General features: G+C 36.8%; 52 protein-coding genes (1 of these 52 running past the window's edge). 22 read left to right on the top strand and 30 right to left on the bottom strand.

The genetic code is table 11. The features are described 5' to 3' along the window. The 5 genes from porM to topA form a co-directional block, all read right to left on the bottom strand. Positions 1–1,039 carry the 5' portion of a type IX secretion system motor protein PorM/GldM gene (gene porM / locus AC3RVF_RS08700; protein ID WP_489691260.1) on the bottom strand. The gene continues 539 nt to the left of window position 1, outside the view, so 1,039 of the gene's 1,578 nt are visible here — the first part of the coding sequence; it begins with the start codon at positions 1,037–1,039; its stop codon lies beyond the left edge, outside the window. Between the two features lie 44 nt (positions 1,040–1,083). Then, the gene (gene porL / locus AC3RVF_RS08695) at positions 1,084–1,737 is read right to left on the bottom strand and encodes a type IX secretion system motor protein PorL/GldL (RefSeq protein WP_489691259.1); all 654 of its coding nucleotides are present in this window, start codon (positions 1,735–1,737) and stop codon (positions 1,084–1,086) included. 62 nt (positions 1,738–1,799) lie between these two features. Then, the gene (gene porK / locus AC3RVF_RS08690) at positions 1,800–3,173 is read right to left on the bottom strand and encodes a T9SS ring complex lipoprotein PorK/GldK (RefSeq protein ID WP_489691258.1); all 1,374 of its coding nucleotides are present in this window, start codon (positions 3,171–3,173) and stop codon (positions 1,800–1,802) included. Between the two features lie 115 nt (positions 3,174–3,288). Then, entirely contained in the window at positions 3,289–4,452 is a 1,164-nt protein-coding gene (locus tag AC3RVF_RS08685; protein ID WP_489691257.1) for a formimidoylglutamase, read from the bottom strand. Beyond that, positions 4,452–6,983 (bottom strand): type I DNA topoisomerase, encoded by a 2,532-nt coding sequence (gene topA / locus AC3RVF_RS08680; RefSeq protein WP_489691256.1) that lies wholly within the window; start codon positions 6,981–6,983, stop codon positions 4,452–4,454. Before topA ends, AC3RVF_RS08685 begins: the two co-directional genes overlap by 1 nt. 419 nt (positions 6,984–7,402) lie before the next feature. Between topA and miaB the strand changes: the two genes are divergently transcribed. The 6 genes from miaB to secG all read left to right on the top strand — a co-directional run bounded on the left by miaB (position 7,403) and on the right by secG (position 12,985). Next, positions 7,403–8,842, top strand: coding sequence for a tRNA (N6-isopentenyl adenosine(37)-C2)-methylthiotransferase MiaB (gene miaB, locus AC3RVF_RS08675; RefSeq protein ID WP_489693190.1), 1,440 nt, complete (start codon positions 7,403–7,405; stop codon positions 8,840–8,842). 65 nt (positions 8,843–8,907) lie between these two features. Then, positions 8,908–9,786, top strand: a complete 879-nt coding sequence (locus AC3RVF_RS08670; protein ID WP_489693189.1) for a hypothetical protein — start codon at positions 8,908–8,910, stop codon at positions 9,784–9,786. A gap of 41 nt (positions 9,787–9,827) precedes the next feature. Next, positions 9,828–11,105: a sigma-54 interaction domain-containing protein gene (locus AC3RVF_RS08665; RefSeq protein ID WP_489693188.1), complete on the top strand. Its 1,278-nt coding sequence runs from the start codon at positions 9,828–9,830 to the stop codon at positions 11,103–11,105. Between the two features lie 56 nt (positions 11,106–11,161). After that, positions 11,162–11,674 (top strand): LptE family protein, encoded by a 513-nt coding sequence (locus tag AC3RVF_RS08660; protein ID WP_489691251.1) that lies wholly within the window; start codon positions 11,162–11,164, stop codon positions 11,672–11,674. A gap of 4 nt (positions 11,675–11,678) precedes the next feature. Next, on the top strand, positions 11,679–12,644 hold the full coding sequence (locus AC3RVF_RS08655) for a DUF8458 domain-containing protein (RefSeq protein ID WP_489693187.1): 966 nt from the start codon (positions 11,679–11,681) through the stop codon (positions 12,642–12,644). Further along, positions 12,641–12,985, top strand: a complete 345-nt coding sequence (gene secG / locus AC3RVF_RS08650; RefSeq protein ID WP_489693186.1) for a preprotein translocase subunit SecG — start codon at positions 12,641–12,643, stop codon at positions 12,983–12,985. Before AC3RVF_RS08655 ends, secG begins: the two co-directional genes overlap by 4 nt. A 315-nt stretch (positions 12,986–13,300) precedes the next feature. On the opposite strand, the gene AC3RVF_RS08645 is transcribed toward secG, so the two are convergent. Together AC3RVF_RS08645 and AC3RVF_RS08640 are read right to left on the bottom strand one after the other, a co-directional pair. Beyond that, positions 13,301–13,891 carry a Riean_0653 family protein gene (locus AC3RVF_RS08645; protein ID WP_489693185.1) on the bottom strand — a complete coding sequence of 197 codons (591 nt, stop codon included), beginning with the start codon at positions 13,889–13,891 and terminating at the stop codon, positions 13,301–13,303. A 17-nt stretch (positions 13,892–13,908) separates the two neighbouring features. After that, entirely contained in the window at positions 13,909–14,940 is a 1,032-nt protein-coding gene (locus tag AC3RVF_RS08640; protein WP_489693184.1) for a T9SS type A sorting domain-containing protein, read from the bottom strand. Positions 14,941–15,388: 448 nt separating this feature from the next. On the opposite strand from AC3RVF_RS08640, the gene AC3RVF_RS08635 reads away from it, so the two are divergent. After that, positions 15,389–15,664: a co-chaperone GroES gene (locus AC3RVF_RS08635; protein ID WP_489693183.1), complete on the top strand. Its 276-nt coding sequence runs from the start codon at positions 15,389–15,391 to the stop codon at positions 15,662–15,664. Positions 15,665–15,745: 81 nt separating this feature from the next. Beyond that, a complete protein-coding gene (gene groL / locus AC3RVF_RS08630; RefSeq protein WP_489693182.1) occupies positions 15,746–17,383 on the top strand; it encodes a chaperonin GroEL in 1,638 nt (545 codons plus the stop codon). Positions 17,384–17,476: 93 nt separating this feature from the next. Here groL and AC3RVF_RS08625 read toward each other — a convergent pair whose 3' ends face one another. The 3 genes from AC3RVF_RS08625 to AC3RVF_RS08615 are packed head-to-tail and all read right to left on the bottom strand — an operon-like array spanning position 17,477 to position 19,270. Next, positions 17,477–17,770 carry a type II toxin-antitoxin system RelE/ParE family toxin gene (locus AC3RVF_RS08625; protein WP_489691246.1) on the bottom strand — a complete coding sequence of 98 codons (294 nt, stop codon included), beginning with the start codon at positions 17,768–17,770 and terminating at the stop codon, positions 17,477–17,479. Then, positions 17,760–18,005 (bottom strand): addiction module protein, encoded by a 246-nt coding sequence (locus AC3RVF_RS08620; RefSeq protein WP_489691245.1) that lies wholly within the window; start codon positions 18,003–18,005, stop codon positions 17,760–17,762. Before AC3RVF_RS08620 ends, AC3RVF_RS08625 begins: the two co-directional genes overlap by 11 nt. 35 nt (positions 18,006–18,040) lie before the next feature. After that, positions 18,041–19,270, bottom strand: a complete 1,230-nt coding sequence (locus AC3RVF_RS08615) for a M28 family peptidase (RefSeq protein WP_489691597.1) — start codon at positions 19,268–19,270, stop codon at positions 18,041–18,043. Positions 19,271–19,301: 31 nt separating this feature from the next. On the opposite strand from AC3RVF_RS08615, the gene AC3RVF_RS08610 reads away from it, so the two are divergent. Beyond that, on the top strand, positions 19,302–20,435 hold the full coding sequence (locus tag AC3RVF_RS08610; RefSeq protein WP_489691244.1) for a TolB family protein: 1,134 nt from the start codon (positions 19,302–19,304) through the stop codon (positions 20,433–20,435). Positions 20,436–20,475: 40 nt separating this feature from the next. Beyond that, positions 20,476–21,849: an MptA/MptB family glycosyltransferase gene (locus AC3RVF_RS08605; protein ID WP_489691243.1), complete on the top strand. Its 1,374-nt coding sequence runs from the start codon at positions 20,476–20,478 to the stop codon at positions 21,847–21,849. A gap of 22 nt (positions 21,850–21,871) precedes the next feature. Here AC3RVF_RS08605 and AC3RVF_RS08600 read toward each other — a convergent pair whose 3' ends face one another. From AC3RVF_RS08600 to folK, 6 genes are all read right to left on the bottom strand, one after another. After that, positions 21,872–23,410: a carbon-nitrogen hydrolase family protein gene (locus AC3RVF_RS08600; RefSeq protein ID WP_489691242.1), complete on the bottom strand. Its 1,539-nt coding sequence runs from the start codon at positions 23,408–23,410 to the stop codon at positions 21,872–21,874. Positions 23,411–23,619: 209 nt separating this feature from the next. Beyond that, positions 23,620–24,597 carry a deoxyhypusine synthase family protein gene (locus tag AC3RVF_RS08595; RefSeq protein WP_489691596.1) on the bottom strand — a complete coding sequence of 326 codons (978 nt, stop codon included), beginning with the start codon at positions 24,595–24,597 and terminating at the stop codon, positions 23,620–23,622. Continuing rightward, positions 24,587–25,525, bottom strand: coding sequence for an agmatinase (gene speB, locus AC3RVF_RS08590; RefSeq protein WP_489691241.1), 939 nt, complete (start codon positions 25,523–25,525; stop codon positions 24,587–24,589). Before speB ends, AC3RVF_RS08595 begins: the two co-directional genes overlap by 11 nt. After that, positions 25,515–26,912, bottom strand: a complete 1,398-nt coding sequence (locus AC3RVF_RS08585; RefSeq protein ID WP_489691240.1) for an arginine decarboxylase — start codon at positions 26,910–26,912, stop codon at positions 25,515–25,517. Before AC3RVF_RS08585 ends, speB begins: the two co-directional genes overlap by 11 nt. A 313-nt stretch (positions 26,913–27,225) precedes the next feature. Continuing rightward, on the bottom strand, positions 27,226–28,158 hold the full coding sequence (locus AC3RVF_RS08580) for a pseudouridine synthase (RefSeq protein ID WP_489691239.1): 933 nt from the start codon (positions 28,156–28,158) through the stop codon (positions 27,226–27,228). 98 nt (positions 28,159–28,256) lie between these two features. Then, positions 28,257–29,393, bottom strand: a complete 1,137-nt coding sequence (gene folK / locus AC3RVF_RS08575; protein ID WP_489691238.1) for a 2-amino-4-hydroxy-6-hydroxymethyldihydropteridine diphosphokinase — start codon at positions 29,391–29,393, stop codon at positions 28,257–28,259. A 141-nt stretch (positions 29,394–29,534) separates the two neighbouring features. Here folK and AC3RVF_RS08570 point away from each other — a divergent pair, with 141 nt between their 5' ends. Further along, the gene (locus AC3RVF_RS08570) at positions 29,535–32,195 is read left to right on the top strand and encodes an AsmA family protein (protein ID WP_489693181.1); all 2,661 of its coding nucleotides are present in this window, start codon (positions 29,535–29,537) and stop codon (positions 32,193–32,195) included. 1 nt (position 32,196) lies between these two features. On the opposite strand, the gene AC3RVF_RS08565 is transcribed toward AC3RVF_RS08570, so the two are convergent. After that, positions 32,197–32,991 carry a DUF2797 domain-containing protein gene (locus tag AC3RVF_RS08565; RefSeq protein WP_489691236.1) on the bottom strand — a complete coding sequence of 265 codons (795 nt, stop codon included), beginning with the start codon at positions 32,989–32,991 and terminating at the stop codon, positions 32,197–32,199. A 121-nt stretch (positions 32,992–33,112) separates the two neighbouring features. Between AC3RVF_RS08565 and AC3RVF_RS08560 the strand changes: the two genes are divergently transcribed. Further along, positions 33,113–34,633: a GH3 auxin-responsive promoter family protein gene (locus AC3RVF_RS08560; protein WP_489691235.1), complete on the top strand. Its 1,521-nt coding sequence runs from the start codon at positions 33,113–33,115 to the stop codon at positions 34,631–34,633. Between the two features lie 184 nt (positions 34,634–34,817). Next, positions 34,818–35,000, top strand: a complete 183-nt coding sequence (locus AC3RVF_RS08555; RefSeq protein WP_489691234.1) for a hypothetical protein — start codon at positions 34,818–34,820, stop codon at positions 34,998–35,000. A gap of 73 nt (positions 35,001–35,073) precedes the next feature. Here AC3RVF_RS08555 and clpX read toward each other — a convergent pair whose 3' ends face one another. The 8 genes from clpX to AC3RVF_RS08515 form a co-directional block, all read right to left on the bottom strand. Continuing rightward, a complete protein-coding gene (gene clpX, locus AC3RVF_RS08550) occupies positions 35,074–36,306 on the bottom strand; it encodes an ATP-dependent Clp protease ATP-binding subunit ClpX (protein WP_489691233.1) in 1,233 nt (410 codons plus the stop codon). 27 nt (positions 36,307–36,333) lie between these two features. Next, on the bottom strand, positions 36,334–37,008 hold the full coding sequence (gene clpP, locus AC3RVF_RS08545) for an ATP-dependent Clp endopeptidase proteolytic subunit ClpP (protein ID WP_489691232.1): 675 nt from the start codon (positions 37,006–37,008) through the stop codon (positions 36,334–36,336). 133 nt (positions 37,009–37,141) lie between these two features. After that, the gene (gene tig, locus AC3RVF_RS08540; RefSeq protein WP_489691231.1) at positions 37,142–38,461 is read right to left on the bottom strand and encodes a trigger factor; all 1,320 of its coding nucleotides are present in this window, start codon (positions 38,459–38,461) and stop codon (positions 37,142–37,144) included. An 82-nt stretch (positions 38,462–38,543) separates the two neighbouring features. After that, positions 38,544–38,885: a phage holin family protein gene (locus tag AC3RVF_RS08535; RefSeq protein ID WP_489691230.1), complete on the bottom strand. Its 342-nt coding sequence runs from the start codon at positions 38,883–38,885 to the stop codon at positions 38,544–38,546. Between the two features lie 102 nt (positions 38,886–38,987). Next, positions 38,988–40,520: an SGNH/GDSL hydrolase family protein gene (locus AC3RVF_RS08530; RefSeq protein ID WP_489691229.1), complete on the bottom strand. Its 1,533-nt coding sequence runs from the start codon at positions 40,518–40,520 to the stop codon at positions 38,988–38,990. A gap of 18 nt (positions 40,521–40,538) precedes the next feature. Continuing rightward, on the bottom strand, positions 40,539–41,789 hold the full coding sequence (locus AC3RVF_RS08525) for an OmpP1/FadL family transporter (RefSeq protein ID WP_489693180.1): 1,251 nt from the start codon (positions 41,787–41,789) through the stop codon (positions 40,539–40,541). A gap of 101 nt (positions 41,790–41,890) precedes the next feature. Next, positions 41,891–42,652 (bottom strand): alpha/beta fold hydrolase, encoded by a 762-nt coding sequence (locus AC3RVF_RS08520; RefSeq protein ID WP_489693179.1) that lies wholly within the window; start codon positions 42,650–42,652, stop codon positions 41,891–41,893. Further along, entirely contained in the window at positions 42,652–43,365 is a 714-nt protein-coding gene (locus AC3RVF_RS08515; protein ID WP_489693178.1) for a pyridoxine 5'-phosphate synthase, read from the bottom strand. Before AC3RVF_RS08515 ends, AC3RVF_RS08520 begins: the two co-directional genes overlap by 1 nt. Positions 43,366–43,452: 87 nt before the next feature. Between AC3RVF_RS08515 and AC3RVF_RS08510 the strand changes: the two genes are divergently transcribed. The 8 genes from AC3RVF_RS08510 (at position 43,453) to murI (ending at position 51,587) form a co-directional block, all read left to right on the top strand. Further along, positions 43,453–44,109 (top strand): CBS domain-containing protein, encoded by a 657-nt coding sequence (locus AC3RVF_RS08510; RefSeq protein ID WP_489691224.1) that lies wholly within the window; start codon positions 43,453–43,455, stop codon positions 44,107–44,109. 88 nt (positions 44,110–44,197) lie between these two features. Further along, on the top strand, positions 44,198–45,082 hold the full coding sequence (locus tag AC3RVF_RS08505; protein ID WP_489691223.1) for an NAD kinase: 885 nt from the start codon (positions 44,198–44,200) through the stop codon (positions 45,080–45,082). A gap of 99 nt (positions 45,083–45,181) precedes the next feature. Then, complete coding sequence (gene porG / locus AC3RVF_RS08500; protein WP_489691222.1) at positions 45,182–45,871, top strand: type IX secretion system protein PorG; 690 nt, start codon at positions 45,182–45,184, stop codon at positions 45,869–45,871. Positions 45,872–45,878: 7 nt separating this feature from the next. Next, positions 45,879–46,622, top strand: coding sequence for an undecaprenyl pyrophosphate synthase (gene uppS / locus AC3RVF_RS08495; RefSeq protein WP_489691221.1), 744 nt, complete (start codon positions 45,879–45,881; stop codon positions 46,620–46,622). Beyond that, entirely contained in the window at positions 46,591–49,203 is a 2,613-nt protein-coding gene (locus tag AC3RVF_RS08490; RefSeq protein WP_489693177.1) for a BamA/OMP85 family outer membrane protein, read from the top strand. Before uppS ends, AC3RVF_RS08490 begins: the two co-directional genes overlap by 32 nt. Before the next feature lie 39 nt (positions 49,204–49,242). After that, entirely contained in the window at positions 49,243–50,121 is an 879-nt protein-coding gene (locus tag AC3RVF_RS08485; protein WP_489691219.1) for an OmpH/Skp family outer membrane protein, read from the top strand. A 71-nt stretch (positions 50,122–50,192) separates the two neighbouring features. After that, positions 50,193–50,702: an OmpH/Skp family outer membrane protein gene (locus tag AC3RVF_RS08480; protein ID WP_489691218.1), complete on the top strand. Its 510-nt coding sequence runs from the start codon at positions 50,193–50,195 to the stop codon at positions 50,700–50,702. Positions 50,703–50,795: 93 nt separating this feature from the next. Continuing rightward, positions 50,796–51,587: a glutamate racemase gene (gene murI / locus AC3RVF_RS08475; protein ID WP_489691217.1), complete on the top strand. Its 792-nt coding sequence runs from the start codon at positions 50,796–50,798 to the stop codon at positions 51,585–51,587. Between the two features lies 1 nt (position 51,588). On the opposite strand, the gene AC3RVF_RS08470 is transcribed toward murI, so the two are convergent. The 3 genes from AC3RVF_RS08470 to AC3RVF_RS08460 form a co-directional block, all read right to left on the bottom strand. Further along, positions 51,589–52,101 carry a gamma carbonic anhydrase family protein gene (locus AC3RVF_RS08470; protein ID WP_489691216.1) on the bottom strand — a complete coding sequence of 171 codons (513 nt, stop codon included), beginning with the start codon at positions 52,099–52,101 and terminating at the stop codon, positions 51,589–51,591. Positions 52,102–52,193: 92 nt separating this feature from the next. Next, a complete protein-coding gene (locus AC3RVF_RS08465; protein WP_489691215.1) occupies positions 52,194–52,925 on the bottom strand; it encodes a LytR/AlgR family response regulator transcription factor in 732 nt (243 codons plus the stop codon). Further along, positions 52,925–55,120 carry a tetratricopeptide repeat-containing sensor histidine kinase gene (locus AC3RVF_RS08460; protein ID WP_489691214.1) on the bottom strand — a complete coding sequence of 732 codons (2,196 nt, stop codon included), beginning with the start codon at positions 55,118–55,120 and terminating at the stop codon, positions 52,925–52,927. The genes AC3RVF_RS08465 and AC3RVF_RS08460 overlap by 1 nt, the downstream gene beginning before the upstream one ends. Positions 55,121–55,321: 201 nt before the next feature. Between AC3RVF_RS08460 and AC3RVF_RS08455 the strand changes: the two genes are divergently transcribed. After that, positions 55,322–56,476 (top strand): VWA domain-containing protein, encoded by a 1,155-nt coding sequence (locus AC3RVF_RS08455; protein ID WP_489693176.1) that lies wholly within the window; start codon positions 55,322–55,324, stop codon positions 56,474–56,476. Positions 56,477–56,547: 71 nt separating this feature from the next. Here AC3RVF_RS08455 and AC3RVF_RS08450 read toward each other — a convergent pair whose 3' ends face one another. Both AC3RVF_RS08450 and AC3RVF_RS08445 read right to left on the bottom strand, forming a co-directional pair. Then, positions 56,548–57,549: a PorP/SprF family type IX secretion system membrane protein gene (locus AC3RVF_RS08450; protein WP_489691212.1), complete on the bottom strand. Its 1,002-nt coding sequence runs from the start codon at positions 57,547–57,549 to the stop codon at positions 56,548–56,550. A 9-nt stretch (positions 57,550–57,558) separates the two neighbouring features. Continuing rightward, the coding region (locus tag AC3RVF_RS08445) for a T9SS type B sorting domain-containing protein (RefSeq protein WP_489691595.1) at positions 57,559–57,671 on the bottom strand (113 nt) is incomplete at its 5' end.

Here is a 57,671-nt window from a genome sequence, read left to right as displayed (position 1 = left end):
CGTTCATTTTGTCTGCAGCGATTACTGCTGAATTTGGTAATGAAATTGTAGCAAAGGAGCGGTTCACCGCTACTTCAGTTTCTTCACCGCCTTCACCATAATATAAAGTTCCCTCAATTTTGTGATCTCCAGGAGAACCTGCACTCACATTCAGTTTTACTTTACCACCTTCAAAAGTATAATCTGTATTTTCTACTAGTTTTCTGCCGTCTAAAGTCAATTCAGCTCTTTTTGGTTTAGTACTTTCATCAGTACGTCCTAATACAATAGCACCATCAAATTTTTCGCCTGAATAATATGCAGATTTTGAAGATTCCATTAAAGTAGAGTAATTACTAAAAGACAAAGCTGCGGCTTGTTGCCCTGCTAGCATTCTTTGTAAAACTTCACTTTTGGTAGATTTAACATCCGCTTGAATCTGGGTAAGTTTGGTTAATGAAGCCACTAAAGGAAATCCTTCGTAGTTATAGTTTAACCAATTTACCTTTTTACCATCACGGTTAGTAACTTCTGCTGTTGAAAAATTAGTTTCAATAGATTTTATAATAGCATCGATACCGGCAACCTTTGCCAAAGCTGGATCTGATAATACCTTAATCATTTCTGTACGGTATTTATCCATATTTGCTAAAAATTCTTGTCCGCCTTCTTTATACTTTTCACCTGTAAAAAACAAGTTGTTAAAGTGATCTGGCTTATCCATTACCTCGTAATCTGTAGGGTCTTCAATTTTTTCCATTGAACCAGATTTAAGTGAAGCAAGATAAGTGTCTAGTTCATCAGAAATTTGTGAAATTTCTTTTGCTTTTGCCTCAACAGCTGCGTATTGTGCAGGCTCATCAATTACCTTCTGAGCCAATCCATCCATAAAGGCTTGGTTACGCTGAGATGTTGAAACGTTAGCAACTTCTATTTTTTCGTTTAATAATCCAAAAGCCGATAATACTTCTTTGGACATGTTCAATGCAAGCATCGCGATGAAAACCAAATACATTAGGTTAATCATCTTCTGCCTTGGGGATAGTTTTCCTCCTGCCATTTTTATTCTTTTTTAAAGATTAATAATTAAGGTGAAGACCTATCTTAGTTTTTATTACTCATTGCAGAAAGCATACCTCCATAAACACCGTTCAATGAAGAAAGGTTGGTAGCTAAGTGCTGCATTTGTTGTTTAAGCTGTTCAGCGTTTTCTGCCGCTCTTTCGTTGGCTTCAGTCTGACGGCTAGTAGATTCTATTTGAACTTTATACAAGCTGTTCAATGAATCCATTTGTGCAGCGGCAAGCGCCATCTCTTCGCTGTATTTTTTAGTAGAACTCATTGCTTCAGCAGTTGGAGCCATACCTTTAGCAGCACCTTCAAAAGAACGGATGCTTGTAGTAAGGCTGTCCATTAATTCAGAATCGATACGTGCGTCTTTAAGCATATCGTCTAGTTTTTTAGACAAAAGTCCTTGTGCATCTTCTGGATCTTTAACAGCTCCTTTTCTTAAGCCACCTGCTCCACCAGCAAGTTCAGGATAAACCAATGACCAATCCAAATCATCATCTACTGGTTCAAAAGCAGAGATTGCGAAAATAAGTGCTTCAGTAATAAGTCCGATTGCCAAAAGAATACCTCCGTTTAATGGACCAATTTCCCAGTGAAGGATTTTAAAAAGCGCTCCAATAATTACTATCGAAGCTCCAAGGCCATAGGCCATATTAAATAATTTCTTAGTTGATTTTGCTTGTGCCATAATGCTTAATTTTTAATTGAGAGTTTAAGTTAAGGTTGAATAAATTTAGTAAATAAAGGGTATTAACGTGCGTCACCAAAGTTTTGATTTAGCACAACGTCAGTTCCCATATAATCTTGTACAGTTCTAAAGCCAATATAACTTCTGGCAGAATCTGCGTATTCATAATCACGGGTACTAACTTGAAGAAAATAAGCTACATCCTTCCAAGACCCGCCACGCACAACTTTGCGCATATTCTCATCATCGTTTACGTTCGGGTTCATTGTAGAAGTATAATCATAAGATGCTGGATCATATGAAGAAGCTACCCATTCGGCAACATTTCCAGACATATTATAAAGATTGAAATCATTTGGCTCGTAAGATTTAGCTTCTACTGTGTATAAAGCTTGATCTGCTGCATAGTCACCACGTAGGGGTTTAAAATTCGCCATAAAACAACCACGGTCATTCTTGGCATAAGGACCACCCCAAGGATACGTTGCAGATTCTAGTCCACCACGAGCTGCATATTCCCACTCTGCTTCACCAGGAAGTCGGAATGAGTTTATGAAATTCTTCTTTTTAGATTTTTGGTAAGAGTTTTTGTATAATGTTCTCCAAGCTGTGAAAGCTTTTGCCTGTTTCCAGCTTACACCTACTACAGGATAGTCGCCATAAGCTTGATGCCAAAAGTAATCGTTGTGCATTGGCTCATTATACGAATAGTTGAAATCCTTGATCCAAACTGTTGTATCAGGGTATATATTCAATTCTTCTTTTTTGATGAAATCTTTTCTTCTTTTGCTTTTATCTCGTGCAGCACTCTGAATATCCATATAAGTATATTGGAATTTTAGTTTGCTAACATCAATAGTGCGTTGACCGTTATAAGCTTCTTCGGTTGGAATATACATAGTATCCATAACTTCAGAATAGTACTCATCTGGATATTCAGCTGTATCCCAGATTAAATCTACTCTATCGTTAAGTTTTCTACCAGCGTAGTAGTCTTCACCCATACCGAAGTAATTATCGTACATATATTGTTGGTACGGAGTCATTTCTTCGCTTTCTTGATCTACAAATGCAAATTCACCAATTCCGCCATCGCCAGGAGTAGCTCCCACCATGTCTGCTTGGATTGCAAGTCTTAATCTTACTGTTGAATCTCTTACCCAATTTACAAATTGACGGTACTCTGAATTTGTAATTTCGGTTTCATCCATATAGAATGAGCGTACAGTAACAGTTTTTGTTGGCGCATCATTCACGGCAACAAAATCGTCATCACTTTTACCCATAATGAAGGATCCACCAGGTATAAGAGTCATTCCGTAAGGTTTTTGTGGATACCATTTTTTACCTTTTACCCCAACCAGTTCGCCTCGGTCTCCAGAGTTACAACTGAATAAAAAGGCAACGATCGCAGTTAATGCAATAAACTTCTTCATAGGTATTTCGGTTAAATTTTGAGATTCAAGGGCGTAAACGTATCCATAAAAATCCAAAAAAACAATTTTTTTTTTGAAAATCCATCAATCCCTCTTTTTACTTGTTTACTTTAGATTATACTTCATTCTTGTAGCGGGCCTTTAACCACCTCTCAGGAATTTCCTGATTACACGCACCCAAATATTCGCCATAAGTGCAAGGTAATAACGTACGTCTTTTTAATTTATTATTAACATTTGAAAGAAAAGGCAAAACAATCCACCATCTTTCTGTTTTATTACTTTTTTTGAATTCTAAAACCTCATCTTCAATGGGCACTTTATAAGTGGTAAATAGGGTCTCGCTTTCAAAATCATCATCTTCAACCCTAAAATTATATCCTTCAACAAAATACCAAAGTATTTGCGCCACAAGCATTGCTCCGCTTCGGCTTTCAATGGAATTACTTAATTCGTAAACACCAAAAGATTTTACTTTATTACTGATACCGGCATATCGAGAAATGGCGCAAATTTCGCGTCCATCAAAGCCGTTAGGGCTGTCATTATTTTTATAACTTAATTCTGCACTTTTTATTGCTGTAACATCCAATGTAACCATATCAGCATCACGCATTATAGGTTCTACGGAAGTAATATCGGCAGTAATTTCACCCAAACGATAGGCTTCAAAGAAAAGCTTGTCCATCAAAGCTATTTCCTGCGGTGCATTAAAAAATGATTGGTACCCTATTGCACTATAATTGAAAAGATTGTAAGGTTGGTCCACTACCATTTTACCAACATACGATTTGTTAGAAATTGGTAATTCGGCATTTCCGAGATCGAAACGGTTGTCTATGTTTACCACATTAACCATTGCGCCCAAACTGTCATAACCACGATATTGGGCATAGGCTAAATCTTGACCTCCACCGAGAATTATTGGCACTATATTTTTCTTCAAAAGGGCAGCTATAACTTCTTTTGCGGCAAAACGTGTGTCTTCCGCCGTAGCTCCTTTTTCAATATCGCCAAGGTCAATTATTTTGTAATTCCAGTTACCCGGGTAAAGCGAATAAAATGCTTTCCGGTACGGTTCAAAAGAAAGTTCTCCGCCAATATAATCTACATCGCTTCGGTTTTCCTTAATTCCGAGGAGCGCAAACTTCACGTCTTTTAAGTTAGGCAACTCTCCTATTTTGGCGTGGGCTTCAATTTGTTTTCCCAAGGTTCCGAGCGGTAGAATTTCCCGGTGAGCCATTACTTTTTTTGAAACTGGAGATAAAAACTCTATCATTATTTTTTCTTGGCTGTTGTTTTCTTCTTAGCTGCAGGTTTCTTGGTTGCGGTTTTCTTTTTGGCAGCTGTTTTCTTTTTCGGACTTTTCTTTTCTAATAAAGCCTGAGCTTCCTCTAAGGTTATTTTGTCGGCCTCGGTGCCTTTTGGCAACTCTACCTTCGTTTTTCCTTTAATCAGGTTAAAACGTCCCCAACGCGCTTTTTCAATGCGTATTTTCTCTTCTGGCCACTCATTGATTAACTTATCAATTTCTTTTTGCTTTTTATCTTCAATAAGCTGAACAATATCTTCATCAGAAAGATTATCGAAATCGTATTTCTTGTTCACATTAATGAACATGCTGTTCCATTTTAGGAATGGTCCAAAACGTCCCACACCTTTCTGAACTGGCAAATCCTCATACGTATAAATAGGTGCATCTGCCTTTTTCTTTTCTTCAATTAGCTCTTTTGCGAAAGCCATATCTACCTCCAAAGGATCCATTCCTTTCGGCAAAGAAATATAAGTTTTTCCTAAGCGAACATAAGGCCCAAAACGACCATTGTTTACCTCAACTTCTTCATTGTCATAAACGCCCAAAGTCTTTGGAAGTTTAAAAAGATCCATTACTTCTTCAAAAGTAACAAGGTGCAATTGCTGGTCTGGACGGAGGCTAGCAAATTTTTTCTCCTCATCATCCGGCGCACCAATTTGTGCCATTGGTCCGTATTTTCCAAGTCGTACTAAAACCGTTCTTCCGCTTACAGGGTCTTCACCCAAAATGCGTTCACCACTTTCGCGTTCTGCATTTTCTTCAACATGTTCTACTCGTGGATGGAATTCGGCATAAAAATTCTTCATCATTTTCGTCCACTCCTCTTTTCCTTCAGCAATGTCGTCAAAATCCTGCTCTACTTTTGCAGTAAAATTATAATCGAGAATATTTTCGAAGTGTGCCACCAAAAAGTCGTTCACAATCATTCCAATATCTGTTGGAACCAATTTTCCTTTATCAGAGCCAACGGTTTCCGTCAAGGTTTTATCCTTAACATTTTCATCTTGAAGTGTTAGTTGAAGATACTTTCGTTCCACACCTTCCACAGATCCTTTTTCAACATAATTTCTGCTGATGATTGTTGAAATAGTTGGCGCATAAGTTGACGGACGACCAATACCAAGCTCTTCCAATTGCTTTACCAACGATGCTTCCGTAAAACGATACGGCGGACGCGTAAAGCGCTCCGTAGCGTTAATGTAATTATTTTCTAGCGGGTCGCCATTTTTCATATTTGGCAACATTCCCTCTTGTTCTTCTTCTTCAAAATCAGTTCCTTCTAAATAAACTTTTAAGAAACCGTCAAATTTTATCATTTCACCATTTGCAGTGAAATTTTCTGAAACCTTTTCCTTTGAAAGTACGTCAATCTTCACATTAGTGCGCTCTAATTGCGCATCGCTCATTTGCGAAGCCACAGTTCTTTTCCAAATTAAATCGTACAAACGCGCTTGATCGTGATCGCCAGTAATAGTGTGCCGGCTCATATCTGTTGGCCGAATAGCCTCGTGAGCTTCTTGCGCTCCTTTGCTTTTCCCTTTGTAATCGCGGGGTTTGCTATATTCCTTTCCGTACGAATGAATAATTTCTTTTTGCGCAGCATCTTTAGCGTCGTTACTAAGGTTAACGCTATCGGTACGCATATAAGTTATAAGTCCAGCTTCATAAAGACGCTGAGCAATTGTCATTGTTTTTCCAACTGAAAAGTACAGCTTTCGTGCAGCTTCCTGTTGTATTGTTGAAGTGGTAAATGGCGCTGTCGGCGATTTGCTAGCAGGTTTTTTAGTTAAATCTGAAATTTTATACGAAGCTCCTAAATTCTTCCGAAGAAACTCGCGGGCTTCTTTTTCAGTTTCAAAATTCCTTGGAAGTTTCGCTTTAAACTTACTGCCATCAACGGTTGTAAATTCTGCATCAATTCTATAGGAACGAACGGGTGTAAACCCTTCTATTTCGCGTTCGCGCTCCACAATTAATCGCACTGCAACAGATTGTACGCGTCCTGCAGAAAGTCCGCCTTTCACCTTTTTCCAAAGAACCGGTGAAAGTTCGTATCCCACCAAACGGTCCAAAACGCGACGTGCTTGCTGCGCATTTACCAAATTATAATCTATTTGGCGCGGGTTTTCAATTGCTTTTAAAATTGCAGATTTTGTAATCTCGTGAAAAACAATACGCTTGGTTTTGCTTTTATCTAACTTTAATTCTTCTGCTAAATGCCACGCAATTGCTTCACCTTCTCGATCCTCATCACTCGCCAACCAAACCATTTCGGCTTTTTTGGAGAGTGCCTTTAACTCGGCTACCAACTTCTTCTTATCGCTGCTAACTATATATTTAGGTGTGAAATCTCCTGCTACATCTACGCCCAATTCCTTAGACGGAAGATCTGCAATGTGCCCAAAACTCGAGGAAACTTTAAAATCTTTCCCTAGAAATTTTTCTATTGTTTTTGCTTTTGCTGGGGACTCAACTATCACTAAATTCTTTGCCATATCCTTTTTTGTTATGTGTGCAAAAGTATGTGAATTTTTTAATACGAAATTTTTGTGACTAAAAAATAGTCAACTCTTTACATGTAAGAAGTGTGTAATTACGTTGTTTTTAGTCGCTTCGGAAACTGAAAACTTTTTTCATGAAATCATTTCGCCCCCATATTAAGGTGTTTATAGGAAGTTGTATTTTACTTTTCTCCTTAATAATACTTCAAAATTACTATCCAGTATAAATTATAGGCTGGGGCAATGAAGTGGAAGCTTTGGCTGAAATTCAAAAACTAGCTATTCCTCTAAAAGATTAATATTTTCCAGAAAATTTCAGAAATAAATCTGCCACTTTGTCACCGTGACAAATTAATAGTATCTTTGCCAGTTCAATGAAAGCGCTTTGAATTTGCATTGAATAGAGATTTTTTATGGAAAAGATTATTGACGAAAAAACACAAGGAAACACACTCACTTTAGAAGCACGTGAGGGCAATTCTCGAAAATTATATATTGAAAGTTATGGCTGTGCTATGAATTTTAGCGACAGCGAGATTGTAGCTTCAATTCTTGCAGACCAAGGTTATAACACCACAAATTTATTAGAAGAGGCAGATTTAGTTTTGGTAAACACCTGCTCCATTCGCGATAAGGCCGAGCAAACCGTTCGCAAACGTTTGGAAAAATACAATGCCGTAAAACGAATTAACCCAAAGATGAAAGTGGGCGTTTTGGGCTGTATGGCGGAACGCTTAAAAGAAAAATTTCTTGAAGAAGAAAAAATAGTCGATTTAGTAGTTGGGCCAGATGCGTACAAAGATCTTCCTAATTTGCTAAAAGAAGTAGAAGAAGGCCGCGATGCTGTGAATGTAATTCTTTCGAAAGAAGAAACTTATGGCGATATTTCGCCAGTTAGATTGGGCGGCAATGGAATAACCGCTTACGTTAGCATTACCCGTGGTTGCGATAATATGTGTACGTTTTGCGTGGTTCCTTTTACTCGTGGTCGCGAACGTAGCCGCGATCCGCAGAGTATTTTAGGCGAAGTGAATGATCTCGCTGAAAAAGGTTACAAAGAAATAACGCTTCTTGGTCAGAATGTGGACAGCTATTTATGGTACGGTGGTGGTTTGAAAAAAGACTTCAAAACTGCTTCAGAAATGCAGAAGGCTACGGCAACAGATTTTGCCCAATTGCTTGATATGACTGCAGCAGCGCATCCCGAAATGCGCATTCGTTTTTCAACAAGCAACCCACAAGATATGCACGAAGAGGTTTTGCATATTGTTGCAAAACACGACAATATTTGCAATCATATTCACCTTCCCGTGCAAAGTGGAAGCACGCGGATTTTGAAAGAAATGAACCGTCAGCATACCCGTGAAGAATACATGAAATTAATTGATAGAATTTCTGAAATTATTCCAGAATGTTCCGTTTCGCAAGATATGATTATTGGTTTTCCAACTGAAACAGAGGAAGATCACAAAGACACCATGAGCCTAATGGAATATGTACAATACAGTTTTGGTTATATGTATAAATATTCTGAAAGACCCGGAACCATGGCTGCCCGAAAACTCGAAGACGATGTGCCGGAAGAAACCAAAAGCCGAAGATTAACCGAAATTGTAGCGCTACAACAAAGCCACAGTGCAATTCGCACCGCAACATATTTAGGAAAAACTGTAAAAGTTTTAGTTGAAAAGGAATCTAAAAAAAATAAAGACGAATGGAGCGGAAGAACGGAGCACAACAGTACTGCCGTTTTTCCGAAGAAAAATTATAAAGCGGGAGATTTTGTGGACGTAAAAATAACAGATTGCACTACGGCTACCCTCATTGGTGAAGCCGTGGCATATTCAAAATAATGAATAAGCGAAAATAGTAGTATCTTGAGATATAAAAACAAAACTATTAATCTAAATCAACAGTTATGAGACATGTTTTCATTTTACTCAGTATTCTTTTTTGCTTGTTCGGTTGTTCAAATAATGATAACGATATAGTTCAGGAAGAAGAGCCAGAACAAAACACAGAACTAAAAATTAAGAAATTTACTATTACGAAAGCGTATAATCAAAATATACGTAGAGAATATTATTTTAATGAGGAGGCTAAGCCAATTCATTATTTTAATACCGCAAATGATATTGATGGAATTAAAATGGATATTTTATATAACGATTCAGGACAGTTAACGGGAGTTACAGGTTTTTTATTTTTTGAAGGCCAATCTAACCTATGGCTATATACCGAAAATGAGTTTAATAACACTAATGAGCTAGAACAAATTAATAGATTTGACGAAAACGGCTCTTATTTCGGGTCAATCGCAGCTACTCATTTTCAGGATAGTATTCAAGTTCAAAGACGATTGTTCATGGATGGGGATACTAATTATACATTAATCTTGAATTCTGATAACCTGCTTAATCAAGTGAATTTAGAACCTCATGCATGGAATCCGAATCCTACCGTAACTAAATACACTTATAGCAATGGTAACCTTATTAATATAAATGAAGATACTGGCTCATATATTTATGATATAAATTTCGAACACGACGATAAAATAAATCCGCTTTACCCTGTTCTTATGAATAATTATAAAAGTTTTATTTTAGATGAATTAGGCTTCTCAATGGCCTATGACAAGACATTTTCTTACTCAAAAAACAATATAACATCGTATAATGACTATGGTGAATTGCGCGTTATTACCTATCAATACAATGATTTGAATTACCCTATTAGTGCCGAGGTTACTATAGATGGAGAACTATTTGAGTTATTTAGCTACGAATATTATTAAGAACAAAAAATAAGAGATTCCTGCCTTCGCGGGAAGTTACTATGGAAAGCATACAAGCAACAAAACAAAGATTCGGAATAATAGGCAACGACCCAAAACTGAACCGTGCCGTAGAAAAAGCAATTCAAGTAGCACCCACTGATATTTCGGTATTGGTTACCGGTGAAAGTGGCGTTGGTAAAGAAAGTATTCCAAAAATAATTCATTCTCTTTCGCACAGAAAACACGGAAAATACATTGCCGTAAACTGTGGTGCAATTCCTGAAGGAACTATTGACAGCGAACTTTTTGGTCACGAAAAAGGATCGTTTACGGGAGCTACGGCTGCGCGAAGCGGTTATTTTGAAGTAGCTGATGGCGGAACAATTTTCCTCGATGAAGTGGGCGAATTGCCGCTGCCAACGCAAGTGCGTTTACTTCGTGTTTTGGAGAATGGCGAATTTTTAAAAGTAGGGTCTTCCGCAGTACAAAAAACAGATGTTCGCATTGTGGCCGCAACCAATGTAAAAATGGTTGAGGCAATTGAAAAGGGAAAATTTAGAGAAGACCTTTATTATCGCTTAAGCACGGTGGAAATAAACTTACCGCCGTTACGCGAGCGGGAGGAAGACATTCATTTGCTTTTTAGAAAGTTTGCCGCAGATTTTGCGCAGAAATACAAAATGCCCACCATTCGCTTAAATGATCGAGCGGTAGAAATACTTTTAAAATACCGTTGGAGCGGAAACATTCGTCAATTGCGTAACGTGGCGGAACAAATTTCGGTTTTGGAACAATCTCGCGAAATTACGTATGAAACTCTAAAACATTATCTGCCAGACATGGGCAGCAATCTTCCGGCAGTTGTAAATTCGAAAAAATCTGAAAGCGATTTCGGTAGCGAAAGAGAAATTCTTTACAAAGTTCTTTTTGATATGAAACGCGATGTAAACGACCTTAAAAAGCTTACATTGGAATTGATGAAAACTGGTAATGCGGCAAAGGTAAAAGAAGAGCAATCGTCACTTATTAATAAAATTTATTCAGATGATCACGAAGCCGAAGAGGAATTGGCTTCAATCATTGACGAAGAAAACAACGATTCAGACAATGATGTGGAGGTTTTCAGTATTCCCGAACATAGCTCTGAACAACGAAAAGACAAATACGAGTATGCCGAAGATATTGAGGAAGAAGAAAATCTTTCACTTCAGCAAAAAGAATTGGAACTCATAAAAAAATCACTCGAAAAATACAGCGGAAAACGAAAAGACGCCGCAGATGAGTTGGGTATTTCAGAGCGAACTTTATATAGAAAAATTAAGCAATACGACTTGTAGGCACGTGATTCATTGCGTGCATCGGTGTTTAGAAAATTAAAGAAAGATTAAAGTAAATGTTAAAAACATATTCAATTTTAGTATTGTTAATCGCAGCAATTACTTTGCAAAGCTGCGGCCCGTATTCGTTCACTGGAGCAGATATTAATTACGCCACTACCAAAACGGTTCAGGTAGCTTATTTTCAGAACAACGCTCCAATTGTAGAGCCAGGGATTGCGCTCGATTTCACACAAAAATTGCAGGATTTATTACTTAATCAGACTAGTTTAGACCTTGTAAATAGTAATGGCGATTTGGTTTATGAGGGCGAAATTACTCAGTTTTACATTGCGCCAATCACGGCAACTTCTACCAGCACAGCCGCACAAAACAGACTAACCATAGCTGTAAGTGTACGGTTTTACAACACAAAAGACCCATTGAAAGATTTTGAGCAACCGTTTAGTTTTTATTATGATTATCCCGGAACAACTCAATTAACAGGTTCAAAACTTGACGCCGCTGTCGATATTATTTTTGAACGAATAACACAAGATATTTTTAACAAATCACTTGCAAATTGGTAGGCTTTTGAAAACTTCAAACTTTACATATCTACTCGCCAATCCACAGAAAATAACTTCTGAGGATTTGGCAGCGTTGGATTTGATTATAAAAAAATATCCCTATTTCCAAAGCGCTCGTGCGTTGCAACTTAAAGGTTTAAAAAATCAGGATAGTTTTCTGTATAACGATGCTTTAAAACTTACAGCTGCTCATACCACAGACCGCGATATTCTTTTTGAATACATTACTTCAGAAAAATTTATTCAAAATGAAATTTCCCAAACAATTTTACAGCACGATGCTTCGGTAGAAAAGATAATTGTTGTGGCCGAAAATGTTTCAGAACAAATAAGCCTTGAAATAGATAAGCAGATTAAAGCCGAAATGCAGAAGGCAGAGGACATTTTAAATCCAGAACTTTTTCAGAGAAAAGTTACTTCTATTAGCAATTTGGTTGAAAAGAAGCTGGAAAAACCATCCACTGAAGCTGATAAGCCCGATGCGCAATTAGAGCCAGACAAACCTTTAGAATTCACGCAAAACGACACGCATTCATTTTCTGAATGGTTAAAACTTACAAAAGCAAAACCCATTAAGCGTTCCGAAGAAATTTCAGAAGGAGCAGACTTGTCGACCGTAGCTTCAGCGAAAGAGAAAACTTTAGCGCAGGAGGAAATTTTGGCGCTGGAGGAAAAAGAGCGGAAATCTGAGTTAATAGACAAGTTTATACAGGAACGACCTAAAATAATTCCTTCAGAAGCACAAAAAAATTCACAAAAAGAAGAGCCAAAAAATATTTCTGCACTGCACGCTCAAACTCCCGAGTCGCTGATGACGGAGACTTTGGCTAAAGTTTATTTGCAACAAAAGAACTATAAAAAAGCAATTCAAGCATATAAAATTTTAATTTTGAAAAATCCCGAAAAAAGTGGTTTCTTTGCAGACCAAATTCGGGCAATAGAAAAATTGATTAATTCAGAACAATCATGAGTACTTTTACAATATTTTTAATTTTGATAATGATAGTGGCCTTTTTATTGGTCATAGTTATAATGGTACAAAACCCTAAAGGTGGTGGGCTTTCATCGTCGTTTGGCGGTGGCGGTGGCGCACAAATTGGTGGTGTACAGAAAACGAGTGACTTTTTAGATAAAAGTACTTGGACGCTTGCAACTATTATGTTAGCGCTTATTTTATTTTCTAACGTTTTTATTATGGGCGGTAACAGCTTGCAGTCAAAAACGTTTGATGAAAATGCGATTCAAAACACAATTCCTGCGGTACCAACAACCACAAATACCCCAACAGAAAATACTGAAGGAGCTAACTAATTCCTTCTAAAATATATTTTAAAAAGCCAGCTCTAACGAGCTGGCTTTTTCATTATAGGCATTCAAATGTGCCCAAGATACTGTTCTATCGTTCAGCACACCTGATGTAAAACTGGATTTGTTTACGTTGACCAACATACTATCTACTTTGGTCGGTAGTGGATTTTGTGAGTGAGAGGGCGTAAAAAAAGAAAGAAATACGAGCAATAGTAATAATTTTCGCATAATTTTAAAGTATTAATAAGTGAAACAATATGTGTTAATGTTGGTTTTATTTATTATTTGGGTGCCATTGCAGTGGCACCCTTTATCTTTTTAAAATGGATTATTCAATTCATCCCATTTTATATCAAACCTACCTTCAGTGATTTCTATTATATCATTTGGGTTGTTTTCATTTCTCGCCCTACAATTGAAAGTCCCCGAAATTATCCTGTTGTCAAAATCATACCGAGTAATATTTAAATTACCTGTCCCTTCTATAGAGCAATAATAATCATAGCTTTGTCCATTGAAATAATTACAGCGGATATTAAAACTATGGTTTGCGTTTAAAGAATTTAAACAATTACTTTCTTTAATCTGATAACTTCCTTCTCCATTTTCATAGAGATCAACCATATGTAAATCTATCCTTCCTCCGTTTGGCCCTACAAAATCGCGGACTGTGATTTCATTATATACAATGTTTGGAAAATTACCATATCCGTAAAATTTGAACCCTCTCTCAGGCCCCATAATTGTTCCGGACCCGTCACGCGGGATTAACAATCTACCATTAATATAACATCCAAAAGTGTTTTCCCCAGTTTGGGTAATGGGGGGAAGTTTTAAATCATCATCATTTTTTGAGCAGCCCATAAAAGTTGCCACCGCAAAAAATAGAAACAATACATAGGTTTTCATAATTTCTTTTTTTAAAGTCATTTCCTTATTACTTTCTTGGTAGTAACGCGTCCGTTGCTGTCTTGTAACATTACTATATAAACGCCTATGAGCAGCTTTTCAGTACTTACTTCCAGGATCGGGTCCTCTTGAGTCATAGAATGCACCTTTTGCCCCAGTAAATTATAAACATTTATTTGTACGATTGGTATCATGGAATTTATATATAGTTTATCTCCAATAGGTACTGGATATATTCTTACTTCATTGAAATCTGCATCTGCCATACTTAGGGTACAATCCTCCGTAAAATCTACCTGATGGCCTACTTGAGCAGTAATTTCATCTATCAGTGCAGTATTATTTATATCATCTATACAGATGGTCTCCAAACTCGGCAGGTTTTCAAAATTGCTCGCAAAAAGTCCAGTGAAAGTCAAATTTTCATTGTTCCCATTTTTTAGGTTTATATATGTCAATACATCGTTATCATTACAAACCAATGAGAAGAGCCCAGTATTTTGGCTCAAATCAAGATTTTCTATTATTGTCTCCCTACACTCTAAAATGGCCAAAAAAGGATTATTGACCACATCCAACTCTGAAATATTATTATTGCCCACTGATAAGAGCACAATATTGGGGTTGTTGCTCAAATTCAGACTCGTAAGTTGGTTGAACCTACACTCAAATTGGCACATTGCCGTGTTCTGGCTTATATCAATATTTGTGAGCTGATTATTATAACATTCAAAAATTTCCAGTTCAAGATTGTTGCTAATATCAATGGATGTTAAATTATTATTGGAACATTCTAAAAAAGTTATGTTGATAAATGCTTCAATGCCTGTTAGATCATTAATACTGTTGCCAACAACACTAACATCAATCGCGGCCTCCGCCTCGCTAACCTGTATTTCCCCGTCGCCATTGGTATTAATATTACCGTCAGCGAGAAGCGCCGCTTTAAAATTTGGGTCGGGTATGTTGACTATCTGTGCCGTAAGCCACATGGTTCCTAAAAAAGAAAAGCATATTGTAAAAAGGATAGTGCAATAGGAGTTTTTCATCTTAATTAATATTTGTGCAATTCTAGAAAGATTAATTCTTTGATTTTACGATTGAAAGCCATAGCTTTTGATAATAATACAAAGAAATATTTTTATCGTTTATTAGTGTAAACAATAAATAAAATCATCCTTAATTTTCGTGAGACAATCGCAATATTTCGTTTAAGGTAAAAAAAGAACGCCGAATTACCGAAATTTTCAAATCAAAAGTTAATTTTTCTTTAACTCAACTTTTTAATAAAAGCTTATATTCTCAGTTAATATAAATATACCTCCTAATGTTTTATTAGATTTAAAATGCCAGCTTCTGACAAGCTGGCATTTTCATTTCAAATAGTGTCAGTTTATAGGCAGTGGCACAATTTCTGCCAATTAGCAACCATAACATTAGAACATAAGTTTAACAAGATTCCCGCCTGCGCGGGAATTATAAAATCAAGATTTTATAATGGCATTAAAAATTCAACCACTTGCAGATCGCGTTTTGGTTCAGCCACAAGAGGCAGAAACAAAAACAGCTTCGGGATTGTACATTCCAGATTCAGCAAAAGAAAAACCACAACAAGGCAAAGTAGTAGCTGTTGGTAAAGGCAAAGAAGATCACAAAATGACTGTAAAAGTTGGTGATACTGTTCTTTACGGAAAATACTCTGGCAGCGAGCTAAAGTTTGACGGCAAGGATTATCTTATTATGCGCGAAGAAGATATTCTAGCCATCATCTAACCATTTCAAAATAAATTCAAAAAAAAATAGATTAATCACAGCTTAAGGCATATTGCCAAAAGCATAAAGCATTTTAAAAAAATGGCAAAAGATATAAAATTTGATGTTGACGCCCGCGACGCTATAAAACGCGGTGTTGACGCATTGGCAAACGCAGTAAAAGTAACTTTAGGCCCAAAGGGTCGTAACGTAATTATAAGCAAATCTTTTGGTGCACCACAAGTAACTAAAGATGGTGTTACCGTTGCAAAAGAAATTGAATTACAAGATCCGCTTGAAAACATGGGCGCTCAAATGGTGAAAGAAGTTGCTTCAAAAACCAACGATCTTGCGGGTGATGGAACAACAACTGCTACAGTTTTAGCACAGGCAATCGTTAAAGAAGGCCTTAAAAACGTTGCAGCGGGAGCAAACCCAATGGATTTGAAACGCGGTATTGACAAAGCAGTTGCTGCTATTGTAAAAGACCTTGAAAGACAAACTACCAAAGTTGGAAATTCTTCTGAAATGATAAAGCAAGTTGCTTCTATCTCTTCAAATAACGACGAACTAATTGGCGAGTTAATTGCTAAAGCTTTCGGAAAAGTTGGAAAAGAAGGTGTTATAACTGTTGAAGAGTCTAAAGGAACTGAAACATACGTTGATGTTGTTGAAGGAATGCAGTTTGACCGCGGTTACCTTTCTCCTTACTTCGTAACAGATACCGAAAAAATGCAAACTGAATTGGAAAACCCAATGATTTTGCTTTACGATAAGAAAATTTCTTCAATGAAAGATTTACTTCCTATTCTTGAGCCAGTGGCACAACAAGGAAAATCTTTATTGATTATTGCTGAAGATGTAGACGGTGAAGCATTGGCTACTTTAGTAGTTAACAAACTTCGTGGTTCGTTAAAAATTGCAGCTGTAAAAGCTCCAGGTTTTGGTGACAGAAGAAAAGCAATGCTTGAAGATATAGCAGTACTAACAGGCGGAACCCTAATCTCTGAAGAGCGAGGTTTCACTTTAGAAAACGCTACTATTGATATGTTAGGTTCTGCTGAAACTGTAACTATTGATAAAGACAACACTACGATTGTTAATGGTGCTGGAGATAAAAAGGACATTAAAGATCGTGTGAACCAAATAAAATCTCAAATAGAATCTACTACAAGCGATTACGACAAAGAGAAATTGCAAGAGCGTTTAGCCAAATTGGCTGGCGGAGTTGCCGTTCTTTATGTAGGTGCTGCTTCTGAAGTAGAAATGAAAGAGAAAAAAGATAGAGTTGACGACGCACTTCACGCAACCCGTGCGGCTGTGGAAGAAGGAATCGTTGCTGGTGGTGGTGTTGCTTTAGTTCGCGCCATAGAAGTGCTTAAAAAGCTTACAACTGATACTCTTGATGAAGCAACTGGAATTCAAATTGTGGCTCGTGCCATTGAATCTCCACTTCGTACCATTGTTGAAAATGCAGGTGGCGAAGGTTCTGTAGTTATTAATAAAGTTTTGGAAGGCAAGAAAAACTTCGGTTACGATGCAAAATCTGAAACGTATGTTGATATGATAAAAGCAGGAATCATCGATCCTAAGAAAGTAACCCGTATCGCGTTAGAAAACGCTGCATCGGTTGCAGGAATGATTCTTACTACTGAATGTGCTTTGGTAGATATTAAAGAAGATAATGCCGGTGGCGGAATGCCAGGTGGTATGGGCGGTGGAATGCCCGGGATGATGTAGTATATCGTTGAGAAAAGGCATGCCTTTTCCCAACTCAGTACGCAGTTTAACCTAACAGGTCTCTAAGACCTGTTAGGTTTTTTTTATTTTAACTTAATTGCGCTTTCGGTTTGGATCCTGATAAGTATTAAAAATCGAATAAATAATAATAGTATTATCTATCACTTCATAAATAATCACATAGGGAAACCTACCTAATGGAAGTTCGCGATAACTAGGTTTTCTTTTAATTTGAAAAATCGGGATTTCAGTTTTAAGTATATCAAAATAACTCTGAAGATGCATCAAAAAATCAAAGCCCAACCCTACTTGTTTAGATTCGTACCAATCTACGGCATCATTTATTTCATCCTCCGCCTCTGGCTTTATCAGTAGATTAAAAGCCATGCTTTTTAATGATTTTCTCTTTTACTTCATTCCATGTTAGTGATTCAGATTCTCCGGCCAAATGCTTGCGTCTGCGCTCATCAACAATTTGATAATGTGATTCAGGTACTTGTGAAGTATAATTATCCTCGTTTAAATCTTCAAAAATTCTTTTCAAATAATTTAAATTTTTATCATCTGCAATTATTTCAGAAAACTGATTCTTAAGCTTTTCTCTAAGTTTTGTCGTTTCCATAATAATATTATTTATTCAAATATACTTCAAAATTCCTAAAATGTAACCTCAACTTCTTTCAGATTACCGTCTCTTTCAACAGTTACCATTGCTGCTTGACCCTTTTCAAACATTGAAAGGCTCTTCATATAACTCATCATATCAGTCACTTCAAAATCGCCCATTTTTACTACTACATCGCCTTTCTGAAGGCCCGCTTTTTGTGCGGGACGGTCTTCACTAATGCCATCAATTCGCATTCCTTTTCCGCCGAAAAGATAATCGGGCACAACGCCCAAAGTCACTTTAAAATCGGGCACCGCTTCGCTTTCATTTTTAGTTTTTCTAAAAGGAAGTTTTGGCTGATTGTCCAAATCCTTAATGATGCTAAAAATGTAATTTGAAACAACTTCCATTCCTTCAAAATTTACCTTTTCGGTGTCGTCGCCAGGTTTGTGGTAATCTTCGTGCTGCCCAGTAAAAAAGTGAAGTACCGGAATATCTGCCAAATAAAATGAAGTATGATCGCTCGGACCAACGCCACTTTCATTCTCAATGATTTTTAAATCGCCCGCGTTTGCAATTACAGTTTGCTTTAAAATTGGCGATGTTCCAAGACCGTAAACGGCTAAAGTGTTTTCAGCATTAAGCCTTCCCACCATATCCATATTCAGCATATAGGTTACTTTTTTGGTATCTATTGTTGGGGTTTTAACGAAATAATTTGAACCCAATAAACCCTCTTCTTCCCCAGAAAAAGCGATAAAAAGATAGTTGTTCATTTTCGGAGAATCTTTCTTCTGAAGAGAATCTGCCAAATGCAATAGCATTGCTACCCCACTCGCATTATCGTCGGCACCGTTATGAATTGCATCGCCCTCTCTGTAAAGCGAACCTTCGCCGCCCATTCCTAAATGGTCGTAATGCGCGCCAATTACAACCGTATTTGCCGCCTTGTTATCCAAATATGCAATTACGTTAACCGCAGTTTCTGTACTGTCATTATTTTCTGAAGTGAATTCTGCCTCTTGATGTGGATTCTTGCTGGATTTAAAAGTGAATTTTTGAAAATACCCGTCAGTTCCTTTTGGCTGCAGTCCTAAATCTGCAAACCGTTTCGCAATGTACTTTGCAGCTTTTTTTTCACCTTCAGAACCTGTTTTTCTTCCGTTTAAACTATCGTTTGCCAAAACGGAAACGTCGTCTTTCATACTTACAGATTTCACTTTCGCTTCCTTACAGGAGAAAACCACTAATGTCAGAAATATTACTAAAATTACACGCATATCATTACTTTTGTTCAAAAGTACACTAAAAATGAAAGTATTATATACGCTGCTCATTGTTTCGGTTTTAGCAAGTTGTAAAAACGAAGTGAAAGAAGAAAAAATCTCGGCTCCGATGGGAGACCGAATTGAAAAAACAAACTCAGCTTTACTTGACCCGCAAACAAAAGACACGCTAATTTATTCTGAAGAAAAGCACTTCAAAAATATTCGTCAAGTAACTTTTGGAGGCGATAATGCCGAAGCGTATTGGAGTTTTGACGACAGTAAACTCACCTTCCAAAGCAATTATAAAAGTTGGGGTGTTAACTGCGACCAAATGTTTTTGATGAATGCAGACGAAACTTTTAAAGACAAGCAACCACCAATGGTAAGCACGGGAAAAGGGCGTACTACTTGCAGTTATTTTATGCCGGATGGAAAACATATTGTTTACGGAAGCACACATTTAAAAGATAAAAATTGTCCAGAAGTTCCGCTGAAAAAGGAAGGGAAATACGTTTGGCCAGTTTATGATAGCTTCGATATTTTTGTCTCAGATTTAGAAGGGAATATTACCGCTCAACTCACTAAAGAACCAGGTTACGACGCCGAAGCAACCGTTTCGCCTAAGGGCGATAAGATAGTTTTCACATCCATGCGAAGTGGCGATTTGGAACTTTACACCATGGATCTTGATGGAAAAAACGTAAAACAGATTACTGATGAATTAGGTTATGATGGCGGGGCATTCTTTTCGCCAGATGGTACAAAATTAATTTTTCGCGCTTCCCGTCCAAAAACAGAAGCAGCGATAAAAGAATACAAAGATTTGCTCGCTCAAGGTTTGGTACAACCTACAGAGATGGAGCTTTTTATTTGCAACGCAGACGGAAGCGAACTCCGCCAGCTTACACATTTAGGGAATGCAAACTGGGCGCCCTTCTTTCATCCTTCGGGTGAAAAGATTTTGTTTTCCAGCAATTTTGAAGCAGAAAAAGGATTTCCGTTTAATCTTTATTTAATTGATATTGACGGCAAAAATCTAGAACGCGTTACCCATGGCGAAACGTTTGATGCTTTCCCCGTTTTTTCAAATGACGGAAAAAAGTTGGCGTTTTCGAGCAACAGAAATAATGGCGGAGGGCGCGACACCAACCTTTTTATTGCTGAATGGCAAGACTAATAATTCCTGCGAAGGCAGGAATCTGTAAATCAAACCGTCATTGAATTTCATTAAATTATATAGAATCCACTTCCTTTTTGCGATAGCTTCTATCGCATTCTACTTCAGTTTTGCATACAATGTAGAGCGAAGTGATTTTACAAAACTTATTTCACTTTACGCGGCACTTTTTTTTGTTGCCTATCTTTCTATTGAAAAATTAAAACTGAATTTTTGGCTTTTGGCAGGATTCGGAATTGTTTTCCGACTAGTTTTCATTCCTGTAATTCCAAATCTCTCGCAGGATTTTTATCGGTTTCTTTGGGATGGGCGGTTACTTATGCAAGGGGTAAGCCCATACATTTTTACGCCAGACACTTCGGATGCGCTGGGGGAAAATGTCGCTCAATCGCAGCAATTAATAGAGGGAATGGGTGCGCTAAATGCCAGCCATTTCAGTAATTATCCGCCTATCAATCAATTGTTTTTTACCATTGCAGCTTTGTTTGCTGGGAAAAGTATTTTGGGATCTGTGGTTGTACTGCGAGTGCTAATTATTTTAGCAGATATTGGCATTCTTTACTTCGGGAAAAAAATACTGGAGAAACTAAATCTTCCCATTAAAAACATCTTTTGGTATTTTCTGAATCCATTTATTATCATTGAACTTACGGGAAATCTGCATTTTGAAGGCGTTATGCTTTTCTTTTTTGTTTGGGCACTTTATTTACTTTTTAAAGGAAAATGGGCTTGGGCAGCAATTTTAATTGGAATTTCTGTTTCGGTGAAATTAATTCCGTTATTGTTATTGCCTTTGTTCTTGAAATATTTCAGCAATAAAAATAAAACCCCTAAGATTTTGAAAACCTTTGGGGTTTCAGTTAAAAGACTCGTCGGATTTTATTTAATTATCGGATTAACAGTGGTACTCCCTTTTCTTCCATTTCTTTCCTCAGAATTTATTCAAAACTTCGCTGCAACCATCGGACTGTGGTTTCAAAATTTTGAATTTAATGCGAGTGTTTATTATGTAATTCGATGGATAGGGTTTCAGATTGTGGGTTGGAATATTATTGAAACCGTTGGAAAGATTCTACCTGTTTTAGTGCTGCTTTTTGTTTTGGGAATTTCTTTTTTCAGAAATAACAAAACCCCTCAACAATTGCTAACTGCAATGCTTTTTGCAATTTCATTTTACTTTTTATTATCAACCACCGTACATCCGTGGTATATAGCCACTCCCCTTTTACTTTCAGTTTTCACCAAATATAAATTCCCGATTGTTTGGAGTTTTGTGGTTGTACTTAGTTATTCAGCCTACGGAAAAGAAGGGTTTGATGAAAAACTTTGGTTGGTTGCTTTGGAATATGTGTTGGTGATTGGAATTGCAACTTGGGAGATATTTCTTCCAAAAAATAAACCTGTCAGGTTTTAAAAACCTGACAGGTTAGAATGATTTACTTTTTTACTCTTTCGAGCTTATAAAAATCTTTTCTTCTATCTTTCAAATTCCGCACTGCACCAAATGTGTGCAATTCGCGAAGTAAATCTAAATCTACATCGGCCACCAAAATCATTTCAGTATTTGTGGTTGCCTCCGCTTTTATTCCGTTGCTGGGGAAAGAGAAGTCGCATGGTGTGAAAACAGCACTTTGGGCGTACTGTATATCCATGTTATGCACTTTCGGTAAGTTACCAACACTTCCGGCGATAGCTACGTAACATTCGTTCTCAATAGCTCTTGCTTGAGCACATAATCTTACGCGCGAATATCCGTTTTGGGTATCGGTCAAGAATGGTACGAAAAGAATATCCATTCCTTCATCTGATAGTAATCTTGATAGTTCAGGAAATTCAGAATCATAACATATTAACACACCTATTTTTCCGCAATCGGTATCAAATGTTTTTAGAGAGTTTCCGTTCACCATTCCCCAAACGCGTTCTTCATCTGGAGTAACGTGTATTTTTTCATAACGTTCTACACTTCCGTCGCGACGACATAGGTAGCCTACGTTGTACAATTTACCACGAACCATTTCGGGCATACTGCCAGTGATGATATTTATATTGTACGATATAGAAAGTTGAGAAAGTTTTTCGGTAATCTCTTTAGTGTATTTGGCTAGTTCACGAATGGCATCTGGCTCGCTCATGTGGTTGTATTCTGCCATAAGCGGTGCGTTGAAAAATTCAGGAAACATTGCAAAATCACATCTGTAACCAGCTACACAATCTATAAAATATTCAGCTTGATGCATCAGCTCCTCCATTCCGGAATAGCTTCGCATTTGCCATTGAATTAAGCCTAGTCTTACTACACTTTTAATTGCAGATACCCTAGGTTTTTTTTCTGGTTTGGTGTAATAAATATTATCCCATTCCATCAAAACCGCAAACTCACCCGAAGCCTTATCGCCTTCCAAATAACCCTTCAACACACGTACTGGGTGAAAATCGTTCGAAATTTGAAAGTTTAAAACTGGGTCGTCAATTTGTTTGCGTTTTACTTTTTCAATGTATTGTTTTGGCGAAAGTTTATCGGAATGTAAATGATAGTTTGGCATTCTTCCTCCGAAAACGATACTCTTCAAATTTAAATTTTCGCAGAGTTCTTTTCTATAATCGTATAATCTTCTACCTAAACGCAGACCACGAAAATCTGGACGGATAAAAACATCTATTCCGTAAAGCACATCGCCTTCGGTATCGTGGATTTTAAAGGTTGGATCGTCGGTAATATCTTTATAGTTGTGTTTTTCACCCAGTTCGTCAAAATCAACAATAATTGAAAGTGCGCAACCGGCAATCTGACCATCCGCCATAATAACTACTTGACCCTCGGGAAAAATGTCTATTAAGCTTCCTATTTCGTCTATTTTCCAATAGCTGTTTGGCATACCACCATAAGATTGAATGGTCGCTTTCTTCAAGGCTTCATAGTCTTCAATCGTTAAAAACTTCAGCTCTATGTTATCAATTTTTTGTGGTTCCATTATCTTCTATTTAGACTTAGCTTACTATTTTTTTATGTGAAGTTTATTAAGAGAGAATTTAAATTTGAAAGCAATATGCATGGCTCTTCAAATTATTGAGCAACTAACGCAAAATCCGCAGCCAATCTCCTAAATATTGGGTAGGGAAATTTTAACTGCGGATTGCCGTTTTAAATTTGCATTTATGTATTTGCTATTTACTGCGCCGTTTACATATCTAAAATATATGCAAAAACCAATGGCGCTACGATAGTTGCATCACTTTCTATGATGAATTTTGGCGTGTCTATGTCTAATTTACCCCAAGTAATTTTTTCGTTTGGAACAGCTCCAGAATAACTACCAAAACTTGTGGTAGAATCGCTAATCTGGCAGAAATAGCTCCAAAAAGGTGTTTCTGGACGCTCCATATCTTGGTATAACATTGGTACCACACAAATTGGGAAATCTCCAGCAATTCCTCCTCCAATTTGGAAGAAACCGATTCCGTTCTTAGAATTTTCTGTGTACCATTCCGCTAGAAAAGTCATATATTCTATACCACTTTTCATTGTGGAAGCTTTCAATTCGCCTTTCAAAACGTAGCTGGCAAAAATGTTACCCATCGTGCTGTCTTCCCAACCTGGACAAATAATTGGCAGGTTTTTTTCTGCTGCGGCGTACATCCACGAATCTTTTAAATCTATTTCGTAATGTTCTTCCAATACACCACTTAAAAGTAGTTTGTACATATATTCGTGCGGAAGGTAGCGTTCGCCTTTTGCTTCAGCTTCTTTCCATAATTTCACGATATGTTTTTGTATTCTTCGAAAAGCCTCTTCCTCCGGAATACAAGTATCTGTAACGCGATTCATTCCTCTTTCAAGCAAATCCCACTCATCTTGCGGCGTTAAATCGCGGTAATGTGGTACACGCTCATAATGACTGTGAGCAACAAGATTCATTATATCTTCTTCAAGGTTTGCACCTGTACAAGAGATAATTTGAACCTTATCCTGACGGATCATTTCCGCAAAAATTTTGCCTAATTCGGCAGTACTCATGGCGCCTGCAAGAGATACAAGCATTTTTGAACCTTTGTTCAATTGTGCTTCATATCCTTTTGCGGCATCTACTAAAGCTGCTGCATTAAAGTGTAAATAATACTTTTCAATAAACTGGGAGATAGCTCCTTTATTAGTACTCATCTTCTTCTTCTGAATTAAATTTTGAAACGCCTTTTTTGGTTTCATTAAAATGGTTATCGAATTCGTCGCCTTCTTCGGTACCTGCGAACTTGTAAGTTAACATTTTATAGTACAATTTTGCGGCAACAAAATCTGAAGCTCTTTCATTTTCATTTGGGCACAGCTCTACAATGTCAAAACCTACGACGTTTCTTTCTTCGAAAACTTGTTTTAGGAAATCAAGAGTTTCATACCAAAAAAGACCACCTGGTTCTGGAGTTCCTGTTGAAGGAAGGATAGACGGATCGAACGCATCAAGATCGAAAGTAATAAATACATTTTCACCTAAAGCTTCAATAACCTTATCTGTCCAGTATTCGTCTTTTGCCATATCGTGGGCAAAAAATACTTTTTCTTCATCCATAACGCGTGTTTCGGCAATATCCATACTGCGAATGCCTACTTGCACTAGATTAGTAGTTTGGCTGGCTTCATAAACGGCGCAGGCATGGTTGCAAGCGCTTCCGTGGAAGTCTTTGCGTAAATCTGCATGTGCATCAATGTGTAGCACGGTTAAGTTGTCAAAACACTCATTAAAAGCACGGATGGTACCAATGGAAATACTGTGCTCGCCACCAAAAATGGTTACAAACTTATTCCGCTTAATATAATCTTTTGTGGCTTTATGCACTTCCGAAACCATAGCTTCGGGTGACGAGTTTTCTGTAATGGCATCTGCAAGAAAAACACCTTGCTTATAAACCTCTGTTTGGGTTTCAATGTCGTACAGCTCCATGTTTTCTGAAGCATCCAAAAACGCTTCAGGACCTTTGTCTGCACCTTTTTGCCAAGTGCTTGTACCGTCATACGGAACCGGAATTAATACAATTTTTGATGTTTCAAGGGCCGCATATTTCTGCGGGATACCTGCATACGTCTTAGTGCTCATAACCTAAAATGTTTAGCAATTGCTCGCTTGTTTGTTGTTCTGAAAAAAGTTCGGTTGTAATATTATCGTCTTTGTCTCTGTCTATCAAAATATGTTTTGGCGAAGGAATTAAGCAGTGTTGCAAGCCTCCAAAGCCACCAATACTTTCTTGATAAGCTCCTGTATTAAAGAAGCCAATATACAAAGGTTTTTCTTTTCTGAATTTTGGCAGATAAATAGCCGCCATGTTTTGTTCACTATTATAGTAATCGTCGCTGTCGCAAGTTAAGCCTCCTAAAAGCACTCTTTCGTATTCATCGTTCCAACGATTAATAGGTAACATAATAAACTTTTTACTAATTGCCCACGTATCTGGCAAGGTTGTAATAAAAGAGGAATTTATCATATTCCACTTTTCTCTGTCATTTTGTTGCTTCTGATAAAGAATTTCATAAATGGCACCACCACTTTCACCTACTGTAAAACTTCCGAATTCGGTAAAAATATTTGGTACTGGCACATCTGCTTCTTCACAAGTAATGTTTATTTGGTTTAAAATTTCATTAACCATATATTGATAATCGTACTCAAAATGTAAAGAGTTTTTTATAGGAAAACCACCACCAATATTTAAGCTATCCAGAGAAGGACAAATCTTCTTTAGACGTACATAAACCTTTAAACACTTAACCAATTCATTCCAATAATAAGCAGTATCTCGAATACCCGTATTGATGAAAAAATGGAGCATTTTCAGATCCACTTTGTCGTTATTTTTAATTTGATCTTCGTAAAAAGGAATGATGTTTTTGTAGCCAATTCCCAATCGCGAAGTATAAAACTCAAACTTTGGTTCTTCCTCGGAAGCTATACGAATTCCTACGCTGAAGTGGTTATTAATACTGTCCGAAAGCAATTCTATTTCTTCGTAATTATCGATAATCGGAATGCAATTTTCCTGACCATCATTTATTAACCGAGCAATATTTTGAATGTATTGTTCACGTTTAAAACCGTTACAAATTACATAGGTTTTATCTGTTACCTTTCCGGTTCTCTTTAAGCGTTCTACGATATCAATATCAAAAGCCGAAGAGGTTTCAATATGAATATCATTCTTCATCGCTTCATTTAAGACGTGCTTAAAATGCGAACTTTTTGTACAATAGCAATAGTTGTAAGTACCTTTATAATTGTTTTTTTCAATGGCTTGTGCAAACCATTTTTTGGCCAAATTTATATTTTCTGAAATTTTCGGGAGATAGGTAAATTTCAGCGGAGCTCCGTAACGTTCTACCAGCGCCATTAAGTCTACGCCATGAAATTCTAGTCCGTTATCGCCTAAGCGAAATTCTTCTTGTGGAAAATAATATGTTTGGTCAATTAAATCTATGTACTTGGTGTTCATCCTTAAGTTTTCGTTGAAAAGTGTAAATTAAAAATTCTTGTAGCGTATTCCCAAAAAATGGGAGCGTATAACAAAAAATTAACTAGAAGTTTAAATGCGAATAGGCAAAGGGTTTTTAGTGGAACGTTTGCCCGTAGCTTGCTGCGGTGCAGCGACTAGAAGTGAAAATGTGTTGTTCATTTAGAATCTATATTTCTGAAATTATTCAAAAACCAACCATTTTAAAAAAATACTATTACTCATTTATTTATAATACAAATGTGCCACAAAAAAATTCAATAATTTACAAAAGCTATAAAATTTTCACTTTTAGTTAGATCATGCTAAACATGTTGAGTTCCTTTTCGGTAAGTGTTCTCCAACGACCGCGTGGTAAATCTTTTTTGGTCAAAGGGCCAAGAGTTACACAATCTACCCGAACTACATCGTAACCCAAGTGTTCAAAAATGGTTCTAATAACACTGTTTCCAGTATGTTTTATCTTTAAACCTACTTCACTTTTTGGCGCATTATCTACGTAGCTTATTTCTTCTACGCTTATCTCTTTGCCTTCAATTGTAAGTCCTTCTTTTATTTTAATCATGTGCTCAGATTTCAAGTTTTTGTCTAATTCAATATGAAAAAGTCTTGAAATTCCTTTTTTAGTGAATTTTTGCACAAACTCATCATCGTTTGTAAAAAGCAAAAGTCCCGTTGCATTTCTACCCAAACGGCCAAAAGGTTTAATTTTAGCGGTAGTAGAATTTGCTACCAAATCCATAACTGTATTCCCTTTAGAATTGCTATCTGTTGTTGCAAAACCTTTAGGTTTGTTCAATAAAACATAGGTGTTTGGCTCAGGATTTAGGCGGCGACCGTCAAAACGAACATCGTCTGTTATCATGACTTTATAGCCCATTTCGTTTATAATTTTACCGTTTACAGAAACTAATCCGGTTGCAATATACGTGTCTGCCTCGCGACGTGAGCACACGCCACTGTTACCAATATATTTATTTAAGCGAATTCCATCTTCGGGATTGCTCTTTTTTACTTCTTTTACGGGTGCGTCTCTACGGCCTATTTCCTTTCCGTTTTTGTCGAATTTTAATTTCGGTTTTCCAGTTGGCTCTTCTGGTTTAAACGGTTTTTTAGGCTTAGCACTTGATTTTACAGGAGCATTTCCTCTTGCACTGCTACGGTTGCGTTGGTTATTATCGCCACGACCTGAAGCTTTCCCTCTACTCTGATTATCTTGTCTGCTCATAATTAATTTTTTGCAAAGATAATGAAATAAAGTAGGTAGTTGCATTTTTCATTGCGTAGTAAATTGAATGCTAACCACAACTAGTTACTCCTACTTTTTTAAGAAACTATTTCTTTTAAAATTTTTAAATAATCTGAGCGGTTTTTAAGAAAATCCATTTCAGAAATATCAATGATTTTTATGCTATCGGAATGTTGGTTTTTGATAAATTCCAAATACCCCGTGTTTAATTTTTGAAGATAAGAGGCTTCAATACTTTGTTCGTATTTCCTGCCTCGTTTTTTAATATTTTCCAGCAAACGCTCCGTATTTTGATACAAATAAATATACTTATCTGGTTTTGGAACGTCTTTATGCATTACCTGAAATAGCTTTTTGTACAATGCATATTCCTCTTTTGGCAGGGTAATACTCGCGAAAATCAAGGATTTGTTTACATCGTAATCTGTTATCACCAATTCTTTAAAAAGGTCGAGCTGCGAAATATCGTCTACCAATTGCTGATAGCGATCTGCCAAAAAAGACATTTCTAACGGAAAAGCATAGCGCGCAGCATCTTCATAAAATTTAGGCAAAAACGGATTTTCTTTAAAGCGTTCTAAAATTAATTTCGCATTAAAATCCAGTGCCATTTTTGAAGACAAACTTGTTTTTCCGGCACCAATATTTCCTTCAATTGCAATGTAATTGTATTGCGAAATATTAATATCTCGCATTGGGTTGCTAAGCCATTTAGATTGTTTTTGAAGTACGCTTTCATCTTGGGTTTCAGATAAAATTTTAATGATTTTCTTTTCTGAAATTGGATGGATCAATTGCGAATTTATATCTGCTAACGGTTGTAAAACAAACTTTCGTTTCTCCATTTCTGGGTGCGGAACGATGAGTTTTTCTGAATCAATAATTAAATCGTCAATAAATAGAATATCAATATCGATGGGTCTGGATACGTAATTTTTAGAAGTATTTCGCTTCCGTCCCATCGTCTTTTCAATGTCCAAAATTGTTTTTAGAATCTTTGACGGCTTTAAATCTACCTGCATCAAAACAGCACAATTCAGGAAAGATTCTCCTTCAAAACCCATTGCGGGCGTTTCATAAACTGGAGAAATTTTCAGAATACTCCCCACTTCTTCAAAAAGCGCATTGACGGCATTTTGAAGATTATCAAAACGACTGCCCATATTGCTGCCAAGGGAAAGATAGACGTTATATGAAGGTTTTTGCGTGTCCAAATTTTAACATTTAAGACGAAATTAAGGAAAAGAAAAAGACTACCAAGTAAATTTGTGTGCAGATATAAATTTTGCTTGAATGCAGTTTTTCAAGAAGTTGTTTTCAAAGGGATTATCAAAAAATAAATTTTCAAATTTTTTATGAAGAAAGCACTCAAAATAATTGGAATCATTCTCGGAATTTTGATTCTATTGCTAATTGCTGCACCTTTTATTTTTAAGGGAAGTCTTGAAAAAATGTTAAAACGCACCATCAACGAAAACCTCAACGCTACTGTAGCTTGGGAAGATCTTGACTTGAGCCTTTTCAGCAGTTTTCCCGATGCTTCGTTACAGTTAAAAAATTTCAGTGTAATTAATAAAGCACCTTTTGAGGGCGATACACTTGCGAGCGGCAAAACGCTTTCGTTGGAAATGGGCATTATGCAACTTTTCAAAAAAAGCAATGAAACTATAAAGGTCGATGCGGTATCGCTTGACGAAGCTTTTATTAATATAAAAATTGATTCACTTGGAAATACTAATTATGATATTGCCATTAAAGACGACGCTCCCGCAATAAATGAAGATGATGAAACCAATGGCGGGTTTACCTTCGATTTGAAAACATACGAGATAAAAAATTCGCGTATAAACTATGCAGACGAAGCAACCAAAACCTTCTTAATGCTCACCGAAGTGCAACACAGTGGTAGCGGCGATCTTTCGCAGGAAGTTGGCAATCTCGACACAAAGACCGAAGCGCTCGCTTCTTTCCGAATGGATAGCACAGAATATTTGACCAAAAATAGAATTTCGCTCGATGCAATTTTCAAACTCGATTTAAAAAATCAGAAATACACTTTTCTAGAAAACGAAGCCAAAATAAATGAACTGCCGTTGACTTTTGATGGTTATGTAAAAGTGAACGAAACCAACAACGAAATAGACCTTACTTTTAAAACACCGTCTTCAGACTTTAAAAATTTCCTTGCCGTTATTCCTGAAACGTATGTGAAACAAATTAGCGATGTAAAAACCACGGGTAATTTTACGGTTAATGGAATGCTGAAAGGCATTGTAGACAGCACGCATATACCAACAATGGATATAAAAATTGCTAGTGAAAACGCTTCGTTTAAATATCCAGATTTGCCGAAAACAGTAGATAATATTACGATTGACGTACAACTGAAGAATGAAACTGGGTTGTTAAAAGACACCTATTTAATTATTTCGAAATTCACATTTAGAATTGACGGCGAACCCTTTCGACTAAACGGAAGTATAAAAAACATGACCGAAAACCCATTGGTGAATTTGGAAATGCAGGGAACACTGAATTTAGCAAACATTGAAAAAGTTTTACCTGTTAAAATGGAGCAAAAACTCAGCGGAATTTTTAAGGCTGACGTAATTGCGAATTTTGACATGGAATCTGTGGAAAAGGAACGTTACGACAAGATAGACGCTCGCGGAACTGCAAGTTTAACCAATTTTAATTACGACGCAGGTTTCAAAAATGAATTGAAAGTTGCGAATGCCAGTTTAGCGCTACAACCCGGTGTTTTTACTTTGAAAGAATTGAACGCAACTACTGGCCAAACTGATATTAAAGTTTCTGGAAATATTCAAAACCTCATTCCATTTTTGATGAGCAAACAGGATTTAAAAGGTCGCTTTTCTGTACAATCGAATACGTTTAACGTGAATGATTTTATGGCTACGGAAACTTCTACTTCTGAAAATAATACGTCGGAAAAGGGCAAAACTTCACAAAAAGCAACTGCTTCAGAAGCGGTGAAAATTCCTGATTTTCTGGATGCTACTTTAGATTTTAACGCAAACAAAGTTATCTACGATAATTTAGAATTAAAGAACGCCAAAGGAACTGCAACTATCGCTAATGAAACCATTACAATAAGCAATTTTACGTCTGATATTTTCGGTGGAAATATTGCGCTTACGGGTAATGTTTCAACAAAAAGCGAAACGCCAACCTTTGCAATGACTTTAGATTTAAGCAAGATTGATATAGAACAATCTTTCGAAAATCTTGAAATGTTTAAATTTTTGGTGCCAATTGCTAAAGCATTACACGGAAGTTTGAACACCAAATTCGAGCTTAACGGACAACTTACAAACGACCTTTCGCCTAAACTCTCCACACTTGCCGGAACTGCTTTAGCGCAAATTATTACTGCAGAAGTTGATCCAAAGCAAGCGCCTCTGCTCGCTGCGCTGGGTAATAAAGTTTCATTTTTGAATTTAGACAAATTGAGTCTGCGTGATGTGAGTACAAATTTCACTTTCAATAATGGTAAAATTGAAGTAAAACCATTCAATTTCGATATTAAAGGCATTAAGGTTACTGCTGGAGGAACTCACGGTTTAGACAAATCTATTGACTACAACTTAACAATGGACGTACCTGCAAAATATTTGGGCAACGATGTAACTAAACTGCTTCAAAATTTGAGTCCGCAGGAAGCAGACGCAATGAGCGTTGCGTTACCTATTGGCTTGAAAGGTACATTCACTAATCCACAAGTTTCACTAAACGCTGAAACCGCTATTAACACTTTAACCAAACAACTTTTAGCCAAGCAAAAAGACAAATTAATAAAACAAGGTACGGGTGTTTTGGAAGGATTATTAACCGGCGGAACTACACAGGATTCAACAAAAACGAATACAAATACTAATACCAATACGCAACAACAGACTACCCAGCAACAAAACACCAAAATTATAAAGGATGTTCTGGGTGGAATTTTGGGTGGAAAGAAAAAGAAAGCAGATACTACAAAAGCTGGAAATTAGCTTAGTTTACAGTAATTGAAACTACATAACCCTCGTTACTGCGGATGTTAAAAACGGTATCGTCTTCAAATATTAGATATTGTCCCTTTATTCCTTTTAAAACTCCTTCGTAAAAAGGAGTTTTTTCAAGATTGAGAGATTTCGGCTTTTCGGGATAATTTATTACAGGAAATTGTAGATTGGTTTCAGTATTATTTTCTAAATAATATTCGGCAGCTTCAGCGGGAATATATTGTTTCAATTTGTCTCGCCACTCCACCAAATTTTCATCTTTAATGTCGTTTTTTAGCATCGTGCGCCAATTGGTTTTATCGCTTACGTAATCCTTTAGTGCAACCTCTGTAATTCCGGCAAGATACCGGTTGGGTACTTCTACAATTTCAATGGCTTCGTGTGCGCCTTGATCAATCCATCGTGTTGGAATTTGAGATTTACGCGTCACCCCCACTTTTACACTACTGCTGTTTGCGAGATAAACTACATGTGGTTGTAATTGCACACCTTTTTCATAATCCAAATCGCGATCTTCGATTCCTAAATGCGCTTGGCTTTTTTCGGGATTTATAATCCAATCTGCCGCTTGGGGGATTTCAAAAAAACAATCGTAGCAAAATCCTTGGCGATAAATTTTCTTTTGTAGGCTACAATTTAAACATTGATATCGCAGGAAATTTATGGCGACTATTTTGTCTAATAGTTGATTCACATTCAAAAAATCGTTTTCAAAAACAAGATAATACTGAATGGGTGAACCGTTTTCAGTCTGCATTTTTTTGAGTACTCCTTCGTAATTCATTTATACAAAAATATTTATGCCGAAAATTCTTCCAACGAAACACTGTAAAACATCGCTTCAAAAAAGGGGAAATCGTAATTATAAAATAGTTATTTTTATAGCATAAAGATAGCAGAAAAATATGCCAATCCCCATTGTAAATTCCATTGCTTCTTGGTTCTTGAAAAAAAGATTTCATCAAATAGACCTTTTTTTGAAGTACCCTATTGAAGTACAGGAAGAACTACTTTTTAATTTACTTCTAAAAGCGAAATATACCGAAATTGGTAAAGAGTATGATTTTGCTTCTATAAAAACCTATCGCGAATTTGCAGATAGAATTCCCGTTACAACCTACGAAGACAACGAACCCTCAATTGAGCGAGCACGAAAAGGCGAATCTAATATTTTCTGGCCCACGCCTATAAAGTGGTTCGCAAAATCTAGCGGCACAACGAACGCTAAAAGTAAATTTATACCTGTCACTAACGATTCTTTAGAGAATTGCCACTATGCTGCGAGTAAAGATTTGCTTTGCATGTACCTCAATAACAACCCAGATGCACAATTATTTTTAGGGAAAAGTTTACGACTTGGCGGAAGCAAACAATTGTACCAAGAAAATGGGACCGTTTTCGGCGATCTTTCTGCAATCTTGATAGACAATATGCCTTTTTGGGCAGAATATAGCAGCACCCCCAGTAACGAAGTTTCACTAATGGGCGATTGGGAAACCAAATTGCAAGCCATAGTAAACGAAACAACTAAAGAAAACGTAACGAGTTTAGCAGGAGTGCCATCGTGGATGTTAGTTTTGCTGAACCAAGTAATGGAAACCACAGGCAAGGGAAATCTATTTGAAGTTTGGCCAAACTTAGAAGTTTATTTTCACGGCGGCGTAAATTTTGACCCGTATATAGACCAGTACAATAAATTGTTGCCGAAAGACAATTTTAGATATTACGAAATTTACAATGCTTCGGAAGGATTCTTCGCCATTCAAGACCGAAACGACAACAAAGAGCTACTGTTAATGCTAGACTACGGTATATTTTATGAATTCATTCCGATGGATAATTATGGCACACCAGAGGAAAAAGTAATTCCGCTTAGCGAAGTGGAAGAAGGAAAAAACTACGCAATAATAATTACTACCAATGCAGGACTTTGGCGTTATAAAATTGGAGATACCATTCGTTTTACCTCTATAGATCCGTACAGGATTAAAGTTACCGGAAGAACGAAGCATCACATAAATGTTTTTGGCGAGGAATTAATTATTGAAAATGCAGAAACAGCACTTCGAAAAGCTTCGCAACAAACCAATGCCGAAATTGTAGATTACACTGCCGCCCCTATTTTTATGGAAGGAAAAGAAAAAGGCGCACACGAATGGATTATAGAATTTAAAAATCCGCCGGATGACTTAAATGCTTTTGCCAAGTTTTTAGATTCGGCACTGCAGGAAGTAAATAGCGATTATGAGGCCAAGAGATTTAATAATACTACACTAAACGCACCGAAAATCCACAACGCTCGGGAGCGCCTCTTTTACGATTGGTTAAAAGACAAGAATAAATTGGGCGGGCAGCACAAAGTTCCGAGGCTTTCTAATACGCGCGATTATTTAGAGGAGCTATTAACGATGAATCGTACTGTTTAGTGAGGTTTTCCTTATATTCCAAGTAAATATAGATTGCCGGAGACAAGAGTGTTTTCAAGGCTTTGACAACAGATTTTTTTTACTTGATGCATTTCAACGACTATTGAAGGGCTTCGGCTAAAACTTTTGTGAACCACTTACTTCCATAGTACATTTGTGTAGTTAAAATAATGACTATACAATAATGAAAAAAATCTTTACTATATTTTGCCTATTGGTTTTTACCGTTTTGTTGTCGTCTTGCGCCTCTACAACTACCATCAAAAAAGATGGAGAGATAGCAGATTATAATTTGAGAAGCAAAAAAGAGCAAATGCAGAATAAAATTCTTCACACGAATAATACATCTTTGCTCTCTACTCCGTAAAAAATACATTTATACATATAAAAAAACCTCGGGCTTTCCCGAGGTTTTTTAGTTCTATAGCTATTCTTGATTTTTATGAAACAGCTTTCAACTTTTTAAGGGTTGATTTGTTCAATTTTTCTTCTGCATAGTCCTTTGTTACATGAACCGTTTTTTCGTCTGTGCCGGGCATTTCATACATCGCATCGGTTAAAACAGCTTCGCAAAGTGAGCGAAGTCCACGTGCTCCAAGTTTATAATCAATTGCTTGTTCAACAATAAAATCTAAGGCTTCTTCCGTAACTTCAAAATCAATTTCATCCATTTCAAACAGTTTTTTGTACTGTTTAATAATAGCATTTTTAGGTTCTGTAAGAATTGAACGAAGCGTTTCTTTGTCCAACGGATTCATATAAGTTAAAACCGGCAATCGCCCAATAATTTCAGGAATTAAACCGAAATCTTTTAAATCCTTCGGAATAATATAGCGCAATATATTTTCGCGATCCATTTGGTTTTCTTTCAACGAAGCAGTAAATCCAACGGCCTGCATATTCAGCCTTTTTGAAATATGACGATCAATACCATCAAAAGCACCACCAGCAATAAATAGAATATTTTCAGTATTTACTTCAATGAATTTTTGATCTGGATGCTTTCTACCTCCTTTTGGCGGAACATTCACTGTTGTACCTTCCAATAGTTTAAGTAAAGCTTGCTGCACACCTTCTCCACTCACATCGCGAGTAATTGAAGGGTTATCGCTTTTTCTTGCAATTTTATCAATTTCATCAATGAAAACTATTCCGTTTTCAGCTTTTTCAAGATTGTAATCTGCGGCTTGTAGCAAACGTGTTAAAATACTTTCAACGTCTTCTCCTACATATCCAGCTTCAGTTAAAACTGTAGCATCTACAATTGCCAAAGGAACGTTCAACATTTTTGCAATTGTTTTCGCAATTAATGTTTTTCCTGTTCCAGTTTGCCCAACGATTATGATATTACTTTTTTGTATTTCAATATCGTCGTCGCTTTTTGGTTGAAGTAATCTTTTGTAGTGGTTGTAAACGGCTACAGACATTACTTTTTTAGTGAATTCCTGACCAATTACGTATTCATCCAAAAATGCTTTTATAATTTTTGGTTTCTTCAGCATTAAATCTTTGGATAGTTCCGTATTGCCTGCATGCAAGGCTTCTTCCACAACTATTCCGTGGGCCTGCTCAATACAACGATCGCAAATGTGGGCATCCAAACCTGCAATCAGCAAGTTTGTTTCCGCCTTTTTACGGCCACAAAAGGAACATTCTAAATCTTCTTTCGACATATTATCTTTTTTCAACAATCTCTTTTTTTAGCTTCTAGTCAATATTTCATCTATCATTCCGTATTCTAAAGCTTTATCAGCTTTCATCCAATAATCACGGTCACTATCATCGTAAACCTTATCGTAGGTTTGGCCTGTATGTTTTGCGATTATTTGGTAAAGCTCTTCCTTTAGCGTAATTATTTCGCGGGCGGTAATTTCAATATCGCTAGCTTGCCCTTGTGCTCCACCTAATGGTTGGTGAATCATAATACGCGAATGTGTTAAGCCGCTGCGTTTTCCTTTTTCACCTGCACATAAAAGCACGGCAGCCATAGAGGCAGCCATTCCGGTACAAATAGTTGCAACGTCTGGTTTTATGAACTGCATAGTGTCATAAATTCCCAAACCGGCATAAACACTTCCACCTGGAGAGTTTATATAAATTTGAATATCGCGTGCAGCATCAGTACTTGCCAAAAACAATAATTGCGCTTGTACAATGTTAGCCACTTGATCGTTAATTCCGGTACCAAGAAAAATAATGCGGTCCATCATTAAACGCGAAAAAACGTCCATTGCCACGGCATTCATTTGGCGTTCTTCAATAATATTTGGTGTTAGATTTGTAGGGTACATACTGCTTATGATTTTATCATAATACATACCGTTAACACCTTGATCTTTTATAGCAAAGTCTCTAAATTCGTTACTGTAATTCATAAATGTGTATTCGTTTTTTTGTGGGGTCTAAGGGGGTAAATATGCAACCTTTATAGACTCCTGTGTTCGCAAGAATTAAAAAGGCGTTAAATTATATAATTCAACGCCTAAAGATAACTATTTCTTCGCTGAATTATGCGTAGGCGTCCTTAATGAATTTGTCGTAAGCCACTTCTTTAGTCTTCAACTTTGCGTTTTCCTTAAAGAAATTCAACAATTTTGTTGAGTTTAATTGCTCACTTAAACGCTCAACTTCTTCTTTATTAGAAAGAATTCGTGCAGCGATAGATTCCAGTTCCTCTTCTGCTGGATTATTTTGTCCAAACTGAGCCATTTGTTCTTTTATCATTTCTTTTGAATGGTCTTTCAACTCATCAAAAGTAACTTGTAGGTTATTTTCTGTGCGAAGCTTACCTTCAATTAACTGATAACGAAGTCCTTTTTCGCTTTTTTCAAATTCTGCTTTTGCATCTTCTTCAGAAAGTCTCTTTTCGCCAGTCATTGCAATCCAACGTTGTAAAAACTCTTTAGGTAGATCGAATTTTGTGTTTTCAATTAATGAATCAACAACATCATTCAACAACTTCTGGTCGCTTTGCTGTGCAAATTGTCCTTCGGCATCTTCCTTTATTTTCGCTTTCAATTCTTCTTCTGAAGTAACTGTAGCTTCGCCAAATAATTTATCGAACAATTCTTGGTTCAATTCGGCCATTTCGCGCTGGTTCACTTCTTCTATTTTCAAAGAAACTTCGATATCTAAACCGTGAGCTTCGTCGTGCTCAATGCCTAAAAATTTCTGATTGTCGTGATCATCGGCAAACATTCCTTTTGTTTTCAAAGTAACTGTATCGCCAACTTTAGCACCAATCAGGCTTTCCAATTGCTTTTTGCCAGCAACATCGTCTGTAGTAATTGTAGTTTTATTTTCAAATTCTTTTTCTGTAGAAGTGAAAGTTCCGGTAATTTCATCACCTTTTTCAACTTCATTTTTAGAAATCAATTTACCGTATTGCTTGCGGATAGTCTTCACTTGATTGTTTAGCAATTCATCATCTGCAACAATTTTATAGTGAACAATTTCTTTGCCTTTTACGTCTACAGTGAATTTTGGCGCAAGACCCAATTCAAATTCAAAGGAATAATTTTCTGTCTCCCAATCAATTTCCGTTTCATTCTTCGGAAGTGGATTTCCAAGAATGTCCAACTTTTCTTCGTTAAGATATTTATGAAGCGCGTCTTGAAGAATTTTGTTTACTTCTTCAACCAAAACAGCTTTTCCGTATTGTTTTTTAACCATTCCCATTGGGATATGGCCTTTTCTAAAACCTGGAATATTAGCGGTTTTTCTGTAATTATTCAATACCTTCTCTACGTTGGCTGAATAGTCTTCTTTTGAAACTTCTACCGTAAGTACAGCGTTCAGTTTATCAATGTCTTTTTTTGTAATGTTCATTTTTCTTCTGAATTTCGGGATGCAAAAGTACGGCTTTTTGCACAACTCAACAAACATTTACAAACTGTTGTTCAGCAATTTGCTAGTCCTCCTTTAAAAGTGAAAAAAGCACAGCTTGGAAAAGTGAAAGCAGCAAACTAAAGAGCAGCGCCCACCAGATTGAAGCAACGTCGAAGCTTTCTACAAAAAAGTCTGCCATTAAAATAATAAATGCATTTATAATAAGTAGAAATAGTCCAAAGGTTATAATTGTTATTGGAAAGGTTAAAAGCACTAAAATAGGTTTAACTATCAATCTTAAAAGCGCAATGACGATGGCAACAATAATTGCAGAACCATATCCTTCTACAGCGACTCCCGGAAGAATTTTAGACAAGACCACAACCGCCACGGCGGTGAGAAGTAATTTTATTATAAGTTTCATTTTAAAGAGTTTGGCGTTAGTATTTTTACAAGCTTTGAGTAAATATAATAAAAAAACCGCCCCCAAATGGGAACGGTCTTTAACTAACTAAATATATAGCTATTAATTATTTGTAAGCGTAATAGTTGGATAATTGCCAATCTTCACCATTGGGATAGTTGCATTGTAAGTAGTGTTGATTGCTTTAATAATAAGGTTAGCAGTATAAGCATACCCTCTTGGAGATGGGTGAACGCCATCTAAAGAAAATCCGCCACCTGTTACAAATTGTGATGTAAGAACACCACCATCGTAAGGAATCCCACCGTTTGCAAGGCTAGCTAATGCAGACTTAGCATCTACATACGCTAAACTTTTTGCTCCTGCCAAAGCTTGAATTGTTGTATTGTAAGCATTGCTTGCTACTGTAATGCGAGCCTGCTCAGACACTGCCAAAACATATTGATCTGTCAATGGAATAGAAACACCAATAACACCCTGTGGGTTGTTAGGATCTGGTGTTGTACCCAAAATTGATGAAGCAGTTAAAACAATTAAATCATCAGATTTTACTTGGCGCAATTGGCCCAATAATGCAGCCAATTGTGGTGGTAAGTTAAATGGAGCAGCTTGTATAATAGCGGTAATATCCGTTAGGTCATCATCTGTCATAATCGGGAAGTTTTGCCCTGCAGAAAAATTAATCATTCTTAAAGCAGCTTCTTCTGGAGTAATAACCCCGAAGGACACTAAACCTGGCAAAATCTGGGTGTTATATCCAGCAAACTGTGCGTTTAAAGCACCAGCAGTTGCAGCATCTAACGGAATTGCATTAGTAGGAACAGTAGTAAAATATGGAATTGAAGTTACTGCCGGTATATTCACCAAAACACCTTTAGCGCCATTTGCGGTTAAAGCATCTACTTGTTGGCTATAAACAGAAGCAAACACGTTTGGATCTGTAATGTCATTCGGGCCATATGTTGTAGGGTCAAAATTATTAGTTTGATCTACACCTAAACCTCCCGAAGTTGCATAGCTTAAGATATCATTATTTCCAATCCAAAGGCTGAAAAAGGTAGCACCTTGCGCAGCTGCATCACCAATTACTGTTGCACTTTCACTACTTGCGAAACGCGCAAAATAAGGATTGGCAGCACCAGTTGGCACTCCAGCAGCATTACCATATCCAGGAGCTACTAAATGGAAACTTTTCGCTCCAGGAACACCCACATTATTAAACGGGCCAGTTAATTTATTTGTAACCTCTGTTGTTGGCGCTCCAACTAAACGCACAGGTCCCGGATTTCCGTTTGCATCAACAGCAAGTACAAATCTGTTTTCAGTAATTTGAGTTCCGCTAAACAACATACCTCCTATGTTATCATTCATTAAAGGTTGTGTGAATTCACCACCACCGGCAAAAGCAAACTGCTGCGCCATAATGTTTGGGTAGCTATTTTCTTGACCAGTAATATAAAGTGCTCCATCAGCATATCCAGCTGTTAAAGAGTTTCCAACGGAAACATATTTTGAAAGATCTGCAGTTCCGCTAGTGTAAAAACCTTCGTCTGTTACTGGAGTATCAAATTCTGGTTCGCAGCTTACAAAGCCAACAGCCATAACTGCGAATGTATATTTAAGTATATTTTTCATCTCTAAGATTTTTTTCGATTATAATTTATAAGTAAGCCCCAATCCTGGAACAAAAGCGCTGGTTTTGTAGGTTCCACTAAATGGAACTGCTTGACCATTTTCGAAATAGTAATTGTAAGATGCATCTACTTCCTTAAAGTGTGAGTAAAGGAATGAAGCATCGATCTGCAGGTGCTCACCAAGATTTACGGTAAGACCGGCAGTAAAGTTATTACTGTCGTTACGTGGAGTTTCAGGAGCAAAATAGCCATCACGAACTGGACTTTCATCAAAGTAATAACCAGCTCTTAAAGTAAACATTTTGGTTGCTTCATATTGCATTCCGAAACGATATACTGAAGAGTTTTTATAATTACGTGCGTTTTTAGAATCTGGAATATTCGGATTTTCAAAATCAATATCTAATGATTCATAAACATCCCAGAAAGTACGGTTTAAATCAAAGGCAAAGACCCATTTTTCACAGAAATCGTAAGACATACCCACAGTCATTTCAGCAGGCATAGGCAAAGCAGCACTGATATTAGTGTTTTCGAAAGGTGTTAATGGAGAATTTGGAATATTTGCAAATTCTGCAGTACCTTCTTCAGCTTCTAAAATAATTTCAGAACGGTACGTTGCGCCTAAATGTAAATCATCACTAAGGTTTATCATAGTACTTGCAACCCAACCCCAAGCGTTTACACCAGAAGCATCAATAGTTACGTTAGCACGATTTCCGTCAAGATCAGTGAGCGTACGGTTTAGGTTTCTATTGAAGTTTACAGATCCTGTAACATAAATAGGTCCACCCCCAAAGCTTATTTTATCGTTAACCTTAACCGAAACAGTAGGCTGAATATAAATTGCGGCTAACGCTATATTATTAATCAAATGCGAACCAGCCCAATCATCATCATATACCACTTCACTTCCGTATGGTGTGTAAACACCTAGCCCAAGCGCCAACCAGTCTGTAGCTTTATAAGAAGCATAAAGGTAAAGCGGAGTTCCAACGGGACTGTCGGTTCTATCATTTGCTCCTGTTTGAGTGTCTTGGTATGCAATTTTCGAGAACACTCCGTGAACACCAGCAGAGATATTGAATTTATCGTCTAGATACACCAATGCGGCTGGATTAAAAAATACAGATTCACTACTGTTTACAACAGCAACGCCTGCATGACCCATCGCTAAGGCCTTATTGCCCTGCAGACTTACACGGTAACCGCCCGCATAAGTCACCGCGCTCGCAAGTGCAAAAACGGCAAGTACTAATACTTTCTTCATAATTATTTAATTCTTTAAAGTTAATTTTCTCGGATTAATAAGTAAGGATATTTTTTTTTCAATAATTTATTATGCACGCATAAGAAATCTTACTTACAATATTATAAAAAATTCATAACATTATCATAAAATTCTTCAGGATTTTCGGCGTGAAGCCAATGACCAGCATTTGAGATTGTATCAATTCTTGCTTTTGGAAAGTGTTTTTTGATTAAAAGTTCGTCCATTTGTTCAATATAACCACTTTTTTCACCACCTAAAAAAAGTGTATCGCCTTTAAACACGGTGTCTTCCGGAAGTGCTACACCCACCTCTTCAATTTTTTTTGATAGAATAGGAAGATTTATGCGAAGTGCTAATTCATTTTTACTTTTGCGGTAAAGATTTTTAAGAAGAAATAATCGTGTGCCTTCATCTTTTATATATCCTGAAAGAATATCTTCTGCCTCACCGCGCGATTTTATTTTTGAAAAGTCCAATTGCGAAAGCGCTTTTAAAATATCTTGGTGGTGTGCGGGATAGGCTTTTGGACCAATATCTGCAACAATCAATTTCGAAACCATTTCGGGATAAGTTACCGCATACTGCATTGCAACCTTTCCACCCATAGAATGACCTAAGAGTATTATTTCTTTTAAATCGTGTTCTTCACAATAGCTTTTTAAATCTTCGGCCATTATTTTATACGAAAATTCATCGCTATGGAAACTGCGGCCGTGGTTGCGTTGATCTAAAAGATGAACTTCATAGCCATCTTCTGCCCAACGAGCGCCAAGGGTTTTCCAGTTGTCGCTCATTCCTAAGAAACCGTGGAGGATTACGAAAGGTTTACCGGAGCCGAGTATTTGGGAGTGTAGCGTCATTAGCTTAGTTTCTTTAAATATCCATCAATTACATTCTCCAACCCATCATAAAGCGCTTCACAAATAAGTGCATGCCCAATACTCACTTCTAAAAGGTTTGGAATGTTTTCCTTGAAAAATGCAATGTTTTCCAACGAAAGATCGTGTCCTGCGTTTATTCCTAGATTCAGTTTATTTGCAAGAATTGCACACTCTGTATACGGTTTTATGGCTTCTTTGTTTCCCAAGGAATATTGTTTTGCAAATTCTTCGGTGTATAATTCAATTCTATCGGCTCCAGTTTCGGCGGCACCTTCAATCATTTTTAAGTTTGGATCTACAAAAATTGAAGTGCGGATTCCGTTTCGCTTAAATTCAGAAATTATTTCCTTTAAATAATCTTTATGTTTCACTGTATCCCAGCCAGCATTGGAAGTAATTGCATTCACAGCATCGGGAACGAGGGTAACTTGGGTAGGTTTTATTTCCAAAACCATTTTTGTAAAATCGTCCATCGGGTTGCCTTCAATGTTGTATTCCGTTGAAACAATCGGTTTTAAATCGTATGCATCTTGATACCGAATATGACGTTCATCGGGCCTCGGGTGAATTGTGATTCCCTGTGCGCCAAACCGCTGCACATCTTTAGCAACTTGCAATATATCAGGCACATTGCCGCCGCGTGCGTTACGCAACGTGGCTATTTTATTTATGTTTACGCTTAATTTTGTCATTTGTATGTGTTATAATTATCAAAAATACAAACCTTCTAACGCTAATGAACCTTTATTTTAAGTAATTTGCGTTAAAAATAACTTCCGATGGAAACCCTAAATTACATCATTAACGATATTGAACCGTTTGACGTTTCGGCCAAGATAAAGGATGTGCAAACTGTTTTCAATCAGCTTACCTATTCGCACGTGCCCGTTGAAAAAGACGGTCATTACATTGGTTGCGTGTCTGAAAATGATGCGTATTGTTTTGACAACACCAAATTGCTAAGCGATTTTCAATACGCTTTAGAGCCTTTTCACGTGCTGCAAGACACCAATTGGCTAGATATTTTGGAAGCTTTTGCTTTAAACAATAGTAATATAATGCCCGTACTTGGTGCCGACAATAAATATATAGGTTACTATGAATTGGGTGACATTATGAGTCTTTTCAACAATACGCCTTTTTTAAATGAAACCGGTGGAATAATTGTAGTTGAAAAAGGTGTGCAAGATTATTCTTTTAGTGAAATTTGCCAAATAGTAGAATCAAATGGAACTCGAATTTTCGGCCTTTTTATTTCGAACATGGAAAAGGAAATTGTTCAAGTTACTTTAAAAGTAGGCCACACAGCTATGAATAGCATTGTTCAAACTTTTAGGAGATATAACTATAATGTAGTAAGTCATCACGAAGAAGATAAATTTATTGAAGACTTAAAAGAACGTTCTGAATATCTGAATAAATACCTTAATATATAATTGAGTGAAATTCTTAGTGTTCAGTGTTCAGTGAAAAAGATAAAAAACTAATACTAATTAGGATTAAAAGAATCAACAGTTTCGAAAAATGAAAATAGGAATCTACGGACAGTTTTACCACGAAAATGCAGAAATCTATATTCAGATGTTGTTGGACGCGCTTCAAAAACGAGAAGCTGAAGTTCTTATAGAAGAAAATTTTCTCGAAATTATAAATCGAAATCAGGATATTACTAAAAACTTTTCGAGTTGTTCCACGTTTACAAAATTGGATAAAAGTTTCGACCTATTTTTCAGTATTGGTGGCGACGGAACCATTTTAAAAGCGGTAACGTTTGTAACAGACTTGGGCATTCCGATTGTTGGAATAAATACAGGACGACTTGGTTTTTTGGCAACTATTCAAAAAGAAGAAATGACAGAAAGCCTAAACCAAATTTTGGAAGGCGAATACACCATTTCTGAAAGAAGTTTGCTAACTGTTGAAACAATTCCGCAGAGCGACGAAATTCTACCTTTAAATTTTGCCTTAAACGAAGTGGCCGTAAACCGACGCAATACAACTTCGATGATAAAAGTTGAAACTCACGTAAACGATAAATACTTAACCTCTTATTGGTCTGACGGCCTAATTGTAGCAACCCCAACGGGTTCTACAGGTTATTCTTTAAGTTGTGGCGGACCTGTTATAGATCCTCAAGCTAGTAGCCTAGTGCTCACACCCATAGCACCACATAACTTAAACGCGCGACCTTTGGTTATTCCAGATTCAAGTACTGTTTCACTAAAAGTTTCGGGAAGAGAAAATACTTTTTTGGTTTCTATGGATTCGCGTATTGCAACTTTAGAAAATGAAACCACAATAATTATTAAAAAGGCCCCTTTTACCATCAAACTACTTCAACTACAAGATGATAGCTTCATAAAGACACTTCGCAAGAAACTTTTGTGGGGTGAAGACAAGCGTAACTAAACAATAAAATCCCTCAAAATTTGTTAATCAACAGAGACTAATTGGCTTCCAATAATGTCAAGCCAAGATTATTGTTATATTTGCAAACTTTTAAATTATATGAAGTATTTCGCGACCGTATTTCTTATACTCTCCACAGCTTTCCTAGCTCAATCTCAAACCTATGAAATAGGCGGAATGATAGGAGGTGCTAATTATATAGGTGATGTTGGAAAAACCAATTTTGTAAACCCAAATACTCTTGCTTTGGGCGGTATTATTAAGTGGAACCGCAGTGCTAGGCACTCGTTTAGAGGTTCAGTAATGATCGCGAAAATTAAAGGAGACGATGCAAATAGCAATAATAGCCGCAGAGAGCAACGTGGCTATTCTTTTGAAAATACGGTTAAAGAAGTTTCATTGGGCATAGAATACACCTTTTGGGAATTTAATGTTCATAGCCAAAAATCTATTTCTACACCTTATTTATATACTGGTCTAACTTACTTTTGGTATGATGCTCTTTATAAAAGAGGAGGCATAATAACAGATTACGATGGGGCTAGTAGCGTTGCCATCCCAATGGTTGTGGGCTACAAGGCAAACCTTGGCACCAACGCAATGGTAGGTTTTGAAATAGGAGCGCGCTACACATTTACAGACGATTTGGACGGCAGCAACCCTGTAAAAGGATTGGCTGACAATGAAACCGTTAAATTTGGAAATACAAATAGCGATGATTGGTATGTATTCACTGGTATAACTGTTACTTTTGCATTTGGAAGAAAACCTTGCTATTGCAATTTTTAGATAACGAATGAACTATAAAGACCAAATAGACGTAGATAAACTACCGCAGCACCTGGCCATTATTATGGATGGAAATGGGCGCTGGGCAAAACAAAAAGGTCTTTATAGGTATAAAGGTCATGAAAACGGATCAAAAGCAGTGCGTGAAATCATAGAAGGATGTGCCGAAATAGGAATTCCATTTTTAACACTTTATGCATTTTCAACTGAAAATTGGAACCGACCAAAATTAGAAGTAAACCTGTTAATGAAACTTTTAGTTTCTGCACTTAAGCAAGAAATTAAAACATTACAGGATAACGATATAAAGCTCAATGCCATCGGCAATTTGGAGGCATTACCAAAAAAAGCACAAAAAGAATTGCAACATGTAATTGAAGCATCAAAGGACAATAAGCGTATGACAGTTACGCTTGCACTTAGCTATGGTTCAAGGGAAGAAATTATAAAAACAATAAAAGAGATTAGTCTTAAAGTTAAAAATAACCTAATTTCGCCGGACGATATTGATGAAACGGTAATAAATAATCATCTTTACACGCAAAATTTACCAGATGTAGATTTATTGATCCGCACCAGTGGAGAGCAGCGAATTAGTAATTTTTTACTTTGGCAAATAGCATATGCCGAGCTATATTTTACTGAAACTCTTTGGCCGGATTATACTAAGAACCATCTTTTTGAAGCAATATTAAATTATCAAAACAGAGAAAGAAGATTTGGAAAAACCAGTGAACAACTTAAACAATAGTTTCCTATTGCAACTATACAGAAAATCTTATTGTATTTTAATATTTACAATACTTTCCGTTTTTTCATCACAAGCGCAGCAAAAAGAACTCGATAGTGGTAGAAAATACACCATAAACGAAATAACGGTCACGGGAGCGCAAAACTTTAATGAGCAAACAGTTATTGCTTTTACAGGCCTCAAAAAAGGTGATCGTATTTACATTCCCGGTGAAAAATTAAGCCAAGTTACCAAAAAACTTTGGGAGCAAAACCTATTTAGCGATATCGCATTCTACGTCACTAATATTGATGGAGATGATGTAGATTTAGAGCTTTATATTGTGGAATTGCCCAAACTTAATGAGGTAGTTATTAATGGCGATAAAATTCGCAAGGCTAAAAGGAAGGAAATACTGAAGGATAATGATCTTAAAGCAGGTACAAAAATTACTAAAAACCTTATTTCTACCACAAAAAATTACATCACAAATAAATATAAAAAAGACGGGTACTATAATACAAATGTTATTATTAGCACTACGCCTGTCAACGATTCACTAGGCCTAGAAGTGTCAAGAAACATGACCATTTCTATTGATAAAGGCAATAGAGTTAAAGTGAAGGAAATAAACTTTGAAGGGAACGAACATTTTACCGACAGTAAATTGCGACGGTCCATGAAAAAGACGAAACGTAAAAACTTAATTCGTTTCTGGAAGCGTTCAAAATATACAGAGGAAGGTATTGATGAAGATAGAGAATCTCTTCTGAAAAAATACAAATCCAACGGGTATCGCGACGCTCGTATTATTGAGGACACACTTCGTATAATGGACACGAAAAATGTGGCGTTGGATATTAAACTGGAAGAAGGCGACAAATACTACTTTGGCGACATTAAGTTTATCGGTAACAGCGTTTTTACAGACGGTCAATTACGTCAGATTTTAGGAATAAAAACCGGAGAAGTTTACAATGGTATTCTATTACAGGAACGCATTGCAGATGAGAGCGATCCAGAAGCGAACGACCTTACTAACTTATACCAAAACAACGGTTATCTTGCAGCGCGTATAAATCCTGTAGAAGTAGCTGTTCGCAACGACACCATAGATTTTGAAATCCGTATTATGGAGCGTAACCTTTTCTATTTTGACCACGTTACGGTTATAGGAAACGATCGCACCAATGATCACGTTATTTACAGAGAATTAAGAACACGTCCCGGACAAAAATACAGCAAAAGAGATGTTGTAAGAACAATCCGTGAATTAGGACAATTAGGTTTCTTTGATCCAGAACAACTTTCGCCAAACTTCAAAACTGTTGATGAAAATAATGGCCTTGTAGATCTGGAATACTCTGTTGTTGAAAAAGGCTCTAGCCAGATTGAACTTCAAGGAGGTTATGGTGGCGGTGGTTTTGTAGGAACACTTGGGCTTTCATTTAACAACTTTTCACTTAAAAATATTTTCAACTTAAGCTCATACAAACCTTTGCCAATGGGAGATGGTCAAAAACTATCTCTCCGTGCGCAGGCGAGTAGTTATTACCAAACCTACAGTTTATCATTAACGGAGCCTTGGTTGGGTGGCAGAAAGCCGGTACAATTATCTACTTCTTTCTCGCATACAATTCAAAATCTCTATGATTATAACACACAAACAGCAGATAAATCTAGAAGTTTCACTATAACGGGTGGTTCTGTAGGTCTTGCTAAAAAGGTGAAATGGCCAGATGATTACTTTGTATGGTCCAACGCTATCAGTTTTCAACATTATAATCTAAATAATTATAACACAGGATTGTTTACGTTTGGAGATGGTTATTCTAATAACTTAGCATACACAATAGGTATTAGTAGAAATAACACCGCTACAAACCCAATCTATCCAACACAAGGATCAGAATTTAGCCTTACTGCAAAAATGACATTGCCTTATTCAGCATTTAATAGTGTAGATTATAAGGGTCTTTCTGACGAAAGAGCGCTATTAGAGCAAACACTTGCAGACGATCCAGAATTCGTAGATGATAACAAACGAATTTCTGCAATTGACCAGGAACGTTTTGGATGGTTAGAGTACTATAAAGTTAAATTTAAAGGAACTTGGTACACTAAACTAATCGGAAAGATGGTGCTACGTACCAATACCGAATTCGGATTCCTTGGAGCTTACAATCAAGATCGCGGTGTACCTCCTTTTGAAAGATTTTTCGTAGGTGGTGACGGACTTGGCGCATACAGTTTAGATGGTCGCGAGGTGATTCAAATGAGAGGTTACCCTAACCAATCACTTTCAGATGTAGACGGAAATACGATTTACAATAAATTTTCGTTAGAGGTAAGATATCCAGTAACTTTGGCACAAATGGCATCTATTTATGTGCTTGGGTTTGCAGAGGGTGGAGCATCTTATGATGGGTTCAGAAATTATAATCCTTTTGAGTTAAAGCGTTCAGCTGGCGCAGGATTACGTATATTTATGCCAGCATTTGGCCTTTTGGGTATTGATTTTGGATACGGATTCGACCCCGTTTTGGGTGGAACCGTAAAGAATGGATGGGAAACTCATTTTATAATTGGACAACAATTTTAAATACTGGCACGATATTTTCTTAAACAACAACCAAATAATATGAAGACAAAGAAAATCCTATTTTTTACGCTTTCCCTTTTTTGCTTCACCTTTATGGCTGAAGCTCAAAGAGGGGTTCGCATCGGATATATTGATATGGAATATATCTTAGAAAGTGTTCCTGAATACAGAGAAGCCACCATACAATTAGAAGGAAAAGTTCAACGGTGGAAGCAGGATATTGAGAAAAAGCAAAAGGAAATTGACCAGATGAAGTTGAATCTCGCCAATGAAAGAGTTCTTCTTACAAAAGAATTGATAGATGAAAGGGATGAAGAAATAAAAATTAAAGAAGACGAAATGCTTCAATACCAGCAGGACCGTTTTGGACCAAATGGAGATTTAATGATCCAGCGCAGACAATTGGTACAGCCTATTCAAGATCAAGTTTTTAATATTGTTCAAGAAGTAGCAGAAGCTAAAAAGTACGATTTCATTTTCGATAAATCCGCAGATGTGGTTATGCTTTTCGCAGCAAAAAGAAACGATATTAGTGATTTGGTCTTAAGAAGTATTGAGCGCGCAGGTAGAAGAGTACAGGCAGAAGACAAAAAAGAAAAACGCGAAATAGAAAAACGCGAAAGTCTTTCAGCTGAAGAAGAAGGAGCCGTTACTGAAAGAGAAAAAGCAATTGAAGAAAAGCAAGAAGAACGCGAAAAATTAGTGGAAGCTAAAAAGACTGAACGAGAAGAAATGATGGCACAACGCCAAAAAGAACGCGACTCTATTCGTGCTGTTAAAAAAGCAGAGTTCGAAGATCGTAGACAACGTTTAATTGAAGAAAGAGAACAAAGAAGAGATTCAGTAATGAACGCGCGCCAAAACAGAAACAACCTGCCAGAAGGCACAAAAGAAGGTGAAGAAGGCGACGGTCAGTAAAACAATAATTACCTAGATATTCAATAATAAAAAACGCTAAAAGAATAACACTTAAATTAAATACAATTACAATGAAAAAAATGAAAATAGTTTTAGTTGCAATGGCGCTATTTATGGGTGCTACAAGTTTTGTAAACGCACAATCCAAAATTGCACATATTAATGCACAAGAATTAATTGAGGCAATGCCAGAATACAAAGCAGCACAGAGTCAATTAGAAAAAGTGCAGAAAACTTACGACACTGAAATTAAAGCAATGGCGAAAGAGCTTGAAACTAAAATGAAACTTTACGATACTGAAGCTCCAAGTAAATCAAACGAAGAAAATCAAAAAAGATTTACTGAAGTTGAAGGAATGCAAAGTAATATTCAAGCTTACAGACAACAAGCCCTTCAAGATTTAGATAAGAAAAGAACAGACATCTTTAAGCCAATTCTTGAAAAAGCACAAACTACTATTCAAAGAGTAGCAAAAGCGCAAGGGTTTCAATATGTATTAGATTCTACAATGGGTAGCGGAGTAATTCTTGCCGATGGAAAAAACCTAATGCCAGATGTTAAAAAAGAATTGGGAATGTAATTCTTTTAAAAAAATAAATTTCCTAAAAACTGCCCGTTCTTAACGGGCAGTTTTTTTTTACCCTAATTTGAACTTATTGGCTACATTTACGTGATGAAAAAAAATAACCCCATAGGTATTTTTGATTCGGGCGTTGGTGGCTCTTCTATTTGGCAAGAAATCCATAAACACTTGCCTTTTGAACATACCATTTATCTGGCGGATAGTAAAAATGCGCCCTACGGATATAAAACTGCAGAAGAAATTACCGAACTTAGCATTAAAAACACTGATAAACTGCTAGAATTAGGGGCAAAAATAATAGTTGTAGCCTGCAATACTGCTACCACAAATGCAATTGATACACTTCGGAAAAAATACGATATTCCCATTATAGGCATAGAACCAGCTATTAAACCAGCTGCATTGCAAACCACCTCAAAAAGTATTGGAATATTGGCCACTAAAGGGACATTAAGTAGTGCTCTTTTTAGTGCCACAGCAAAAGAATTTTCGAGAGACATTAATGTAGTTGAAATTATCGGCGAAGGCCTAGTATCGCTCATTGAAGCAGGTAACCTCGATGGACCAGAAATGATGAGGCTTCTTGAAAAACATACCAAACCTATGATTGTCGCCAATATCGACTATTTGGTTTTGGGCTGTAGTCATTATCCATATATTATTCCGCAATTAGAAAAAATACTGCCCAAAAATGTCAAGATAATTGACTCGGGCGAGGCTGTTGCCCGGCAAACAAAAATCGTTCTCCAAAGTTTAGATATGCTGCGCGAAGAAAATACGAAGCCAAAACTTCAGTTCTACACCAATGCCGAAACTGATACTTTAAAATGTCTGCTTAAAAAATATTCTGAAAAGATTTCAGTTGAAAAATGTGAGTTTTAAATTACTCTTTAAACCACGAAGAATACATAACATAATTATTGGCGATTCGTTCAATTTCGCCTTTGGTGAGTTCGGGGCTGATATCCTTTATTTTTTTCGCGGGAATTCCAGCGTAAATACTTCCGCTTTCAACTCTAGTATTTTTAGATACTACAGCACCCGCCGCAATAATTGAATTGCTTTCCACTACGCAATCGTCCATAACAATGCTTCCCATCCCAATCAATACATTATCTTGAATAGTACAACCGTGCACAATTGCATTGTGACCAATGGAAACATTATTTCCAATAGTAGTGGGAGAAGTTTTGTAAGTTGCGTGAATTATAGCTCCATCTTGCACATTCACCCTATTGCCCATTTTAATAAAATGCACATCGCCACGGATAACAGCGTTGTACCAAACACTACATTCGCTACCCATTTCTACATCGCCAACAATAGTAGCATTTTCAGCAATAAAGCAATCTTCTGGAATCTGTGGATGTTTTCCGTTTACAGTTTTTATAATCATAGTTTTTTGTTTCAGGTTTCAGAATTCAAATTTCGTGAGGGGCTAATATCTAAAATCTCACGTCTAATGTCTCTCGTCTCAAGTCTCATACATCACCCAAAATAAGCCAATAATTCCTTTTTTCGCGTCGGACTCACCATTATTTCTTTACCGCTGGAAAGCACTACACTCCCACCCTTTCCTTTTTTGTATTCAGTGATTTCATTCACATTAACCAAATAGGATTTATGAACACGCGCAAAGCCATTTTCTGAAAGCGAATCTTCAAAATATTTCAAGGTTTTGCTAACTAAACGCTTCCCTTTTTTTAAATAGATCTGGGTATAATTATCATCAGCCTGGCAATACAGTATATCCTCCATTTGCAGCACTTCAAAGCCATTTTGCAGCGGAATAGTGATCTTCCCCGCTACCTGCGTTTGTAATGGCTTTAAAATTGAATTTTGAAGCGTGTTTTCCTTTTCCTTTATCTCCTTAACATAATCTACAGCCTCAATAAGTTTATCGATTGAAATAGGCTTCAACAAGTAATACGAAGCATGTGCATTTAACGCATCAATAGCATAGTGATTATAAGCGGTAACGAATACAGTTTCAAATTGCCGGTCGCCTACTTTATCAAGTAAATCGAAGGCATTTCCGTAGGGCATTTCTACATCTAGAAAAACTACATCCAAATCATTATTTCGAATTAAAACTAAGGCCTCTTCAACATTGGCAGCTTCACCCTTCAATAAAATACTTGGGCAGTATTTCGCCAAATAATTTCTCAGAATTTCTCTGCTAGTTTCTTCGTCTTCTACAATTATTGCGTTTAGTTTCATCAATCTTTCTTTAATATAAGTTCAACTCGCGTGCCTTCGTTATTTTCGAAAACATTATCCACTGTCACATCTATTTTTTCTTTGTACATCTCGTTCAAAATAGCAATTCGTCTTTGGGTATTCCCCATTCCTTTCGACTTTTGTTTCATCTGATTTTCAGTTTTAAATTCTTTCGATTTTGCGCGTCCAATACCATTATCCACAATAGTTATTTTTACGGTTTTCGAATCAATTTTTCTGAAATCAATTTCCAGCAAACCCTTTTCTTCTTTATACCGAAGCCCATGCCAAACAGCGTTTTCTACATACGGCTGAAGCAACATTGGCGGAATTACGAATTCTTCTAAATTGATGTTTTCATCAACCGAAATTTTATAGTCGAATTTATCTTTAAACCTAAAATGTTCCAATTTTGTATAAAGTTCCAACAGCTCAATTTCCTTCGCTAACGAAATAAAATCTTCTTCACTATTTTCCAAAACGGAACGCATTAGCAATGAAAAATCGGTCAAATATTTATTTGCCGCGCGTTCGTCATTTACTGCGATGAAACTATTCACAGAATTTAATGCATTAAAAATAAAATGTGGATTCATCTGCGATCGAAGCGATTTCAGTGCCAATAGATTATTTGCAAATTTTTGCTGCTTTACATTTTTGTATTGGGTGTAAGCCGCAAAAACCAGCAGCAAAACAATAATGCCTAACGAAATAATAATCCATTTCTGAATCTGACTGTATCTTTCTACAAGTTCCTGGTTTTCGAAGGCTAGTTTATATCTACTTTCGTTCAACTTTCGGTCGTTTTCGAGACTTGCAATTCTGTTTTGTTTCTGTGTAATTTCTTTGCTGAAACGCGCCGCTTGGCTAATTTCCTGTTCCTTTTTCACGTAAAGTTCATCCACCACTTCCACATATCTTTGGTAACTTTCGGTAGCCTTATCGAACTCACCGATATCCCGATAAATCTCTGAAAGCTTTCGCACGGCGTCTTTTTGAACTACCAAATCTTCTTTCTTGTCAGCTTCCGCAATACTCTTTTCAAGGTATGGAATAGCCTGTTTATATTTTTCCTGCGCCACAAAAGCATTGGCAATTTTATAGTTTTGTCGTTGCGGGGTTAGCGCTTCATCTTCAACAGTAGCAACTTTCCCCATTGAATTTAGCTCTTTCAAGGTTTCTTCCCGAAGTTCAATCTCCTTTTCGTATTCGCGGTTTTGGTTGTAGAAATCTGCTACTTTATTTTTTTCGGAAACGGCGCGTTGCTTATTTTCCTTTTTGGCAAGTTTTAATGAATTGTCAAAATATTCTTCGGCTTCAATTAGCGCACCACTTTGTGCGTATGCCTCTCCAATTTTAGAATTTAGGTTTGTAATTTTCGGCGTAATCTGATTCTCTTTGGCAACATCAAGCCCCTTTTGGTAATTGAAAACACTTTTTACGCCCTCACCAATTGCTTTGTGTGTATCTCCCAAACCTTCATAAATCTCGACTCTTTGATAGGGTGAAAGATTTCGATTTAACAAATTTTGGAAGGTTGAAATACTTTCCTGATAGCTTTTATTTTGGGCAAATGCTTTAGCTAATTTTATTGAAACATCAATATTGGCAGTATTTTGCAAGCTTTGTTTATAATTGTCAATAGCCAAATCTGGCTGATTCCAAAACAAATTTATATCGCCCAAAGTTTCAAATGCCAAGCTATTTTGTTTTTTAGAAATGCTTTCGTTACGTCTTGGTTCCAAAGCGCGGGTTATGTATTCGATACTTTTAGGAGCGTCCTTTTTCAAAAAGAACTTTGCAGAATCTAGAAAATTAATAAATCCGAGTTTTTTCTCGTCTTGAACCTTTTTGGCAATTGGTGCGGATGCCTCTCCTTTTGCCTTTTCAACGCGAACGGTAATAAAATCGTCTTTGGTAATATTATAATAAACGGTAACAAAATCGTCGCTTTTAATAACTAATTCGTCCCCAATTTTCGCCGAAATAGCAAATCTTCCCGAAAGATTGGTTGTGGTATATTGGCCTCCCAAAATCTCAACATTCACTTTGGAGATGGGCATATTTGTTTCGCCATCAACAACTTCACCTCTTAACATAAAAGGTTTGTTTTCCGCTTGCCGCTTTACTTGCGAAAAGCTTTCAGCCGAATAAAAAATGGCAAACGATAAAAAAATATAAAGTAGGGTTTTCATTTAGTCTAATAAACGGTAAACATACGCACTTTGCAGCAAAGCCAAAATTACGTTTTTCTGAAATAGCGCCCGCAAAAACAGAAAAAGAATACTTCACTCACCCAAAGACTGTTTTTACTAATTCGCCAGCAGCATTCACATAATGTAGGTTTTTTCTAAAAAATGTTCATCATAGGTTTACCTGTATAAAAAAACAAAGTTATGAGAACGTTACAAATTATTATGGTTACTATTTTACTAGCTTCCGCATACTCTTGCAAAGCTGATAATAAAAAAAGCGAAAGTGAGTTTTTAGCAAGATTAGAAACTCAAAAACCTAAAAAAGACCACTTCATTAAAGTCGCGCTGCTATTAGACACCAGCAACAGCATGGACGGATTGATAGATCAAGCAAAAGCACAACTCTGGGAAATAGTAAACGAATTAAGCTACGCAAAATGCTATAATGCCCGCCCGAAACTACAAATTGCTTTATACGAATACGGTAATGATAACTTAAGTTCCCAAGATAATTATATCCGGAAAATTTTGAGTTTCACTGAAGATTTGGATGATGTTTCCAAAGAGCTTTTTTCACTAACCACCCTTGGCGGAAGCGAATACTGCGGCGCTGTAATTCAAGAATCTTTGAATAAACTTGATTGGGGTAAAGAAGATGACGATTTAAAAATGGTTTTTATTGCAGGGAATGAACCCTTCGACCAAGGCGAAATTCATTACAAAGATGCCGCTGCAAATGCCAAAGAAAGTGGTGTCGTGGTAAATACGATTTTCTGTGGCGATTATAAACACGGAATTGACAGCTACTGGAAAGATGGCGCCCAACTTACCTACGGCGATTATATGGCAATTAACCAAAACCAACAAACCGTTTATGTGCCCTCCCCGTATGACGATATTATAATTCAGTTGAATATAAAGCTTAATAAAACGTATGTTCCTTATGGTACTACAGGAATGGCGAAAAGTCGCCTACAGCAAGAACAAGATGCCAATGCTGCGGAATATAGCAAAGCCAATGCTGTAAGCCGAACCGTTTCAAAAGGAAGTCATCTTTACACCAACAGCACTTGGGATATGGTAGATGCCGAAGAAGAAGCAGATTTTAGTTATGATAAGTTGAAAAAAGATGAATTACCACAAGAGTTGAAAGGAAAAACTACGGTGCAAATAAAGAAGTATCTTGAAACAAAGCGTTTGGAAAGAGAAACAATTCAAAAGGAAATAATGGAACTTAATGAGCAACGCCGAAAGTACATTGCAGAAAACACGAAAGAAACGAGTAATGGGCTGGAAAACGCAATGGTGCAAGCCATAAAAAAACAAGCAGAGAAAAAGAATTATTCTTGGGAATAGATTTTTTCTAAATATAAAATGCCTGACACTTTTAAGAGTGTCAGGCATTTTTCTTTTACGAATAAAAAGGTCTAATTAATTGCAGGACAATTACAATCGTATGGCTCATCTCTTCCTCCCAAAAAGTCATAACCTAAAGTAATTTGGTGGAAGCCGCCACTTTCAAATTTTATATTCCCAGCTTGATAAGAGTATGTATATGCAAACATGAAATTGTTATAATTTATCCCCAAAACTGGAGTAACATATTGCAGTTTTTGAACTTTTACTTCCTGCCCGTTAAGGAATTCAGCTCCATCCAAACTTCTTCTGTAAGATAAACCACCCCACAACTTACCAAATTCCATCTTTCTGTAAGCTTTAAAGTTTAAATCTACAGCTTGTTCGCCAGTGCGTTCGCTCCATTGAAAGAGAAAAGATGGCTCATAGCTCCAATCTTGTCCGTATTGTCCAATTGCATATGCTGCAGAGATTAAATACTTACGTTGGTTGTTTGATTCAAATTCTTCACTATAAATTGATCTATTCTGAAAGATGATATTCTTAACAGTGAAATGTCCTGAAAAGTCTAAGAAATTATATGAAAGACCCGCATCTACATTAAAATATGAGCTACTCTGAATAATTCCACTAATAACAGGATCAAAATCTGAAAGGTCGAATTGAGTTTCATCCAAACGAGATTGTGTTAAACCAGCGCTCAAACCAAAAGATAACTGATTTAAATCTGCTTCACTTCTAGAAAACATGATATGGTGGGCATATGTTATATACCCCCCAGTTTGAGAGTGATATCCGTTTTTATCATTGTATAATATTACTCCAAGTCCAGATCTTTCTCCAACTCGCGCATTAAAACTTAGCGTTTGTAGATTTGGAGCTTCGTTTTGGTCAAACCACTGTTGGCGTGCTGTTAGGCGCAATTGGTTGTGTGATGCAGCTCCCGCCATCGAAGGATGTAATAAATAGAGATTATCAGAAAAATAATCTGAGTAAATGGGTATTCCGTCTTGGGAATATCCATAAATGGATGAAAACAAAAGTAGGATGAGAGAGATTTGTTTAATATTCATAATTTCTATTTATCGTTTTAGGGTAAAATGTCCTTTGAATTCTTTAGGCACGTCGTCTTCGGTGTATTCCACTCTGAACCAGTAATCGCTTGATGGCAGTGGGCTTCCCCCGAAGGTTCCAT

It is taken from the genome of Aequorivita sp. IT1183 (assembly GCF_058068265.1).
The sequence above is the reverse complement of the archived record's forward strand: the minus strand, read 5'-3'. Positions and strand labels throughout refer to the sequence as shown.

Bases quoted from the DNA above. Each gene is read 5' to 3' on its own strand.
- porL (WP_489691259.1), bottom strand. From the start codon at position 1,737: ATGGCACAAGCAAAATCAACTAAGAAATTATTTAATATGGCCTATGGC.
- porK (WP_489691258.1), bottom strand. From the start codon at position 3,173: ATGAAGAAGTTTATTGCATTAACTGCGATCGTTGCCTTTTTATTCAGT.
- AC3RVF_RS08685 (WP_489691257.1), bottom strand. From the start codon at position 4,452: ATGATAGAGTTTTTATCTCCAGTTTCAAAAAAAGTAATGGCTCACCGG.
- topA (WP_489691256.1), bottom strand. From the start codon at position 6,983: ATGGCAAAGAATTTAGTGATAGTTGAGTCCCCAGCAAAAGCAAAAACA.
- miaB (WP_489693190.1), top strand. From the start codon at position 7,403: ATGGAAAAGATTATTGACGAAAAAACACAAGGAAACACACTCACTTTA.
- AC3RVF_RS08670 (WP_489693189.1), top strand. From the start codon at position 8,908: ATGAGACATGTTTTCATTTTACTCAGTATTCTTTTTTGCTTGTTCGGT.
- AC3RVF_RS08665 (WP_489693188.1), top strand. From the start codon at position 9,828: ATGGAAAGCATACAAGCAACAAAACAAAGATTCGGAATAATAGGCAAC.
- AC3RVF_RS08660 (WP_489691251.1), top strand. From the start codon at position 11,162: ATGTTAAAAACATATTCAATTTTAGTATTGTTAATCGCAGCAATTACT.
- secG (WP_489693186.1), top strand. From the start codon at position 12,641: ATGAGTACTTTTACAATATTTTTAATTTTGATAATGATAGTGGCCTTT.
- AC3RVF_RS08645 (WP_489693185.1), bottom strand. From the start codon at position 13,891: ATGAAAACCTATGTATTGTTTCTATTTTTTGCGGTGGCAACTTTTATG.
- AC3RVF_RS08640 (WP_489693184.1), bottom strand. From the start codon at position 14,940: ATGAAAAACTCCTATTGCACTATCCTTTTTACAATATGCTTTTCTTTT.
- AC3RVF_RS08635 (WP_489693183.1), top strand. From the start codon at position 15,389: ATGGCATTAAAAATTCAACCACTTGCAGATCGCGTTTTGGTTCAGCCA.
- groL (WP_489693182.1), top strand. From the start codon at position 15,746: ATGGCAAAAGATATAAAATTTGATGTTGACGCCCGCGACGCTATAAAA.
- AC3RVF_RS08625 (WP_489691246.1), bottom strand. From the start codon at position 17,770: ATGGCTTTTAATCTACTGATAAAGCCAGAGGCGGAGGATGAAATAAAT.
- AC3RVF_RS08620 (WP_489691245.1), bottom strand. From the start codon at position 18,005: ATGGAAACGACAAAACTTAGAGAAAAGCTTAAGAATCAGTTTTCTGAA.
- AC3RVF_RS08615 (WP_489691597.1), bottom strand. From the start codon at position 19,270: ATGCGTGTAATTTTAGTAATATTTCTGACATTAGTGGTTTTCTCCTGT.
- AC3RVF_RS08610 (WP_489691244.1), top strand. From the start codon at position 19,302: ATGAAAGTATTATATACGCTGCTCATTGTTTCGGTTTTAGCAAGTTGT.
- AC3RVF_RS08600 (WP_489691242.1), bottom strand. From the start codon at position 23,410: ATGGAACCACAAAAAATTGATAACATAGAGCTGAAGTTTTTAACGATT.
- AC3RVF_RS08595 (WP_489691596.1), bottom strand. From the start codon at position 24,597: ATGAGTACTAATAAAGGAGCTATCTCCCAGTTTATTGAAAAGTATTAT.
- speB (WP_489691241.1), bottom strand. From the start codon at position 25,525: ATGAGCACTAAGACGTATGCAGGTATCCCGCAGAAATATGCGGCCCTT.
- AC3RVF_RS08585 (WP_489691240.1), bottom strand. From the start codon at position 26,912: ATGAACACCAAGTACATAGATTTAATTGACCAAACATATTATTTTCCA.
- AC3RVF_RS08580 (WP_489691239.1), bottom strand. From the start codon at position 28,158: ATGAGCAGACAAGATAATCAGAGTAGAGGGAAAGCTTCAGGTCGTGGC.
- AC3RVF_RS08570 (WP_489693181.1), top strand. From the start codon at position 29,535: ATGAAGAAAGCACTCAAAATAATTGGAATCATTCTCGGAATTTTGATT.
- AC3RVF_RS08565 (WP_489691236.1), bottom strand. From the start codon at position 32,991: ATGAATTACGAAGGAGTACTCAAAAAAATGCAGACTGAAAACGGTTCA.
- AC3RVF_RS08560 (WP_489691235.1), top strand. From the start codon at position 33,113: ATGCCAATCCCCATTGTAAATTCCATTGCTTCTTGGTTCTTGAAAAAA.
- AC3RVF_RS08555 (WP_489691234.1), top strand. From the start codon at position 34,818: ATGAAAAAAATCTTTACTATATTTTGCCTATTGGTTTTTACCGTTTTG.
- clpX (WP_489691233.1), bottom strand. From the start codon at position 36,306: ATGTCGAAAGAAGATTTAGAATGTTCCTTTTGTGGCCGTAAAAAGGCG.
- clpP (WP_489691232.1), bottom strand. From the start codon at position 37,008: ATGAATTACAGTAACGAATTTAGAGACTTTGCTATAAAAGATCAAGGT.
- tig (WP_489691231.1), bottom strand. From the start codon at position 38,461: ATGAACATTACAAAAAAAGACATTGATAAACTGAACGCTGTACTTACG.
- AC3RVF_RS08535 (WP_489691230.1), bottom strand. From the start codon at position 38,885: ATGAAACTTATAATAAAATTACTTCTCACCGCCGTGGCGGTTGTGGTC.
- AC3RVF_RS08530 (WP_489691229.1), bottom strand. From the start codon at position 40,520: ATGAAAAATATACTTAAATATACATTCGCAGTTATGGCTGTTGGCTTT.
- AC3RVF_RS08525 (WP_489693180.1), bottom strand. From the start codon at position 41,789: ATGAAGAAAGTATTAGTACTTGCCGTTTTTGCACTTGCGAGCGCGGTG.
- AC3RVF_RS08520 (WP_489693179.1), bottom strand. From the start codon at position 42,652: ATGACGCTACACTCCCAAATACTCGGCTCCGGTAAACCTTTCGTAATC.
- AC3RVF_RS08515 (WP_489693178.1), bottom strand. From the start codon at position 43,365: ATGACAAAATTAAGCGTAAACATAAATAAAATAGCCACGTTGCGTAAC.
- AC3RVF_RS08510 (WP_489691224.1), top strand. From the start codon at position 43,453: ATGGAAACCCTAAATTACATCATTAACGATATTGAACCGTTTGACGTT.
- AC3RVF_RS08505 (WP_489691223.1), top strand. From the start codon at position 44,198: ATGAAAATAGGAATCTACGGACAGTTTTACCACGAAAATGCAGAAATC.
- porG (WP_489691222.1), top strand. From the start codon at position 45,182: ATGAAGTATTTCGCGACCGTATTTCTTATACTCTCCACAGCTTTCCTA.
- uppS (WP_489691221.1), top strand. From the start codon at position 45,879: ATGAACTATAAAGACCAAATAGACGTAGATAAACTACCGCAGCACCTG.
- AC3RVF_RS08485 (WP_489691219.1), top strand. From the start codon at position 49,243: ATGAAGACAAAGAAAATCCTATTTTTTACGCTTTCCCTTTTTTGCTTC.
- AC3RVF_RS08480 (WP_489691218.1), top strand. From the start codon at position 50,193: ATGAAAAAAATGAAAATAGTTTTAGTTGCAATGGCGCTATTTATGGGT.
- murI (WP_489691217.1), top strand. From the start codon at position 50,796: ATGAAAAAAAATAACCCCATAGGTATTTTTGATTCGGGCGTTGGTGGC.
- AC3RVF_RS08470 (WP_489691216.1), bottom strand. From the start codon at position 52,101: ATGATTATAAAAACTGTAAACGGAAAACATCCACAGATTCCAGAAGAT.
- AC3RVF_RS08465 (WP_489691215.1), bottom strand. From the start codon at position 52,925: ATGAAACTAAACGCAATAATTGTAGAAGACGAAGAAACTAGCAGAGAA.
- AC3RVF_RS08460 (WP_489691214.1), bottom strand. From the start codon at position 55,120: ATGAAAACCCTACTTTATATTTTTTTATCGTTTGCCATTTTTTATTCG.
- AC3RVF_RS08455 (WP_489693176.1), top strand. From the start codon at position 55,322: ATGAGAACGTTACAAATTATTATGGTTACTATTTTACTAGCTTCCGCA.
- AC3RVF_RS08450 (WP_489691212.1), bottom strand. From the start codon at position 57,549: ATGAATATTAAACAAATCTCTCTCATCCTACTTTTGTTTTCATCCATT.